The sequence below is a fragment of the Parahaemophilus parainfluenzae genome (assembly GCF_001053575.1).
In the GTDB taxonomy this organism is placed as follows: domain Bacteria; phylum Pseudomonadota; class Gammaproteobacteria; order Enterobacterales; family Pasteurellaceae; genus Haemophilus_D; species Haemophilus_D parainfluenzae_S.
Genome location: NZ_JVSL01000011.1, coordinates 113,796 through 168,001 on the forward strand (window position 1 = coordinate 113,796; position 54,206 = coordinate 168,001).

Here is a 54,206-nt window from a genome sequence, read left to right on the forward strand (position 1 = left end):
AAACTATCAAAAACATTTCTATTTATTACCGCACTTTGTTGTGCTACACCAACTTTAGCAATACAAAATTCAACATCATCTGGAGAACAAAAAATGGCAATGGAAAATACGCAAAATATTCGTGAAATTTATCTTGCTGGTGGCTGTTTTTGGGGTATGGAAGCATATATGGAGCGTATTCACGGCGTGAAAGATGCGATTTCTGGCTATGCCAATGGTAATACGGAGAAAACTAGTTATCAGATGATTGGGGTAACCGATCATGCAGAAACGGTAAAAGTCACTTACGATGCAAACCAAATTTCGTTAGATAAATTGCTTAAATATTATTTTAAAGTGATTGATCCAACCAGCGTAAATAAACAAGGTAACGATCGTGGTAGACAATATCGCACAGGGATTTATTATCAAGATGGGGCAGATAAAGCGGTGATCGAACAAGCACTCGCCCAGCTTCAAACCAAATATAAAAAACCAGTGCAAATTGAGGTGCAACCACTTAAAAATTACATCGTAGCAGAAGAATATCATCAAGATTATTTGAAGAAAAACCCAAATGGTTATTGCCATATTGATATTACCAAAGCTGATGAACCCGTGATTGACGAGAAAGATTATCCGAAACCGAGTGATGCAGAACTCAAAGCGAAATTGACACCGTTGCAATATTCCGTCACTCAAAATAAACATACTGAACGCTCTTTTAGTAATGAATATTGGGATAATTTCCAACCAGGTATTTATGTTGATGTCACCACAGGCGAGCCTGTTTTTTCTTCAAATGATAAATTTGAATCGGGTTGTGGCTGGCCGAGTTTTACGAAACCAATAGCGAAAGAGGTGGTGCATTATCAAACGGATAATAGTTTTAATATGCAACGTACCGAAGTGTTAAGTCGTGCGGGCAACGCCCATCTAGGACACGTTTTTGACGATGGTCCGAAAGATAAAGGTGGTTTGCGTTATTGCATTAACAGTGCATCAATTAAATTTATTCCGTTAGCCGAAATGGAAAAGGCAGGGTACGGATATTTGATTCAATCGATTAAAAACTAAGGAGAGGCACGATGTTAGATCAACAACTCCTTATTGGAACTGTATTTTTAGCGGGGCTTGCTTCTTTTCTGTCGCCTTGTATTTTCCCGATTATTCCAATTTATTTTGGTATTTTGAGTAAAGGTGGTAAAAAAGTCCTAAATACTTTTTTATTTATTTTAGGGCTTTCCCTTACATTTGTCAGTTTAGGCTTTAGTTTTGGCTTTTTAGGGAATATTTTATTTAGTAACACCACCCGCATTATCGCTGGCGTTATCGTGATTATTTTGGGCATTCATCAACTTGGCATTTTCAAAATTGGTTTGTTGGAACGCACGAAATTGGTTGAAATCAAAACATCAGGAAAATCGACCGCACTTGAGGCATTTGTGCTTGGTTTAACCTTTAGTCTTGGTTGGACACCTTGTATTGGCCCGATTCTGGCTTCTGTGTTAGCGTTATCAGGCGATGAAGGTTCTGCACTTTATGGTGCATCAATGATGTTCATTTATGTCTTGGGGCTTGCAACTCCGTTTGTATTGTTTTCGTTCTTCTCTGACAGCTTGCTCAAACGTGCTAAAGGGTTAAATAAACACTTAGATAAATTTAAAATCGTTGGCGGTGTTTTAATTATCGTGATGGGCATTTTATTGATTACGAATAATTTTTCGTAAAGCATAATCTCAACAAAAGAAATCTATAAAAGGAAAAAGCAATGAAAAAACTACTATCAATATTTTTAATGGCATTCAGCCTAAACACTTTTGCACAAACCAATTTGTCGGATGTGCAACTCAAAGATTTAAACAATCAGCCAGTTACTTTAAGCCAGTATAAAGGCAAACCTGTGTATGTAAAAATGTGGGCATCTTGGTGTCCGATCTGTTTGGCAGGATTAGCTGAAATTGATGATTTAAGTGCGGAAAAAGATCGCAATTTTGAAGTGATTACCATTGTTTCGCCGGATCACAAAGGCGAAAAAGGCACTGCTGATTTTATTGAGTGGTACAAAGGGCTAGAATATAAAAATATTAAAGTCTTGCTAGATGAAAATGGTGAAATTATTGATCGTGTTCATGTTCGAGGTTATCCGTTTAATCTATTTTTAGATGCTGATTTAAATGTGAAGAAGACGGTGCCAGGGCATTTAGGAGCTGAACAAATCCGAGTGTTTGTTGAAAAATAACGATGACAAGCGGCTTATTTTTAAGCCGCTTTTACTATTTTTGTGATTTTAGCCATCCCAACGCGCCTAATTCTGCTGCTTCCGCTGCACCAATAGCTTGAGAAATCTGGGAAAACTCACTACCCACGCCAATCAAACGATTGTGCCAAACTCCATCATTACGCATCAACAACTTTGCTGACGTTCTACAAGCTGCAATGGACGCTCAAGGTCTCTCACTTGAACTATCGCCCTGAACATTGCCAGTTAACCCCGTGTAACATAACCGCGACAAAAAAATTTAGGTAAGCAATCTCCGCACGAGCCAAGGCGAGCTCTCGTTGTAACTTTTTAAACGCTTTAGGTGAAAAGTCTGTGGTTTTTGGAATTTCAATGCCTTTCTTTTTCATCTTTGGCTTCACTACTTTCGGTGTTTGAAGGTTTGTATAAGGCGATTTTACGCCATCAAGCCCTCTTTCCCGAAATGCTTTTAGCCAATAAATGACGAGCGCATGGGAAATTTGATGAAGTTTAGCCACCTCACGGATACCATAATCCTGTTCGGTGACGAGTTTGATAATTTTCAAACGAAATTGATAAGAGTAGGACATAATCTGCATCTCAAATTAGATGTCCAGGTTTTGGGGGTAGATCACTTTTACCTTCTTAAATTTAAAAATTAAAACAAATTCTTGATTTACCATTGACTTTTTGACCTATAGCCCTTACTTTACGGATTGATATTTCATCAACTTTATTCTTTATAAAATAAGGAGCTTTTATGCAATCTCGCATTGTTGTTAATTCACAGGAAGAATCACTACTTAGCACACATAAAGTGCTACGTAATACCTATTTCTTATTGGGATTAACGATGGCATTTTCGGCAGTTGTTGCTTATATTTCTATGAGCTTAAACTTGCCTTATCCAAATCTTATCGTGTTACTTGTAGGTTTTTACGGTTTACTTTTTGTGACAAACCGTTTAGCAAATAGTGCGTGGGGGATCTTAGCTGCATTCGCGTTCACTGGGTTTATGGGTTATACCATCGGGCCAATTTTAAACATGTATGTGGCGAGAGGAATGGAAGATTTAATTATGCTTGCATTCGCAGGTACAGCCATCGTCTTCTTTGCTTGTTCAGCTTACGTGCTAACAACGAAGAAAGATATGTCTTTCCTTTCTACCGCGATTTTCTCATTATTTATCGTGTTATTGTTAGGAATTGTGGCAAGTTTCTTCTTCCAAATTCCAGCACTAGCGGTAGGGATCAGTGCATTGTTTGTGGTATTTTCAACAATGACAATCCTCTATGAAACCAGCAATATTATTCACGGTGGCGAAACAAACTACATTCGTGCAACAGTGAGTATTTATGTGTCAATTTACAACTTATTCATCAGCTTATTAAGATTACTTTCTATCTTCTCAAGCGATGATTAGTCAGCATTAAATTTAAAGACGCTCCTTATTAGGGGCGTTTTTTTGTTTTGAACTAATTTTCTTAAGATAAGTCTTAGCATACAGGTTCGCTTGTCGAATCTATTAATAACAAAACAGGAGTTTTTATGAAATCTTTAAAATCACTTTTAACATTAACATCACTTGCATTAGCCGTATCTGGTTCTGCATTGGCAACGAATACATCTGTATTACCAACAAAAGAATCAGTCGTAACTAATTCAAAATCAATGGTTGAAAGTACAAAAGCTGACGTGAAAAATGCGGCAAATGATAAGCTTAAATCAATGAGTGATAGTGCGAGCTCAACGAAATCAAGCGCATTAGATAAAGTTAATGCAGCTAAAGAAAAAGCAACTTCCGCGAAAGATGCAGTGAAAGATAAAGCAACTTCTGCAAAAGATGCGGTAAAAGAGAAAGCATCTGCTTTAAAAGAAAAAGCGACTGAGAATAATCAACCGTCCATGAAAGACAAAGCCACTGAAAAATTAAATTCAGTTAAAGATAATGCGAAAGAAAAAGCATCTGAAGCAAAAACAAAAGCCGCAGATAAAGTAAAAGAAGTGAAAGAAAAAGCAACTTCAACAAAAGAATCAGCAAAAGAGAAAGTGGCTTCTTCTGCTAAAGTAAATATCAATAAAGCAGATGCAGAAACCTTGCAAAAACTTTCAGGCATCGGTGAGAAAAAAGCACAAGCGATTATTGATTACCGTAACAAAGTGGGCAAAATCAAAAGTGCTGCCGAGCTTTCAAATATTGATGGTATCGGTGAAGCTACAATTGAAAAAATCACCCCATTCTTAAGTTTCTAAGAAAACTCAGATAAAACAGACCGCACTTTATGTGCGGTTTTTTTATTGAAGTAGATCACAAAATTGTAACAAAGTGTGATTTGAGGATTATTTCTTTTTTTATCCTATGTATAATGGGCAGACAACATCATGTAATACAAGGGGTAGATATGCAGCATTACAATGCCTTTGATGAATGGTTGGCTTCAACTGCTTTAGGTGGTTCTAATCAATCGTATATTGAGGAATTATACGAACGTTATTTAGAAGACCCATCTTCAGTCGATCAAAGCTGGCGTGCCACATTTGATGCATTGCCGAAAACAACCGCAGTAGAGCAACCACATTCACCAGTCCGTGATTATTTCCGTCGTTTAGCGCGAGAAAATACAACAGAAGCCGTGACGGTTATCGATCCAGAAGCCAGTGCCAAATTAGTCAAAGTCCTCCAATTTATCAATGCGTATCGCTTCCGCGGCCATTTAGAAGCGAAACTTGACCCAATCAATTATTATCGCTGGAAAGTCTCCACCGTGCCTGAATTGGATTACCGTTATCACGGTTTTACCGAACAGGATCTCAATGAAACCTTCAATATTAATCACTACGTCTATCATCGCGATAACATTAAATTAGGTGATTTAGCTGAAATGCTGAAAGAGACCTATTGTGGTTCGATTGGTCTTGAGTTTATGCATGTTCAAGATATGGAGCAAAAAAGTTGGCTACAAAGCAAATTAGAAAGCCAATTAAATAAACCGCTCTTTACCAAAGAAGAAAAAATTAATTTATTAAGTGAATTGACCGCTGCAGATGGCTTAGAACGCTATCTCGGTGCAAAATTCCCGGGGGCAAAACGTTTCTCTTTAGAGGGAAGTGATGCCTTTATTCCATTGATGAAAGAAATTATTCGTCATGCAAGCAAACAAGGTGTACAAGATGTCATGTTTGGTATGGCACACCGTGGCCGTTTAAATATGTTAGTGAATGTGCTCGGTAAGAAACCCGAAGATCTTTTCGATGAGTTTGCGGGTAAACATTCAAGCGAGCGTACAGGTGATGTGAAATACCACCAAGGTTTCTCTTCTGACTTTGCAGTCGATGATCGTCGCGTGCATTTAACCCTTGCATTTAACCCGTCGCACTTAGAAATTGTCAGCCCAGTAGTGATTGGTGCGGTACGTTCTCGTCAAACCAAAAAGAATGATACAGAACGTAATCAAGTATTAGCGGTTACTGTTCATGGGGATTCTGCAGTAGCGGGACAAGGTGTTGTACAAGAAACCTTGAATATGTCTAATGCACGTGGTTATACCGTTGGTGGAACAATCCGTATTGTGATTAATAACCAAATTGGTTTTACCACCTCTAACCCAAATGACACCCGTTCAACAGAATACTGTACTGATATCGCGAAAATGATTCAGGCACCGATTATTCATGTGAATGGTGATGATCCTGAAGCGGTTGCTTTTGCGGCGAGAATGGCGGTGGAATATCGTAATTTATTCAAACGCGATATCTTCATTGATCTGATTTCTTATCGTCGTCATGGTCATAATGAGGCTGATGAACCATTAGCTACTCAACCAATGATGTATAGCATCATTAAAAAACATCCAACGCCACGTAAAGTCTATGCAGATCGTTTAATTGCTGAAGGGGTGATTACCGAAGAAGAAGCCATTGAAATGATGAATCTCTATCGTGATGCTTTAGATAACGGCGATCGTGTAGTGAAAGAATGGCGAGAAATGGATATTGCCCAAATGGACTGGTTGCAATATCTCAACTATGACTGGACATCCCCTTACGAAAGTAAATTCCCACAAGAACGTTTCCAAACTTTAGCGGAGCGTGTCAGTGAATACCCAGAAACCTTGCGTGCACATCCTCGTGTAGAAAAAATTTATGCTGATCGCCGTGAAATGGCAAAAGGCGAGAAATTGTTCGATTGGGGTATGGCGGAAACTATGGCATACGCAACCTTATTAGATGAAGGTGCTAATGTTCGTTTATCGGGTGAAGATGCAGGACGTGGTACGTTCTTCCATCGCCATGCAGTTGTGCATAATCAAAATGACGGGACAGGCTATGTGCCATTAACGCATTTGCACGCCAACCAAGGTCGTTTTGAGGTGTGGGATTCAGTATTATCCGAAGAAGCCGTATTGGCTTTTGAATATGGTTATGCGACAACAGATCCAAAAACATTAACCATTTGGGAAGCACAGTTTGGTGACTTCGCAAACGGTGCACAAATCGTGATTGACCAATTTATCAGTTCTGGTGAACAAAAATGGGGCAGAATGTGTGGCTTGGTGATGTTATTACCACACGGTTATGAAGGCCAAGGTCCAGAGCACTCATCAGCTCGTTTAGAACGTTATTTACAACTTTGTGCAGAACAGAATATGCAAGTGTGTATCCCATCTACACCAGCACAGGTTTACCACATGCTACGTCGTCAATCGATCCGTAAAATGCGTCGTCCATTAATTGGTATTTCACCAAAATCTTTATTACGTCATCCACTTGCCGTGTCAAGTTTAGATGAATTAGTAAATGGCACATTCCAAACAGTCATTGGTGAAATTGATAACATCGATCCGAAACAAGTTAAACGAGTCGTCCTATGCTCAGGTAAAGTGTATTACGATCTCTTGGAACAACGTCGTGCGAATAACCAAACAGATGTGGCGATTATTCGTATTGAGCAGCTTTATCCGTATCCACATGAAGATGTGAAGAAAGCGTTAGAGCCTTATGCTCATGTAACGGATTATGTATGGTGTCAAGAAGAGCCATTAAACCAAGGCGCTTGGTATTGTAGTAAGCATAACTTTGACAGCTCGCTTCCAGAGCATGTGAAGTTAAAATATGCAGGTCGTCCTGCCTCTGCTTCACCAGCGGTAGGTTATATGTCTTTACACACCAAACAGCAAAAACAATTGGTAGAAGACGCGCTGACACTGTAAAAGTGCGGTCGAAATTTCAGTAATTTTTAAAGAAAGAATAATTTAAAGGAAAATAAAATGACAATTGAAATTCTTGTTCCAGATTTACCGGAATCCGTTGCGGATGCAACTGTTGCAACATGGCATAAAAAAGTTGGTGAGACGGTAAAACGTGACGAAGTATTAGTAGAAATTGAAACAGATAAAGTGGTACTTGAAGTACCAGCCTTAAGCGATGGCGTAGTGACTGAAATTCTTCAAGAAGAAGGTGCAACCGTAGTAAGTAAACAGCTTTTAGGTAAACTTTCTACTCAACAGGCTGGCGATATTTCATCTGAAACAGTGAAAGACAATGAGCCAACACCAGCTGATCGTCAAAGAGCAGCCATTGAAAATAGTCACAATAATTCAGCAGATCAAGGTCCAGCTATTCGTCGTTTATTAGCTGAACACGATTTAGATGCAGAGAAAATTCAAGGCTCAGGTGTGGGTGGTCGTATTACCCGTGAAGATATTGCGCGTGAAGTGGCAAAACGTGATGCTCAAAAAGCAAAACAAGATGTGGCGACAGAGCAGAATACCATTAGTACCGTGGCATATAGCTCTCGTTCAGAAAAACGCGTACCAATGACCCGTTTACGTAAACGTATTGCAGAACGCTTATTAGAAGCAAAAAATACCACTGCAATGCTCACCACATTCAATGAAGTGGATATGCAGCCGATTATGAAATTACGCAAAACATACGGCGAAAAATTTGAAAAACAACATGGTGTACGTTTAGGCTTTATGTCTTTCTATATTAAAGCTGTGGTTGAAGCGTTAAAACGTTACCCTGAAGTGAATGCTTCAATTGACGGTGATGACATTGTGTATCACAACTATTTTGATATTAGCATTGCCGTTTCAACCCCGCGTGGTTTAGTGACACCAGTATTACGCAATTGTGACAAACTCAGCATGGCGGATATTGAGAAACAAATTAAGGCATTAGCAGAAAAAGGCCGTGATGGTAAATTAACGGTTGAAGATTTAACAGGCGGTAACTTCACCATTACTAATGGTGGCGTGTTTGGTTCTTTAATGTCTACACCAATTATCAATCCACCGCAAAGTGCAATTTTAGGTATGCACGCCATCAAAGAACGCCCAGTTGCGGTAGATGGTCAAGTGGTGATTCGTCCAATGATGTATTTGGCCTTATCTTATGACCACCGTTTAATTGATGGTCGCGAATCGGTTGGCTTCTTAGTGGCGATTAGAGACTTATTAGAAGATCCAACACGTTTATTATTAGAAATCTAAGAACATAGGCTTTTCTCTTTTGAGGGGAAAAGCCTTTTTTATATTGAAGTGAATAAAAGGGCGGGAAAAATGCCCGCCTTTCTATCATTAAACTCCAATCTTTATTTAGCTATTTTGCGTACTAAGATTGCTAAGATAAAGGTAATGATGATAACGGGGAAAGTCAGACCTAAATCGCTTTCCCAACCTTTGGCCATAAGAAAACGATAGAGCACGAAGCCGACAAACCAAACGCCGAGTCCAACACTATCAACTGATTTTCTCACATCATGTTGTTTAAGCACAAAGAAATCAGCGATAAGCACGGCAATCATTGGCGCGAATACTGAACCAATAAAGAACAAGAAATGTTCGTATTCTGTCACAGGCAAGGTTGAGGCTAATATAATGCCCACAATCACGGTAAGCACGGAGATTGGCGTGACTTTTAATTGAGGGAAAATATTATTTAAACTCATACCGGTGGAATAGGCGGGAAGTGCAGTGTTAATCATGGTAGAGGCGATGACAATTAATACGCCGATAACGCTGACACCCGCAAGGGAAAGAATTTGTGAGATTTCAGATTTACCGGTCACTAATGCTGCACCTAAGCCGAGCGCATACATCCAGCAGCTGGTTGCGGTATAAGTCAGCGTTGAAAGTGCGGTCGTTTTAAATGGTGTTTCGCTGTTCTTCGTGTGGTCAGATACTACCGGTAACCAAGAAAGCGGCATGACGGCAGCAATTTCAACAGCAGTACCGAATTTAATATTTTGTGCTACATCCATGGCAATGAATGGTTTATTCGCGACTTGAATACTAAGCCACAACATCAGTAAAAACATGGTAACAAGTGAAATGCTTTTGAAGATACCTAATTTAGTGAAGCCGAGTAGTAGCCAAAGTATGATGAGTATGCCTAAGCCAAGTGTAAGAAATGGGAAGAGTGAAGCATCGGGTGTTTGATTCAAGATGGATATGACCTCAGCCCCCATATAAATCATGACAGCAGTCCATCCCATTAATTGCATGGCATTAAGTAACGAGAAAAGTGCAGAGCCTTTTTCACCAAATGAGATTTGTACCGTTTGCATGGCACTTTTTTGGGTTTTAGCACCGATGTAACCTGCGCAGAAGAACATTGAGCCACCAATAAAGTGCCCAACGATGATGGCGATTAAACCTTGTTTCCATCCAAGTGGTGCAAACCAAGTACCAGTGAGAATTTCTGCCATTGAAATAGCAGCAGTAAACCAAATGAGTGCAATCGCAAGATTGCTTGATTTTTTCGTTTGCATGTTGTTATCCTTAACATGAGTTGTGGTTATTCTGTCCCAGTATATAACTCAATATAGAAAGGGCAAGCCAAGAATTTAAAATAAAACAAAGTGCGGTCAAATTTTTGTTTGTTTCGCTAAACAACATCAAAAATAGGAAGGAAATATGAATTTACATGAGTACCAAGCTAAACAGCTTTTTAAGCAATATGCGCTACCTGTGAGTGAAGGTGTCGTGTGCCAAACGGCAAATGAAGCTGAGATGGCACTCTTTCAACTGAATGGCGATGTTTGGATAGCGAAATGTCAAGTTCACGCTGGTGGACGTGGAAAAGCCGGTGGTGTGAAGCTTGTGCATAATGCAGAGGAAGCGCGTGCTTTTGCGGATAAATGGCTTGGCCAACATTTAGTGACCTTCCAAACTGATAAAAAAGGCCAACCTGTTAATAGTATCTATATCGAAGAAACTTGTCAGATAGCTAAAGAACTTTATCTTGGTGCAGTGATTGATCGTGCTTCGCAGAAAGTGGTTTTTATGGCTTCTTCAGCGGGAGGGATGAGCATTGAGGATGTGGCAAGAGAAACGCCAGAATTAATTCATAAAGTGACAATTGATCCTCTCGTGGGTGGAATGCCATATCAAGGTCGTGAATTGGCTTTTAAGCTCGGTTTAAGTGGTGAACAAAATAAACAATTTGCCGAGATTTTTGTAAAACTTGCTCAGCTTTTTATCGAAAAAGATTTTTCTCTAGTTGAAGTCAATCCGCTCGTGGTGACAAAAGAAGGCAATTTAATTTGCGTAGATGCGAAAGTGGGCATTGATGATAACTCACTTTATCGACATCCTGATTTATTAGCTTTACGCGATTTAAGTCAAAGTGATGCACGTGAAGCCGAAGCAGAAAAATATCAGCTTAACTATGTCGCCTTGGAAGGGGATATCGGCTGTATGGTCAATGGCGCCGGGCTTGCTATGGGAACCATGGATATCGTGAAATTATATGGTGGCAACCCTGCAAACTTCCTTGATGTTGGCGGCGGTGCAACGAAAGAGCGTGTTGCTGAAGCCTTCAAAATTATTCTCACAGATAAAAATGTGAAATCTGTTTTAGTGAATATTTTTGGTGGAATCGTACGCTGTGATCTTATTGCTGAAGGTGTTGTGGCGGCGATTCAAGAAGTCGGTGTGAAAGTGCCTGTTGTGGTTCGATTAGAAGGAACCAATGCTCCACAAGGCAGAGCAATTTTAGCCGAAAGTGGTGTGAATTTAATTGCGGCACATAGTTTACAAGAAGCAGCACAAGCGGCAGTGAAAGCGGCAAAAGGAGAATAATCATGGCGATTTTAATTAATAAAGAGACAAAAGTAATTTGCCAAGGTTTCACTGGTGCGCAAGGGACATTTCACAGTGAACAGGCATTGGCTTATGGCACCAAGTTAGTGGGGGGCGTTTCACCAAATAAAGGCGGAACAACGCATTTAGGTTTGCCGGTATTTAATACAGTGCGTGAAGCAGTGCAAGCTACAGAGGCTACGGCAACCATGATTTATGTGCCCGCACCATTTTGTAAAGATGCTATTTTAGAAGCCATTGATGCAGGTATTCAGTTGGTAGTCTGTATTACAGAAGGCATTCCAACATTGGACATGTTGTTGGTAAAACAAAAATTAAATGAAACGGGTGTTGTGATGATCGGCCCAAATTGTCCAGGTGTGATTACACCGGATGAATGTAAGATTGGTATTATGCCGGGCAATATCCATAAAAAAGGCAGAGTAGGCATTGTTTCTCGTTCAGGCACCTTGACTTATGAAGCGGTAAAACAAACGACAGATGAAGGTTTCGGTCAATCCACTTGTGTCGGGATCGGTGGCGATCCTATTCCAGGATCTAACTTCATTGATATTCTAAAACGTTTCCAAGAAGATCCTGAAACTGAAGCTATCGTGATGATTGGTGAAATTGGTGGCTCTGCAGAAGAAGAGGCGGCAGCGTTTATTAAATCTCATGTGACAAAACCTGTGGTGGCTTATATCGCAGGTGTGACCGCACCAAAAGGCAAGCGCATGGGACATGCGGGAGCGATTATCAGCGGTGGAAAAGGAACAGCGGAAGATAAAATTGCTGCACTTAAAGCAGCGGGTGTGAAGACAGTGAGAAGTCTTGCTGAAATCGGTTCAGCTCTCCGTGAATTATTGAAATAAAATACCTAAAAAATGGACCGCACTTTATATTAGTTTCAAAGTGCGGTCGTTTTTTATAACAAATTCTTATAACCTGCATCTAAATCGGTGTATAATCTCATCAGTTTTTTAAGGACAAAATTATGAGCCAATTTTTCTATATCCACCCTGAAAATCCGCAAGCGCGTTTGATTAATCAAGCGGTAGAAATTTTGCGTCAAGGTGGCGTCATTGTGTACCCGACAGATTCAGGCTATGCCTTAGGTTGTATGATCGGTGATAAACATGCGATGGATCGCATTGTGGCGATTCGTAAATTGCCAGAAGGGCATAATTTTACGTTGGTATGTAGCGATTTATCCGAGCTTTCAACCTATGCAACAGTAAGTAACGTGGCTTATCGCTTAATTAAAAACAATACACCAGGGCGTTATACCTTTATTTTGACGGCGACGAAAGAACTTCCACGCCGATTAATGACGTCAAAACGCAAAACGATTGGTTTGCGTGTACCTGATAATCAAATCGCCTTAGATTTATTAAAGGCATTAGGTGAACCAATTTTATCTTGCTCATTGATGTTGCCAGATAATGAACATATGACTTATTCCGATCCCGAAGAGATTCGCGAATGCTTAGAACGTCAAGTGGATTTAATTATTCATGGTGGTTATTTAGGTCAAGAGCCAACAACGGTGGTGGATTTAACGGAAGAATCGCCGGTAATTTTACGTAAAGGAAGTGGTAGTACCGATCCTTTCATTTAACTTATTTTAGACGCTTGGGAAAGCGACAAAGGAAAACAGATGAAATCTATTCAAAAACCAGTCAGACAAGAACGTGAAAAACAATCGGGAAAACAACCGCACTTTGAGCGTAAAGATCGTAAAAGTGCGGTCAATTCTGACATCAAATCAACTCCAAAAGCCAAAGTAGCTAAATCTACTCATCAATCTACCGTAGAAGGTGAAAAATTACAGAAAGTGCTTGCGCGTGCAGGACAAGGCTCTCGTCGTGAAATTGAAGCGATGATTGCTGAGAACCGTGTGAGTGTTGATGGCAAAATGGCAACCCTTGGTGATCGTATCGATGTACATTCTGGTGGAAAAGTGCGTATTGATGGTCGTATCATCAATCTTCAACAAGCACAAAAAGAAGTATGCCGTGTATTAATGTATTACAAACCTGAAGGCGAACTTTGTACCCGTAGTGATCCTGGAGGTCGTCCAACCGTATTCGATCGTTTACCACGCTTAAATGGCGCAAGATGGATTGCCGTAGGCCGTTTAGATATTAATACTTCAGGCTTATTGCTTTTCACAACAGATGGAGAATTAGCGAATCGTTTAATGCACCCAAGCCGTGAAGTTGAGCGTGAATATTCTGTGCGCGTATTTGGCCAAGTGGATGATGCTATGTTAGCACGTTTACGTAAAGGCGTTCAGTTGGAAGATGGTCCAGCTAATTTCAAAGAAATCAAATTTGCCGGTGGCGTGGGAATTAACCAATGGTATGACGTGACTTTAATGGAAGGTCGTAACCGTGAAGTGCGTCGTTTATGGGAGTCACAAGGTATTCAAGTGAGCCGCCTAATTCGTATTCGTTACGGCAACATTAAGCTGATGAAAGGCTTACCGCGTGGTGGTTGGGAAGAAATGGATCTGGAAAACGTCAACTATTTACGTGAACTAGTGGGTTTACCGCCAGAAACCGAAACCAAATTAGATGTGACGAAACCTCGTCGTCGACCAAAATCAGGTCAAATTCGTAAAGCAGTAAAACGTTATACTGAGTTAAGTAAACGCTATAAAAAATAGGTGGTATTCGCGATGAAAATGCAGCAACTCCGCTACATTGTTGAGATTGTAAACCAAAATTTAAATGTGACTGAAGCCGCGAATGCGCTTTATACCTCTCAACCTGGTATTAGTAAACAAGTTCGCTTGTTAGAAGATGAATTAGGTTTAGAGATTTTTGAGCGTAATGGTAAACACATTAAATCCATTACGCCGGCGGGTAAAAAAATCGTCGCCATTGCTCGTGAGCTTCTAGTGAAAGCGCAAAGCATTAAATCGGTTGCCAATGAATATACTTGTCCGAATCATGGCGTGTTACGCATTGCGACAACTAATACGCAAGCACGTTATATGTTGCCGGCTGTGGTGGAGCGTTTCTCTAAACAATATCCGGATGTGAGCTTGCATATTCATCAAGGTTCACCGACGCAAATTCATGATGCGTTAATTTCGGGTGAAGTGGATTTAGCGATTACAACAGAAGCGCCGTATCTTTTTGATGATTTGATTCAGCTGCCGTGCTATTTGTGGAATCGTTCGGTGATTGTTAAACCTGACCATCCTTTAGCAAAAGTGAAAAATCTTACTGTTGAGGAGTTGGGGAAATATCCGCTAGTCACTTATACCTTCGGTTTTACCGGCGTGTCTGATTTGGATTATGCCTTTAACCGAGCGGGGATTCTGCCGAACATTGTGTTTACTGCAACGGATGCAGACGTGATTAAAACTTATGTGCGTTTAGGATTAGGTGTGGGCATTATGGCATCTATGGCGCATACGCCAGCAGATAAGGATTTAGTGGCAATTGATGCAGGGCATTTATTCCGTGCGAGTATGACGCAAATTGCGTTTAAACACAGTACTTTCTTACGCAACTATATGTATGACTTTATTGAATTCTTCTCTCCACACTTAACTCGCCCAATGGTTGAAAAGGCTGAGAAATTGCGTGATAACAGCGCGGTGAAGAAATTGTTTGATAATGTTGAATTAGAAGTGAAATAAGCATAGAAAAATATAAAAGTGCGGTCAGAATTTAATGTGAATTCTGACCGTTTCTTTTTTTACAATAAAAACAAATGTGGCACTAAGTTCATGACGATAACTGTTGCGATAGAAAGCAATAATCGTGATGAGCCAAAGATAAAACCTCGGTTTGTACCATTATCAAATTTTACTAATAAATTTGCCATCGCGGTTAAAGCATAGACTTCAATCACCGTGAAAATGACTAAGTAAATATAAGCAGAAACTAAAGAAATATATTTCAATGTAATAAACCAAGGCAGGATAATACCAATAGCCAAGATTGGTGCCACCCATAGAGTTTGTTTAATTGTTAAATTAATTTTTCGAGAAAAATAACTTTGTAGTGATACAGTCAACAACCCATTCACAAAAAGTGCAATGGGGGAGTGTTCCGGCATGCCTAATTTGTTGTCAAACAGGAAAGGGAAGATCACAAAGAATGATGTTGCAATGGAAAGGGGAATAAACAACATCAAATGCACTAATAAAAATTCTTTAGTGATGATTTCTTTAATTTGGGCAAAGCGAAATTTCACTAAGGTTTGCAAAGTTTGAATTTGATAAAACGGTTTAATCATTAAGGCAAAGAGAATCGCTTCCATTGCAAAGCAGACCCAAATCAACCATTCAATGTGATTGTATTTGATAAATGGAATCACCAACAAAGGCGCAAACATAGACGACATGGAAGTGACTTTTAAATATTTTCCCTGTAATCGGGTTTTCTCTTTGTATTCTTCACCCGCGAGCACAAGTAGGCAGGCTTTTGCATTGGTACCAAACAAACAGCTGCCTAAACCAAAACAGATAGTGGCAATTAAAAGCAGAATGTAATTGTCAGCAGAGAGAAAGAAAATATAGGCGATCACATCTAAAAAGCATCCAAGTAACATCATTTTTGCCAGACCAAAACGATCGCCCCAGATACCGGCTAAAATCGCTAATGCTTGGTTGCAGAAGAAAAGCAACGAGAGCGAAAAGGCAATTTCGCTGTTGCTTAATCCTTTTCCTTGTAAATAGATGAAAAATACCGTTTGCATGGAAAAGAATGCAAGGGTAGAAAAGAAACGACGAGTCAGTAAAAGTTTTTGCAAATTCATTGTTTTATTTAAAAAAGAAAAGCACGCGTTAAGAACGCGCGCTAGTAATTTGTTAAGTGCGGTCAAAATTCACGACGATTTTTAACCGCACTTTTAGTTTAAAAAGAATCGTGATATTTCACTAAATCTTCGCGACTAATGGCAAATACACCTAGACCGCCATTTTTTAGTTCAACCCATTCAAATGGCACATCTGGATATTGTTCAATGAGACTTACCATGCTGTTGCCCACTTCGCAAACGAGCATGCCATTTTGTGTTAAATAATCCGGTGCTTGTTTTAAAATTTGTTTTGTAATTTCTAAACCATCAACACCTGAACCTAAGGCTAATTCAGGCTCATAATGGAATTCTTCTGGCATGTCCGCCAAGTCTTCTTCATCCACATAAGGCGGATTGGAGACGATTAAATCATATTGTTGACCAAAGAGATTTTGGAATAAATCTGATTGAATCGGGAAAACACGATGTTCTAATTGGTGACGCGCAATATTGATTTCTGCCACATTTAACGCATCCACAGAAAGATCGACCGCATCCACTTCAGCCTCAGGAAAGGCTTCAGCTGTTGCGATTGCGATACAACCACTGCCGGTACAAAGATCCAAAATGCGTTTTGGTTCAGATTTTAAAAGCGGAGCAAATTTATCTTGGATTAATGCACTAATTGGCGAGCGAGGAATAATTGTGCGCTCATCTACATAGAATTCTAATCCGCAGAACCACGCACTATTCGTTAAATAAGCGACAGGCACACGTTGTTCAATTCGGCTTAAGACTAATTGTACTAAAGTTTCTTTTTCTGAATGAGTAAGTTTGCTACCAAATAAATCTTGCGGTAAATCGAGCGGTAATTGAAGCCCCGCAAGGACTAATTGAAGACTTTCATCCCACGCATTGTCATGGCCTTGCCCGTAGTAAATATCAGAACGGTTGAATGTGCTGTATGTCCAGCGTAAAAAATCTTGAATAGTTGTTAATTCACTTGCCACGTTATCTTCTAAAATTGTCGCAACAAGTTCTTGATTGTGTAAGGTTCCCATTTTCTGCCTCAATAAAAAATTTGGCTAGTTATACCATAGAATAGATGTGCTATCATTAAGCAAAATAACAAATTGAGAAAAATAATGACAGAACCAGATGATTTCGATCTTTTTCGGGCGGAAACAAAAGGGATTAAACCCATCAAGCAAGATACCTTTGTGGCACCTCGTCAAAAGAGCGGTCAAAAAAAATCCCATTTACGTGATATTCGAGAAAAAGAAGATACACTTTTCTATTTTTCCGATGAATATGAACCCTTGCTAAATGAACACGATGGTGTCATCAAATATTTACGCGAAGGGGAAGATAGCCATTTATTGAAGCAACTTCGTCGTGGCGATTTTTCACCCGAATTATTTTTGGATTTGCATGGTTTAACCCGTGAGCAAGCCAAAATGGAATTGGCAGCACTGTTATTAGCTTGTGAAGATGAGCATGTTTATTGCGCGAGCATCATGACCGGCTATGGAACCTTTACGTTGAAAAAACAAATTCCACGTTGGTTAGTTCAGCATCCTAAAGTCCGAGCATTACACCAAGCACCAAAAGAATGGGGCGGAGAAGCGACGATACTCATTTTAGTGGATGTATAAAGAAAAAGTGCGGTCGAAATTGACCGCACTTTTTTTACATTTTTTCGATTGTCTTAATGCCTAATAACGCTAAACCTTGTTTCAAGGTTTTCTCTGTAAGAGAAGCAAGTTTTAAACGGCTTAATTTTACGTTTTCATCTTCTGCATTTAAGATTGGGCAGTGTTCATAGAATGAAGAGAATACACCCGCCAACTCATATAAATAAGCACAGAGCACATGCGGTGTCCCTTCTTTGCCCACCGTTTGAACCGCTTCTTCAAATTGAAGCAATTTGATCGCTAATGCACGTTCTTTTTCATCTGAAAGTTGAATTTTCGCTTCTGCAAGAGCGGTTGGATCCACATCTGCTTTATTGAAGATTGAACGAATACGTGTATAAGCATATTGCATATAAGGCGCGGTATTACCTTCAAAACTGAGCATATTATCCCAATCGAACACATAGTCAGTTGTGCGGTTTTTGGAAAGATCCGCATATTTCACCGAGCCAATACCCACCGCTTCAATAACCGCAGTTTTTTCTTCATCAGATAAGTTGGTATTTTTCTCGTTGATTAATACAGTGGCTCGCTCAATCGCTTCGTCTAATAAATCTGCTAATTTTACGGTGCCGCCAGTACGAGTTTTGAATGGTTTACCGTCTTTACCCAACATCATACCGAAGTTTTTATGTTCAAGTGAGAAACTATCTGGCACATAACCTGCTTTACGTGTAATTAACCAAGCTTGTTGCATGTGTTGGCTTTGACGAGTATCAGAGAACACTAATGCACGATCTGCTTTTAAGGTTTCATAGCGATATTTCGCTGCAGCGATGTCAGTAGTAGTATAAAGGAAACCACCATCTTTCTTCTGAACGATTACCCCCATTGGTTCGCCTTCTTTGTTTTTGAATTCATCAAGATAAACAACCAATGCACCTTCATCTTCAACCGCTAAACCTTGTTTTTTCAGATCTTCAACGATAGCAGGTAACATCGGGTTATAAAGGCTTTCACCCATCACATCTTTTTCAGTCAATGTGACATTCAAACGATCGTAGTTACGTTGGTTTTGTTGCATAGTGATATCGACTAATTTTTTCCACATTGTGCGGCAATATTCATCTCCACCTTGCAATTTCACTACATAGTTACGGGCTTTTTCAGCGAAAGCTTCATCTTCATCATAATGTTTTTTCGCTTCGCGATAGAATGCTTCAAGATCTTGAAGTTCCATTTCGCTTGCATGTTCATTTTCCATTTTTTCAAGATAAGCAATGAGCATACCAAATTGTGTCCCCCAGTCACCTACGTGGTTTGCACGAATAACGTTGTGACCTAAAAATTCAAGGGTACGAACAACAGCATCACCGATAATGGTAGAACGTAAGTGACCTACGTGCATTTCTTTCGCAACGTTTGGTGAAGAATAATCAATCACGATGGTTTGTTTTTCATTTGCGCTGACACCAAGATTTTGATCTTTTAATGCGGCAGAAACGTTATTCGCTAACCAAGTTGGATTTAAGAAAATATTAATAAAACCTGGACCAGCAATTTCAGTTTTTTCTGCGACATCAGAAAGATCAGCATGATCTAATACTTTTTGTGCAAATTCACGTGGATTTAAACCTAGTTTTTTAGCAGCAGCCATGATGCCGTTTGCTTGGTAGTCGCCAAATTGTGGTTTACCTGATTGGCGAATAAGCGCATCGCATTGTTCATCTACGCCAGCAGCAATCATCGCTTGTTTAATTTTATCGGATAAAATAGATTGAATATTCACGGTTTTTCCTAATCTTGAAATTGAATAATGAAAATAATCGGCTATGATACCGTTGTTTATAGATTTCTCAAAGTAAGAGCAAGAGAAAATGTCAAATTTAATGGAAAAATCGACCGCACTTTATCAAGAGTTGCCTCTATTTCAAGAAAAAATTCAGCAATTAGCTGCCGTCATGAAAGTGAATTTAGCGGATTATCAAATTGATCATTTAGCTTTAAGAGCAAATACTGAAGAAAAAGCAAAAAATTGGCTGACAGAGTTATTAAAGTGCGGTAGAATTTTAAGCGATAATATCGTCAATGGGCGTCCTATCTATTTGATTGAATTAGATGAGCCAGTTGATTTCATTGGTCAGCCTGTCGATGTTATTGAATTACCGTTTCCTAAAAATAAACAATATCCCCAAGAAACTTGGGAACATATTGAAATTGTAATGCCGTTTTTATCTCATGAATCTGTTGAGGATTGGGTTAATCGAATTTGCAATACATTTTTATGGAAGGAACTAACTCAATTAACCATGAAGGTGAGCGAACCTAAGGTGGAAGGGGAGCAATTGCCCAATCCATCCATTGCAGTGAGTTTTGTTGATAAAACAGAAAATCACGTTTGCATAAAGGTTCATCCTTATACAATAAAGAAAATACTCGAGGTTTAGTGTAATGAAAAAAATTACCTTAGCATTAACTGTCTTATTAAGTTTAGGTTTATCAGCTTGTTCATCTCAATCACAAAAAGATGAAAGCGCTTATAAAGGTCAAGTTATCTTCACCGAATTACAAGGTGATGATGTAAAATTAACCGTTCGTAAAAATGACTGCTCATACAAACAAGAAGGTGAAACAGAAGTTATCGTTCACAAATACGATTCAACTTTAGTAACTGGTGCTTGTGTGAAAGTATCTGACAACGGTCAAGGCGTGAAAAACGTTTCTACTTGGTCTCCAAGAAACCCAATCTAATTCATTTTTAGAAGGTTAGTTTTATGAAAAAAGTAACAGTAGCATTAGCACTTATGATGTCTGTTGGTTTAACGGGTTGTGCAAACACCGATGTTTTTAGTGGTGATGTATACTCTGCAGATCAAGCAAAAGAAGCTCGTTCAATTAGTTATGGTACAATCGTATCTGTTCGTCCTGTTAAAATCCAAGCTGATAACAATGGTGTCATTGGTTCAGTTGGTGGTGGTGCTTTAGGTGGTATCGCAGGTAGTACGATCGGTGGTGGTACTGGTCAAGCCATTGCAAGTGTTATTGGTGCGATTGGTGGTGCCATTGCAGGTAGCAAAATTGAAGAGAAAATGAGCCAAGTTAATGGTGCAGAGCTTGTTATCAGAAAAGATAATAGAGAAGAGATCGTTGTGGTTCAAAAAGCGGATCCTAGCTTTAAAGCAGGTCGTCGCGTAAGAATCGTTGGCGGTTCATCATTAAATGTTTCTGTTATCAACTAACTTAAACGAAAAAATAGAAAAAAGCGAGCCATAATTAGGTTCGCTTTTTTTATGTTTTAAATCAAAAGAAAGTGCGGTTGTTTTTTGCTTGAATGTCAAAAATATGATAAAACTATCAACCGTTATTTCACATCAACAATAGGAAGCAAAATGTCAAATTTACAACAAATTATTGAAGCTGCATTTGAAAAACGTGCAGAAATCACGCCTAAAACAGTTGATGCACAAACTCGTGCAGCAATCGAAGAAGTAATCGAAGGACTAGATAGCGGTAAATACCGTGTTGCAGAAAAAATTGATGGTGAATGGGTGACTCACCAATGGTTGAAAAAAGCAGTATTATTATCTTTCCGTATCAATGATAACCAAATCATTGATGGCGCAGAAACCAAATACTATGACAAAGTAGCATTAAAGTTTGCTGACTATACAGAAGAGCGTTTTGCTCAAGAAGGTTTCCGTGTCGTACCTTCTGCAACAGTACGTAAAGGGGCATACATTTCTAAAAACTGTGTATTAATGCCATCTTATGTAAATATTGGTGCATATGTGGGTGAAGGTACCATGGTTGATACATGGGCAACCGTTGGTTCATGTGCGCAAATTGGTAAAAACGTTCACTTATCTGGTGGCGTAGGTATTGGTGGTGTATTAGAGCCATTACAAGCAAACCCAACCATTATCGGTGATAATTGTTTTATCGGTGCGCGTTCTGAAGTGGTTGAAGGCGTGATTGTTGAAGATGGTTGTGTGATCTCTATGGGCGTATTCATCGGTCAATCAACTAAAATCTATGATCGTGAAACTGGTGAAGTGTTCTACGGTCGCGTTCCTGCTGGTTCTGTAGTGGTTTCAGGTAGCCTTCCATCAAAATGTGGTAAATACAGCTTATACTGTGCAGTGATCGTGAAAAAAGTTGATGCAAAAACTTTAGGTAAAGTAGGTATCAACGAATTATTACGTTCTATTGAAGAGTAATTAAAATACCATAAAAAATGACCGCACTTTATCTAACAAAGCGCGGTCATTTTTTTTCTAAATTAGCGAATTATTTTTTTCTTGCTAACATTGTCGCAAATTTTAATTTGATCCGATTGCCGTTTTCATCGGTTTTATGTAATTCGCCCATATTTTCGTTGTATTCTAAGAATTCCCAATCTTTGTAGTATTCTTTTAATTCACCTTCAGAGAACGTAAATGAGAACGCTAATGGACAAGGTACCTCAGGTGTAGACATCGCTGCTACAATTAAGTTGTAACCACCAGGGTTGGTGTGTTCTTGCATATTCTTAATAATGGCAGGAATTCGCTCACGATTTAAGAACATAAATACCACGGTTGATACAATAAAGTCGTAGTTTTCTTGAATATTGGCGGTATTAATATCATAAACTGCAGTCTTGATATTCAAGTTTTCTTTATCTTTGGTTTCGTTTAAGAAGGCAATGCTGTTTTCGTTGTGATCCCAAGAAGTCACATCATAACCTTTTAAACTTAAATAAAGGGAGTTACGACCTTGTCCGCAGCCTAAATCTAACACTTTACAAGGTTTAATAATTTTAGCGGCATCAACCACATCACCATGCGTTGCAGTCATATTATATTTTTTGCTGAAGTAATCTTCTTTTGTGCAATAGAAACCAAGCGTACATTCTAAATCATCAGAAAGGGCTTCAACTCGGTGCCAGGCTTGTGGCTTAACAAATGGAATATCACTTTCTGGGGTGAAAATATGTTCAGCAATGACATCGCCATTTTCAGTTAGCTCATAAAACTTAAGTTTACCTTTTAATACCGTAAGCTTGCCCCAAGTTCCCACTTTTGTATTGTGTTTTTCTTGGAACATTTTAGGTAATTTATCTTTTGTCCAAACCGGCATTTGTTTATAGCAGATAAGTTCGTTTGTCATAATGAATTCCTTTTAATTTGCGTGATAAATATCTGATTGATATGGTAGGGTATTTGATTCTATTTGGCAATAAAAAAGGCGACCGAAGTCGCCTAAATATTAAATTATTTTACTTGCATACCTGCAGTGACACCGCTATCAGCTGAAAGTAAGAATAAATCACTTCCGCCAGTACCAGCAGAAAGAATCATTCCTTCTGACACACCGAATTTCATTTTGCGAGGAGCCAGGTTTGCTACCACAATAACAAAACGACCTTCTAATTCTTCAGGTTTGTTGTAAGCCGCTTTAATGCCAGAGAACACTTGGCGAGTATGGTCACCTAAATCTAATTCAAAACGTAAGAGTTTGTTTGATTCTGGTACTGCTTCGCATTTCAGTACTTTTGCCACACGCATATCGATTTTAGCAAAATCGTCAATGGTAATGGTGTCAGCAATTGGTTCAACATTTGAAAGTGCGGTCGCTTTTGCCGCTGTTTTTTCTGTCGCTTTGTTTGCTTCAGCGAAAAGTGCTTTAGTTTCTTCTACAACAGCATCAATTTGTTTTTTCTCTAAGCGCGAGAAAAGGGCTTTAAATGGAGTAAGTTGATGACCTAATAAAGGGTGTGCAATATTATTCCAAGTTAGTTCTGTTTGTAAGAACGCTTCTGCACGTTCCGCCAGTTTTGGAAGAACCGGTTTTAAGTAAGACATCAATACACGGAAAAGCTCGATACCCATTGAGCAAACTGCTTGTAATTCAGCCTCTTTGCCTTCTTCTTTTGCAATTACCCAAGGCGCTTTTTCATCAATATACTTATTGGCTTTATCAGTTAATGCCATGATTTCACGAATCGCTTTGTTGTATTCACGGCTTTCATAATAAGCAGCAATTTGTTCAGCTTGTGCAGTGAATTCATTGAAAAGCGCTTCATCTTCTAATTTATCTGCTAATTTGCCTTCAAAACGTTTTGTGATAAAGCCCGCATTACGAGAAGCTAAATTGACTAATTTATTAACGATATCTGTATTGACACGTTGAACGAAATCTTCCAAATTGAAATCGAGATCTTCGATACGATCGTTTAATTTTGCTGCGTAGTAGTAACGCAAACATTCTGGATCAATGTGATTTAAATAGGTGCTGGCTTGGATAAATGTACCGCGTGATTTTGACATTTTTGCGCCATCTACGGTGACATAACCGTGAGCAAACACATTGGTTGGTTTGCGGAATTCGCTCCCTTCTAACATCGCTGGCCAGAATAGACTGTGGAAATACACGATATCTTTACCAATAAAGTGATAAAGTTCTGCATCGCTGTTTTCGCCCCAGAATTCATTAAAATCAATTCCTTCACGATCGCAGAGATTTTTGAATGAAGCCATGTAGCCGATTGGGGCATCTAGCCAAACATAGAAGAATTTATCTTTTGCACCTGGAATTTCAAAACCAAAATAAGGGGCATCACGAGAGATATCCCATTGTTGCAAACCACTTTCAAACCATTCTTGCATTTTGTTTGCAATTTCCGGTTGAAGTGAGCCAGAGCGAGTCCATTCTTTTAACATCCCTTCAAAAGCAGGTAAGTCAAAGAAGAAGTGTTCAGATTCTTTAATGATTGGTGTTGCACCTGATACAGCAGAACGCGGATTAATTAAATCCATAGGGCTATAAGTCGAAGCACAAACTTCGCAGTTATCACCATATTGATCTTCAGCTTTACATTTTGGACAAGTCCCTTTAACGAAACGATCCGGTAAGAACATATTCTTTTCAGGATCGAATAACTGAGAAATCACTTTCGTTTTAATGAAGCCTTTAGCTTTTAATTTATTGTAAATATCAGCGGTGATTTGTTTATTTTCTGCACTGTGAGTAGAGTGATAGTTATCAAAGCTGATATTAAAGCCTGCAAAATCACGTACGTGATCAGCTTTTGCTTTTGCGATTAATTCTTCTGGTGTAATGCCTAATTTATCAGCATTAAGCATGATTGGTGTGCCGTGTGCGTCATCAGCACAGACAAAATGAATTTTGTTGCCACGCATACGTTGGAAACGCACCCAAATATCCGCTTGAATGTGTTCTAACATATGGCCTAAATGAATGGCACCATTTGCATAAGGTAATGCACAAGTGACTAAAATTTTACGAGGTTGAGTTGTCATTATTTTTCTCTTATTCTTTTTGCAAAAATTGTGAGTATGTTACCCGATTGGTGTGATTTTTTCTAGTTTAGTTATACTTTTAGCTTAACATTTGAGGTGTAAAAGGGGTAGAATATCCCTGACAAATTTACTCTACTACCTACTACTATTAAAGGAATATTATGGCAACTGCTTTTTCTGAAAATTTAACGGCAGAACAACAATCTCAGGTTCTGCAACTTTTCCAACAATTTCAACACCCAACCTTACAAAAAGACTTAATCGAATTAAAGACTTTGAAGAAAGTTGAAAAAGGCGGTGACGTATTACGTATTGAATTACAATTGCCTTTTGCATGGAACACTGGCGTGGAGCAAGTGAAACAGCAGCTTTCTGATGCTTTATTAAAAGCAACAGATAGCAAAGAAATCAAATGGGTGGTGAATTATCAAATCGCAACGTTAAAACGTGCAAATAATCAACCCGCTGTAAAAGGTGTAAAGAACATCATTGCGGTGACTTCAGGTAAAGGCGGGGTAGGGAAATCATCCGTTTCAGTGAATCTTGCGCTTGCTTTACAAGCTCAAGGTGCTCGTGTGGGGATCTTAGATGCAGATATTTACGGCCCATCTATTCCGCATATGTTAGGTGCGCCGCATCAACGCCCAACTTCACCAGATAACCAACATATCACCCCAATTAAAGCGTATGGTTTATCTGCCAACTCGATCGGTTTCTTAATGGATGAAGATAATGCAACCATTTGGCGTGGTCCTATGGCAAGTAGTGCATTAAGCCAGCTTTTAAATGAAACCTTATGGGATAGCTTGGATTACTTAGTGATCGATATGCCTCCGGGTACAGGTGATATCCAATTAACCCTTTCACAACAAATTCCGGTAACAGGAGCTGTAGTGGTTACCACGCCACAAGATATTGCGTTATTAGATGCGGTGAAAGGCGTGTCGATGTTTGAACGTGTATCTGTGCCTGTGTTAGGTATTGTGGAAAATATGTCTATGCATATTTGTAGCAATTGTGGCCATCACGAAGCAATTTTCGGTACTGGTGGTGCAGAAAAAATGGCACAAAAATACAATGTGAAAGTATTAGGTCAGTTACCGTTGAATATCCAAGTTCGTCAAGATTTGGATGCGGGTAAACCAACCGTAGTTGCAGCGCCAGACAGTGAAATTGCGAAATCTTTCTTAGATTTAGCGGAGAAAGTATCAACTGAGCTTTACTGGCAAGGATCTGTGATTCCAAGCGAGATTTTATTCCGCGAAGTGAAATAATCACAAAAACATCATAAAAATTAACCGCACTTTAGGTCATCCAAAGTGCGGTTATTTTTTTAGGTAAATTTGCTTATTTTAAATGATCCGCATCATTTATTTTCTCAACGCAAAAACCGTTCTCATCGTCATAATGCACAACACTAATTGAGGTGTTAATGAGAGATACTGATTTATCTTCATCGCGGTGATTTTGCCACGTAGCACCGTTTAATAAGGCAAGCAATAAACGTAGAGTATGGCCATGCGACACAATGAGAATATTGCCTTGATTGTGGATCTTAATAATGTCGTGCAATGCTTTCATGGCTCGCTCGCCCAATTGTTCGAACGTTTCTCCGCCATTTACTTGAGCTTTGTAATTGGCAGGATCTTTAATGAGTTGTTTGAACTCTGGGTGTTCTCTTAACGTATCAACAACTTTGCCTTCCCAAGAACCAAAATACTGTTCATTTAAACCTTGGTGATGGAAAAGGGGGATATCTCGTTCACCAATAATATGAGAGGCTGTCGCGATGGTACGTTTTAATACGCTAGAGTAGGCCGCGACAAAAGGAATATGATTAAGTGCCACACCTGTTTTTTTCGCGCCATTAACGCCTTCTTCAGTCAAAGGGGAATCGCCATGACCTTGCATTAAACCTTCTGTATTCCAAACGGTTTTACCATGTCGAATAAAATAAAAAGTCAGCTGTTTTTTCATTTTTCATGTCCATAAAAAAGATTAAGGAAGCCGAAACTTCCTTAATCATGATTTTAACGGGAGTAATAACCTGCCATTGAACTATATACGGCATTTTCTGCCTGAATGATGTTGTATTTTGCATTCAAGATAGAAAGTTGAGAGCTTTTCTCTGTGTTTGCCGCAGCGAGCCATTCACGTAATTCAGATACACCAGCATTGTAACGATCACGATAGTATTTGGTGATACGTTGGTTATAGCTGTGTGTTTTTTGCAAGTTAGCAAAGGCACTTTGTGCTTGTGTGTAGGCGAAGTAGTTGGTATCTACATCGTTCAAGGCTTTAGTAATGCTTTGCTCATAGTTTAAACGTGCGGTTTCATAATCTGCTTCAGAGATTTTCACGTTCCATTTTACGGTATTCCAGTTGAGGAATGGTAGGCTAATGCCGATTAAACCTGTACCAACTGGATTGTGCAATGCATTACCGACTTTAGTACCACTTGATGTTAAGCTTCCGCCTAAAGTGACTTCAGGGAACCAGCTTTTTTCAGTTGCTTTTGCATTTTTGAATGCACTACTTAAGCGATATTGATAGCCTTTTACATCAGGACGGTTTGCAATCACAGAAACAGGTACATTTAAATTTACGCCTACATTTTTTACATTAAGAATGTGTGGGAAGTTGATATTTAATGCTTCTTCCGGTTTTAAGTTCAGTAAGTTACGTAAAGTTTGTTCTGCTGTTTTACGTTGTGTTTGATAGTTGATCAAGTTGTTACGTGCGTTCAATACCGCTTGTTGTGCTTGATCTACACTTGCGCTGTCCGCAACACCTTGTGATAAACGGCGTTGCATGATGCTGCTAATGTCGTTGTAGTATTTGATGGTTTCTTCGGTTGTGCTGATAGCATCATTTAAATAAGCAATTTGATAATAGGTTGTTACAACAGAGTTGATGAGTGAAAGTTTGGTTGCTTCTAAATCTTCAGCAGTAGCTTTGTGTGACCATTCTGCCGCATCAGCGGTATCCGCTAAACGTTGCCATAGATCTAACGTATAACTCACATTTAATGCACCTTGATGGCTTACTGCTGAGCTGCCACCGGTTTTCATATTTTTACTTGCGGAAGATTGGGTTGAACCACTAAATGCCGGAATTAAATTTGCGCCTGCAAGGTTTGCATTATATAGAGCACGGTTTACGGCAACAGACGCTTTGGCTAAATCTTTGTTGTTGACTAATGCTTGTTCTACCACACGATTTAATTGTGAATCATTGTAAAGCGCCCACCAGTTTTCTTTTACATTAAATTGTTTGGTGATTTCCGCATAATTTTGGTAATCCTGCTGGCTCGCTTTATAAGAATCGCCGATGTTAGCACAACCTGCTAGAGCCGTTGCCATCGCGATTGCTAAGGTTAATTTTTTCATTTTTAACATGGATTTTTTCCTTTCTTTTTAATTAAAGTGCGGTCAAAAATTAGTAAGAATTTTAACCGCTCTTTTGTGTTTTACAAAATTTCTTTATTCTCGAGCAAGAGCTGTAATTGGATCTAATTGTGCTGCACGTTTTGCCGGCATATAGCCGAAGATCACACCAATAAGGGTAGAGAAGACCACCGCTGCAACAATTGAGCCGGTAGAGAATGCCATCGTAAAGTCAGTCATAAATACGTTAAATAGTAGACCGATTAAACCCGAAAGCAGAATACCCGTCACGCCGCCAATTAAACAAATTAGCACTGCTTCAATCAAAAATTGTTGCAGAATATTGAATTGTCTTGCCCCAATAGCCATTCGCACACCAATTTCTTTGGTTCGCTCTGTCACGGAAACCAACATAATATTCATCACACCAATCCCACCAACGATTAATGAAATAAAGGCGATAGAGGAAATGAGCAATTTCATCGTGCCCGTTGTGCTTTCAATAGTTTGTTTGATGGTATCGCTATTCATGATGAAGAAATCTTTTTTACCATGACGCATGGTAAGCAATTCAGTAATCCCTTTTTCAGCGACTGTAGTATTCACGGAATCATCTACTTTAACGGTAATCGAGCCAATTTTTTTGCTGCCCGAAATACGATTCATCACAGTAGTGTAAGGCGCATAGAGATTAAGTGAACTACTTGCCCCGCCCATTTGTTTATCAGATACTACGCCAATAATACGTAATGGACGTTTATTAAACATCACAATTTTGCCGATGGGATTTTCATCTGGGAAAATCGACTTTTTCGCACTTTCATCGATTAAGGCTACTTGGTTGTTATCAGCGACATCTTGAGCCGAAAATAAATTACCGGATTTTAGTTTTAAGCCATCTACATCAAAATATTGTTCTCCTACACCTTTTAAACTGGTCGAGGAGAAAGTTTGGTTGCCATAAATTAATGTGCCACTTGATGAGCTATTCGGCGTGACACTTTGTACATAACTTTGTTGATTTAAGGCAGTTGCATCATTAATTGTGAGATTCTGCATTTGTTCAGCACGACGATCACCAAAGCCTGTACCATTAAAAATCGTTATGGTGCTCGTCCCAATTCCTCGAATATTTTCTAAGATTTTTTGCTGTGAACCATTTCCCAATGCCACGACAGAAACCACAGACGTAATCCCGATGATAATCCCGAGCATGGTTAAAAGAGAACGCATTTTGTGGGCAATAATAGCACTCACAGACATACGAAAGGCTTCTACAAATTGATCTTTGCTAAACCCAAAGTGCGGTTTAGATTTGGTTGGATTTTCGACCGCACTTTTTACTGTTTCTTTTTGCGTATCGCCAATGATTTCACCGTCTTTAATTTCAATCACACGATTCGCACTGGCCGCAATTTCTCGGTCGTGGGTTACCATAATAATGGTGTGTCCCTCTGCGTGTAATTGACGCAGAATTTCCATTACATTTTGACCACTTTGCGAATCCAATGCGCCAGTGGGTTCATCGGCTAAAATAATTTCGCCACCATTCATCAATGCACGTGCAATACTCACACGTTGTTGCTGACCACCGGAAAGCTGGCTTGGTTTATTTTGCCATTTATCACCTAAACCTAATTTTTCTAAAAGTTGTTTTGCACGAGAAAGACGTTTTTCTTGCGACATTCCTGCATAAATAGCAGGCAAGGCGACGTTTTCAGCGGCAGTTAAACTCGACAATAAGTTATAGCGTTGGAAAATAAAGCCGAATTTTTGGCTACGTAAATCTGACAGCTGATCTTTGCTTAATTCAATAGTTTCTTTGCCATTGATTTTGTAAGAACCACTGGTTGCTGTATCCAAGCATCCGATGATATTCATCAAGGTCGATTTGCCGGAACCTGACTGCCCAATAATCGCTACAAAATCGCCTTTTTCAATATTTAAAGAGACATTCTTCAAAATATGAACGCGATTTTCACCTTCACCGAAGTAACGGTTGAGATCCTTAATTTCAATAATATTCATTAATTTCTACCGCACTTTTAGAACATTCTTGGACCACGAGGCATAGAGCCAACTTTTTCACCATTCGCGACTTGTGACACGATAACTTTTTCACCTTCGTTTAAGCCGGATTTGATTTCACTTTGGAAATCATTTTGTACACCGGTTTCAACTTCACGCTGTTCAGGCTGATTTTTGTCATTCAATACATTGACAAAGCTTTTGCCATCACGTTTTTGAATAGCCATATTGGAAACCAATAACACGTCTTTGGCATTGGCAATTTTGATGTTGTTTTCTGTCGTCATTCCGATGCGTAAAGTTCGATCAGGATTATCAATCAGTACATTGGCATAATAGTAAATCGCACTGGTTGTGGAGCTGCTACTTGAACTTGTCGAAGATGATGTTGAAGAGCTATCACTTGTCGTGGTATTGGCAGGATCAACAGAATCAATGACAGAGTGATACACGGTTTGGCTATCAGATAAAATAGTAAAGCTGACTTCTTGGCCTGCTTTAACTTTGGTAATGTCGCCTTCTGAAATTTCAGGTTTAATTTTCATTTTGCTTAAATCGGCAATGGTCACAATTGTTGGCGTCGTTTGGTTGGCATTAACAGTTTGACCTTCAGAAACGGGCACAGAAATGACGGTACCATCCATTGGTGCGGTAATTTTTGTATAACCCACATTGGTTTCTGCGGTATTCACTTCAATTTCAGCTTGTTTGATATTGGCTTCAATGGCTTCCATTTCCGCTTTCGCATTATCAAGGGTGCTTTTAGCTGTATTCAGACTATCTAAAGATGTCGCTTTTTGTGTATAAAGTTTTGATAAGCGGTTATAGCTTGAAAGGGCTACATCATAAGCGGTTCGCTTCGCTTTTAATTGCGCTTGATAGCTAACCAATGCCGCCTTTTTGGTATTTAAGGTATTAATTTGGGTTGTAGAATCAATATCTGCGATCATTTCGCCTTTTTTGATTTCTTGTCCTAATTTGACATAGAGTTTGGTAATTTTACCCGAAGCTTGGGCACCAACATCAACTTCATTTACGCTTTCAACCGAACCAGAGGCAACAACTGTTTTTTCCACATTGCCACGTGTAACGGATTCCGTCAGATAGGTGGTTTCTTGCTTGCTATTGCTTGAGAAAAAATAATAAGCTGCGCCAGCAGCAATGAGTAATCCAAGTAAAATAAAAAAGCGTTTTTTCATAAAGACTTTGTCATCCCAAATAAAAAATGAACGTTTGTTCAGTGAAGGTGTATTCTAAAGGCAAACTTTTCAGTTTGCACGAAAAATCTTCAAGTTAGACCTAAAAATCCTCAAAAATTCAGTATTAATTTAATGAAAGTGCGGTTAGTTTTGGGATCAAATTCACAACGCCAGACTTTTCGTATAGAATGGAGAAATTATTTTCAATTTATTGAGAAATTTATGAGCAATACAGAACACACTCTAGAAAATGCGGAAAATACCCGCACACACAATTTCATTACTCAAATTATTGATGAAGATTTAGCTTCGGGTAAACACAAAAGTGTTCATACTCGTTTCCCGCCTGAGCCAAATGGCTATTTGCATATTGGCCACGCAAAATCGATTTGCTTAAACTTTGGGTTAGCAAAAGAATATAACGGTTTATGTAACCTACGTTTTGACGATACCAATCCGGTGAAAGAAGACGTGGAATATGTGGATTCCATTAAAGCCGATGTGGAATGGTTAGGTTTTAAATGGGAAGGCGAACCGCGTTATGCGTCTGATTACTTCGATGCACTTTATGGCTATGCGATTGAGTTAATCGAGAAAGGTTTAGCCTATGTAGATGAACTTTCACCAGACCAAATGCGTGAGTATCGCGGTACATTAACTGAGCCAGGTAAAAACAGTCCATATCGTGATCGTAGTGTCGAAGAAAACTTAGCGTTATTTGAAAGAATGAAAAATGGTGAGTTTGCGGAAGGTACATTAAGTCTTCGTGCGAAAATCGACATGGCTTCACCATTTATGGTCATGCGTGATCCTGTGCTTTATCGTATTAAATTTGCGAGCCATCACCAAACCGGTGACAAATGGTGCATTTACCCAATGTACGACTTCACTCATTGTATCTCTGATGCAATTGAGCGTATTACACACTCTTTATGTACATTAGAATTCCAAGACAACCGTCGTTTATACGACTGGGTGTTAGAAAATATTAGTATTGAACGTCCATTGCCGCATCAATATGAATTCTCTCGTTTAAATTTAGAAGGCACATTAACGTCTAAACGTAAATTATTGAAATTAGTGAATGATGGCATTGTGGATGGTTGGAACGATCCGCGTATGCCAACCATTTCAGGTTTACGTCGTCGCGGTTATACACCGGCTTCATTACGTGAGTTCTGCCGTCGTATTGGTGTGACTAAACAAGATAACGTCGTAGAGTATTCTGCACTTGAAGCATGTATTCGTGAAGATTTAAATGAAAACGCACCACGCGCAATGGCGGTGATTGATCCTGTTCGCGTAGTGATTGAAAACTTTGAAGGCGAAGAAACGTTAACGGCGCCAAATCACCCGAATCGTCCTGAATTAGGTGAACGTCAATTACCGTTTACGAAAGAGCTTTATATTGATCGTGCAGACTTTCGTGAAGAAGCGAACAAGCAATATAAACGTTTAGTATTAGGTAAAGAAGTGCGTTTACGTAATGCTTACGTGATTAAAGCGGAGCGTGTCGAAAAAGATGCAAATGGTGAAATCACCACGATCTTCTGTACTTATGATCCTGAAACTTTAGGTAAAAATCCAGCGGATGGTCGTAAAGTGAAAGGGGTAATTCACTGGGTATCTGCAGTATATAATCACCCAGCAGAGTTCCGTTTATACGAATGTCTTTTCACCGTACCAAACCCTGGTGCAGCAGAAGAAATCGAAAGCGTATTAAATCCAACTTCTTTAGTGGTGAAACACGGTTTTGTAGAACAAAGCCTCGCAAATGCAGAACCAGAAAAAGGTTACCAATTTGAACGCGAAGGTTATTTCTGTGCGGATAACAAAGATAGCCGCCCAGAGCACTTAGTGTTTAACTTAACCGTAAGCTTAAAAGAAGGCTTCTAATTCTAAACAACAAAGTGCGGTCAAAAATCACGTAAATTTTGACCGCACTTTTTTATTGGTTTCACTATGCAATTTGAATCTCATTTTTGGCAAAAAAAATCGCTCCTTGAAATGACGGAATCCGAATGGGAAGCCTTATGTGATGGCTGCGGAAAATGCTGTTATCGAAAATACATTCAAGGGCGGGGTAAGCGTGAAAAACTGTATTACACGCGCATTGCCTGCAATCTATTAGATGTAGAAACAGGAAAGTGTCGTAATTATCCTGAACGTTTTAAAATCGAAAGTGATTGCACCAAATTAACCAAAAAGAACTTGCCTGATTTTGGTTGGTTGCCGAATACCTGTGCATATCGTTTATTGTATGAGGGTAAAGCTTTGCCCGAATGGCATCCATTAGTCAGTGGCGATCCTGATTCACTGAAAAAAGCAGGCATTTTAATTCAAGATGGCGTGCATGAAGAAGATGTCATTGATTGGTTTGAATTTGTCATTGAAACTGAATAATTTAAATTTCGTTGTTTTTTTATTCTCTTTAAACTTTGTTTTTTGATTTAGGTCACAATTTGCAAGATTGGCAATTGTATTTCAATTGTGCTTACTTATAATACTTATTAAGTATTATATAGATGTATCATTCGTTGTATGCAAATGTCCTTATCACTTAAACAATCTGCTGAAAAACTTGGCATTTCGTTTTCCCATTATGATATTGATGGGCATTTGATTGATGCATCGCCAACCAGTATTGATTATTTTATCGAGCAGTTGCAATTTCCGCCGAATATTGGACAAAATCAGCCGTTCCAAAATGTCATATGTGCCTTTGAAAATGAACCTATTCATGATGATTTAATCGCGTTTTCTTCTCCTCCTGATGCTTCTTTGCGTTATCAATTGCTCGACGAGCAAAACCAAATTCAGCTTGAAAAAACCATTCCATATTCAACCGCACTTTCATTCATTGCCTGCTTTGCCTTTTATCTATCATCGTTTAATGCTTTTTGCCGCTCAACAAACGAGAAAATACAATCGGTTGTAAATAATCAAGCTTGCAAAGCATAAAGGAGTATGTCATGACGAAATTAGTCGCTCAATCAGTAATTAATTCATTTTTTGATGGCAAACATGCCGATCCTTTTGCTGTATTAGGCATGCATGAAACTCACAATGGTATTGAGATTCGTGCTTTATTACCCGATGCAGATAAAGTCGAAGTGATTGATAAAGAAAGTCAATCCATCGTTGTCGCGCTAGAGAAACTGGATGACCGCGGATTTTTTGGTGCTATTGTGCCAGAGATTCACCATTTCTTTACCTACCAATTAAAAGTGTATTGGGGCGTAGAAGCCCAAATTATTGAAGATCCGTACCGTTTCCATCCGATGATTAATGACTTGGATCAATGGCTATTGGCGGAAGGTTCGTTATTGCGTCCTTATGAAGTATTAGGTGCACATTTTACTGAATGTGACAGTGTACCGGGCGTAAATTTCCGGGTATGGGCGCCAAATGCTAAGCGCGTTTCGTTGGTAGGTGATTTTAACTATTGGGATGGTCGTCGTCATCCAATGCGTTTCCATCCGGCAAGTGGTGTGTGGGAGTTATTCTTACCAAAAGCCAGTTTGGGGCAACGCTATAAATTTGAATTGATTGATTGCAACGGCAACCTTCGTTTAAAAGCTGACCCTTATGCATTTAGCTCTGAATTACGTCCAGATACAGCATCCGAAATCAGCATGTTGCCGGATGTAGTCGAAATGACGGAGCAACGTCGTAAAGCGAACCAACGTAATCAACCTATTTCGATTTACGAAGTGCATTTGGGATCATGGCGCCGTAATTTAGAAAATAATTTCTGGCTAGATTACGACCAAATTGCCGATGAGCTTATTCCTTATGTAAAACATATGGGCTTTACCCATATCGAGTTTTTACCGCTCTCCGAATTTCCATTCGATGGCTCTTGGGGTTACCAACCGATAGGGCTGTATTCACCAACCAGCCGTTTTGGTACACCAGAAGGCTTTAAACGCTTAGTCGAAAAAGCGCACAAAGCAGGCATTAATGTGATTTTAGACTGGGTACCGGGCCATTTCCCTAGTGATACACACGGTTTAGTGGCATTTGATGGTACAGCCTTATATGAACATGCTGACCCACGTGAAGGCTATCATCAAGACTGGAATACCTTAATTTATAACTATGGTCGTAATGAAGTGAGAAACTTCTTATCCAGTAATGCACTGTATTGGCTTGAACGATTTGGTGTAGATGGCATCCGTGTAGATGCGGTCGCATCAATGATTTACCGCGATTACAGCCGTGCTGAAGGCGAATGGATTCCGAATCAATATGGCGGTCGTGAAAATTTAGAAGCCATTGAATTCTTAAAACACACCAACTGGAAAATCCATTCTGAGATGTCTGGCGCGATTTCCATTGCCGAAGAATCCACTTCTTTTGGTGGCGTAACCCATCCGACAGAAAATGGTGGTCTTGGATTTAATTTTAAATGGAACATGGGCTGGATGAATGACACCCTAAGTTATATGAAACTCGATCCAGTTTATCGTCGTTATCATCATGACAAAATGACTTTCGGGATGATTTATCAATACAGCGAAAACTTTGTATTGCCACTTTCTCACGATGAAGTTGTACATGGCAAATGTTCGTTACTTGGCAAAATGCCGGGCGATGCATGGCAAAAATTCGCTAACTTGCGTGCTTACTACGGTTATATGTGGGGCTATCCAGGTAAGAAATTATTATTCATGGGCAATGAATTTGCTCAAGGTCGCGAATGGAATTATGAAGAAAGTTTGGATTGGTTCTTACTTGACGAAAACCATGGTGGCCTATGGCATAAAGGTGTATTGCAATTAGTCAAAGATTTGAATGGAATTTATCAAAAAAATGCACCGCTCTTTGAATTAGACGGTGAACCGGAAGGCTTTGATTGGTTAGTGGTGGATGATGCGGAAAATTCAGTCTTTGCTTTTGAACGTAAAAGCAGTGATGGTGAACGCATTATCGTGATCAGTAACTTTACTCCGGTGCCACGCGAAGGCTACCGTATCGGTGTAAATGTAGCGGGTGAATACGAAGAAATTTTGAATACTGACTCAATGTATTATCAAGGTTCAAACGTAGGTAATTTCGGCTTGGTAGAAAGCGAAGCGATCGCAAGTCACGGACGTGAAAATTCGATTAGCGTGACCATTCCGCCACTCGCAACGATCTATTTAAAATATAAAGCATAACAATAGCGAAGAACACGATGTTTAGTATTTATAACAATGGCAAACCTTCCCCAATGGGATATTCTCAAACGCGGGAAAACAGCCTAAAAATTTCGAATTTTGCACTTTTTTCTAGTGCGGCGGATGCTATTGAACTTTGCTTGTTCCGTGATGGTAAAGAAAGCCGTTTTGCCATGAGCAGAACCAATGATATTTGGCATGTGGCAATTGAAGGCGTTGAGTTAAATGATGAGTATGCGTTCAGAATCACAGGCAAAAATGACCGCACTTTAGCCAATCCGCAAAAGTTAATGCTTGATCCTTATGCGAAAGCAGTAAGCCATAAACCGGATTTAAGTTCATCAGAAGCCCGTTCCATTTTCTTGTTAAATGATGAACGAGATAATGCCGCCGTTGCACCTAAAGGTCGCATTGTGGATGAGCATTTTGATTGGTCAGGGGATTGCAAGCCATCTATTCCTTGGGCTCAAACCATTGTATATGAATTAAATGTTAAAGGATTTAGCCAATTAAATTCCCGTATTCCAGAAAATATCCGGGGCACTTATGCGGCGTTGGCTCACTCCGAAAACATTGCGTATTTTAAATCATTGGGTATTACCAGCCTTGAATTGCTCCCAGTGAATTTCTTTATTGATGAACCACATTTACAAGAAAAAGGATTACGCAATTATTGGGGCTATAACCCATTATCTATGTTTGCTTTAGAACCAAGTTATGCGACGGATCAAAAACAACCATTGAACGAATTTAAGAGCATGGTGAAAGCCCTGCATCAAGCGGGTATCGAAGTGATTTTAGATGTGGTGTTTAACCATACGGCAGAATCCGAAAAATCATTTCCGACATTTTGCCAGCGTGGTATTGATGATAAAACCTATTACTGGCAAAACGAGCATGGTGATTACCTCAACTGGACGGGTTGCGGCAATATGCTCAATCTTGCTAATGACGTCACTCGCAAATGGGTATTAGATTGTTTACGTTACTGGGTAACAGAATGTCATGTGGATGGTTTCCGTTTTGATTTAGCCACAGTACTTGGTCGTGAAACGCCTGATTTCAATCCAAATGCAAAATTATTTGCGGAAATGGAACAGGATGACGTTCTACAACAAATTAAATTAATTGCTGAACCTTGGGATATTGGTCATTACGGCTATCAAGTCGGGTATTTCCCCGCTTATTTCTCTCAATGGAATGATCGTTTCCGTGATGATATGTGTCGTTTTTGGTTATGGCAAAGTGGTGAAGTGGGGGCCTTTGCAGAGCGTTTTGCTGGCTCTAGCGATATCTTTAATCGCGAAGGTCGATTACCGCATGCCAGCTTGAATTTCATTACAGCCCATGATGGTTTTACGTTGCGAGATTTAGTGAGCTATAACCATAAACACAATGATGCTAACGGTGAAGAGAACCGTGACGGACGCAATGAAAACTATAGCTACAATCATGGAATTGAAGGTTCTCAACTGGATTTAGCTGATGAATGGCAAAGTGCGGTCGAAAATAACCGTGTTTTATCAGAAAAAGGATTGTTAGGTTCTTTATTACTGGCAAATGGTGTACCCATGCTGCTTGCTGGGGATGAGTTCGGTAACACCCAATATGGCAATAATAACGCCTATTGCCAAGATAACGAAATGACGTGGTTAAAGTGGAATGATTTTAACCAAACCTTATTTGACTTTACTAAGGAAACCATTGCATTACGAAAAAAAATTCAAAGTTTGCAACAGGAGGCTTGGTGGTCGGATGAAAATGTCGAGTGGTTGAATACTGGGGGAAACCCGATGACCCTAGACGATTGGCATAATCGGGAAAGCAAAGCCCTACAAGTTATGTTAGACGGCAAATATCTTTTCTTAATTAATGCAAAAACTGAACCGCAATCTTTTTATTTGCCAAAGGGTAAATGGAAAAAGATTGCCGAAACTGAAAATAGCGTGATTCAACAATGTGATGTGAGCGGTATAGCATTTGAAGTGTTGGAACATATGGATGATAAAAACGATGGAGTTTGTTATGAAAAGTGATCTTAATAAATATGAATTAGTTAAAGATACTTTAGTGCTTATTTTGGCTGGTGGTCGTGGTTCTCGCTTACATGAATTAACCGATAAACGTGCTAAACCTGCGTTATATTTTGGTGGTAATCGTCGCATTATTGATTTTGCGCTTTCCAACTGTATTAACTCAGGCCTGAATCGCATCGGTGTTGTAACCCAGTATGCCGCTCACTCTTTATTACGCCATTTACAAACAGGTTGGTCATTCTTACCGCAAGAGCGTGGTGAATTCGTTGATATGTTACCTGCCCGTCAACAAATTGATGATTCTACGTGGTACCGTGGTACAGCGGATGCGGTGTATCAAAATATGGCGATTATCCGTAATCACTATCGTCCAAAATACATTTTGATTCTTGCCGGCGACCATATTTATAAACAAGATTACAGTGTCATGTTGATGGATCACGTGAGAAGTGGAGCAAAATGTACAGTAGGCTGTATTGAGGTACCTCGTTCTGAAGCGAGTGAATTTGGTGTCATGGCGGTAAACGAAAATCTTAAAGTGAAAGCCTTCGTTGAGAAACCAAAAGATCCACCAGCCATGGTGGGTAAACCAGATACGTCGCTAGCCTCTATGGGGATCTACGTGTTTGATGCTGAGTATCTCTATAAAATGCTTGATAGAGAAGTGAATACCCCTTGCACATCTCATGACTTTGGTAAAGATGTTTTGCCAAAATGCTTGGAAGAAGGCGTGCTTTATGCGCATCCATTCAGCCGTTCTTGTATGGGCCGAAACACTGAAGGTGAAATTTACTGGCGTGATGTGGGTACACTCGATAGTTTCTGGCAAGCGAATATCGATTTAGTTTCAGAGCATCCACAATTAGATATTTATGATCAAAGCTGGCCAATTCGTGGTAATCCAGTGCAGGCTTATCCATCTAAATTCTTCTATAAAAAAGCGAATGTCAAACCGGTAGATAACTCGCTTATCGGTGGTGGCTGTGTGATTACAGATGCATCTATTAGTAATTCAGTGTTGTTTGATAGAGTCAAAATTGATGAAGACTCTTCTGTGGATCACTGTGTCGTGTTACCGCAAGTACAAATTGGTAAAAATTGTACATTAAAAGATTGTATTATTGATCGCCATTGTATTATTCCAGATGGTATGGAAATCGGTGTGGATAAAGCCCTTGACAGTAAACGCTTCCGTGTGAGTTCTACCGGTAAAGTCGTACTTGTAACCTCAACAATGTTGAAAAAATTGCAAGGTGAAGAAGTCACTAACGAAGAACATTTGGATTAAAGTGCGGTCAATTTTGACAGTATTTTAAGTGAAGTAAAAAGATTGTGCTGTTATCAATGACAGCACAATTTTAAGTATAAAAGGAAAATTATGAGAGTTTTACATGTTTGCTCGGAGCTGTATCCCTTACTCAAAACTGGCGGACTCGCTGATGTTTTAGGGGCATTACCTTTTGCACAAAAAGAAATTGGTATCGATACACGTATTTTATTGCCGGCTTATCCAAAAATTTCTGCAGGCATTGAGAATACGCATGTCGTCACAGAATTTGATAATTTTGCAGGTCATGTTGTATTGCGTTATGGCGAATACAATGGCGTGGGGATTTATCTGATTGATGCACCACATCTCTATTGGCGAGAAGGAAATCCTTATCATGATACCGATTACAACGATTATGCCGATAACTATAAGCGTTTTGCGTTATTAGGTTGGGTGGGGGCAGAGCTTGCGACAGGCTTAGATAGTTGGTGGCGAGCTGAAGTGGTTCATGCCCATGATTGGCATGCGGGCTTAGCCGCCGCTTATCTCTTCAATAAAGGTCGTCCTGCAAAATCAGTATTTACGATTCATAACCTGGCATATCAAGGACAATTTGCCCACCGTCATTTACATGAAATTGGATTGCCAGAAGGGATGTTCCATGTTGATGGTTTAGAGTTATTTGGCCAAATTTCATATTTGAAAGCAGGTCTCTATTATTCTGATATGGTGACAGCAGTGAGTCCAACTTATGCGAAAGAAATCACTACACCAGACTTTGCTTATGGCTTGCAAGGCTTATTAACAGGCCTACGTGAAGCAGGTAAGTTGGTGGGGATTTTAAATGGCGTGGATCAAGAAATTTGGCATCCAAGTTGTGATGCGTATATTCAGCATCATTACAAATTGAAATCCATCGCAGGCAAGAAGAAAAATAAAGCGGATTTACAAGCTTATTTCAATTTGCCACAACAACCTGATGCACTCTTATTTGTGATGGTGACTCGCTTAACCGAACAAAAAGGCGTAGATTTACTGATTGCCACAGCGGATGAAATTGTTAAACAAGGTGGACAACTAACCATTCTCGGTTCAGGTGCAAAACATTTGGAAGAGGGTATTTGCCAATTAGCACAACGTTACCCAGAAAATATTGCAGTAAAAATTGGTTATGACGAAGCGCTCTCACATTTAATGGTTGCGGGTGGTGATGTAATTTTAGTACCAAGCCGTTTTGAACCTTGTGGATTAACCCAATTGTATGGCTTGCAATATGGCACATTGCCGCTTGTTCGTGCAACTGGAGGATTAGCTGATACTGTCACGAACAGTACAAGTGAAACCATTAAAGAGCGTACTGCAACAGGTTTTGTATTCCAAAAAGCCGAAGCAGATGATTTACGAAGTGCTATCCAGCATGCCTTTGCCTTGTGGCAAAAACAACGTGTTTGGGCGATGGTTCGTAATAATGCCATGGCACAGGACTTTAGTTGGAAAAATGCAGCTACTCAATATGAGCAGCTCTATTTAAGCATTTTAAACTCATAATTCAATGGATTGACTCTCCCTTCAAAAATAATCACCTTTGAAGGGGGTTTTTGTTGTTTTTTTCCTAAAAAAGCTTAAAATTTGCGCGATTTTTTTATTGAGGTTTTATTTTCTATGATCATGGACAATTTTGATTCGCCATTTCTCTACAATCGACCAAGTCTTGATGTTGAAGGCGTGAAAAAAGCAATTGTTTATAAATTAATTTTCTTAATTGGTCGTTCACCAAAAGAGGCGAGTCAACGCGATTGGCTAAATGCGACCCTTCATGCGGTACGTGATTTAGTGACTGAAGGCTGGATTACCACCGCTCGTCAATCTCGTGCAGAAGAAACCCGTCGTGTTTATTACCTTTCTATGGAATTCTTAATCGGCCGTACACTTTCTAATGCTATGATCGCAGAAGGTGTTTATGACGTGGCAGAAAAAGCCCTGGCTGAATTAAATGTTGATTTGGAAGAGATTATTGAAAAAGAAGTGGATCCTGGTTTAGGTAATGGGGGGTTAGGTCGCCTTGCTGCTTGCTTTATGGATTCATTGGCAACATTAGCCATTCCTGCGATGGGTTATGGTATTCGTTATGAATACGGTATGTTCCGCCAAAAAATTGAAAATGGTCAACAGGTTGAACGTCCAGATGATTGGTTGGAAAAAGGTGCACCTTGGGAATTTATGCGTCCATCAAAACGTTTCAGTATTGATTTTGGTGGTCATATTTATTTTGAAGATAAAAAATGTATCTGGAATCCGGCTGAAAAAGTGACCGCACTTGCATACGACCAAATGATTCCTGGCTATAAAAATAATTCAGCATCCACATTACGTTTATGGTCTGCTCATGGTGGTGAGGTGTTCGATTTAGCGGAGTTTAACCGTGGTGATCATTTAGCGGCGGTGGCAACGCGTTCAGCTAACCAAAACCTTTCTCGTGTACTTTATCCAGATGATTCTACCTGGAATGGTCGTGAGTTACGTTTACGTCAAGAGTACTTCTTGGTATCTGCATCTTTGCAAGATATTCTACGTCGCCATTTAAGAACCCATGGTACATTGGATAATCTTGCTGATAAAGTAGCGATTCACTTGAATGATACCCACCCGGCATTAGCCATTCCTGAGTTGATGCGTATTTTAATCGATTTACATGGTTACTCATGGCAACACGCTTGGGATGTGACTCGTCGAATTTTCTCTTATACTTGCCATACGTTAATGTCAGAAGCATTAGAAACCTGGCCGGTAGAAATGATGGCGAAAATCTTACCTCGCCACTTACAAATGATTTTTGAAATCAATGATCATTTCCTTGAGTATGTGAAAACTTATGTTACCACCGATATGGAATTTATCCGTCGTGTATCACTTATCGAGGAAGGACATCAACGTAAAGTTCGCATGGGCTGGTTGTCTGTTGTTGGTTCGCATAAAGTAAACGGTGTAGCAGCAATTCACTCAGATCTTATGGTTTCTTCAACCTTTGCTGATTTTGCTCGTATCTATCCAGAACGTTTCACCAATGTGACAAACGGTATTACACCACGTCGTTGGCTTGCAGTAGCAAACCCGAAATTAGCGGCTTTATTTGATCAGTATATTGGTTCTGAATGGCGTTGCGATTTAAGCCAAATTGAAAAACTTAAAGCCTTTGCAGATAAAGGTGAATTTAAGCGTGCAGTTGCGGATATTAAATACGATAACAAAGTGAAATTAGCACAATATGTGAAGAAAACACTTGATATCGATTTAGATCCACATGCTTTATTTGACGTACAAGTAAAACGTATTCACGAATACAAACGTCAAATGCTTAATGTGTTACACATTATTGCACGTTATAACGAAATGCTTGCTCATCCAGAAAAAGATTGGCAGCCACGTGTGTTCATTCTAGCGGGTAAAGCTGCTTCAGCTTACTATGCAGCAAAACAAACCATTCGTTTGATTAACGATGTCGCGAATGTTATCAATAATGATGAACGCTTAAAAGGTCGTTTAAAAGTTGTCTTTATTCCGAACTACAGCGTAAGTCTTGCACAATTAATCATTCCAGCGGCAGATATTTCTGAGCAAATCTCTCTTGCAGGAACAGAAGCATCAGGTACCAGTAACATGAAGTTTGCCTTAAATGGTGCCTTAACATTGGGTACGCTGGATGGTGCGAACGTTGAGATTTTAGATAATGTTGGTGAAGACCACATCTTTATCTTTGGTAATACGGTTGAACAAGTGGAAGCATTACGTCGCGAAGGTTATCGTCCGTTTGATTATTATCAAAATGACGAGCAATTACGCGAAGTCATTGATCAAATTATTCGTGGTGATTTCTCGCCGGAAGAACCGAACCGTTATCACTCTCTCATTCAAGGTTTACAATACCACGATTATTATCAATCTTTTGCTGATTTCCGCAGTTATGTGGAAGCGCAAAAAGCAGTAGATAAAAAATATCAAGATCGTGATGTATGGATAGCAAGTACCATTCAAAATATGGTGAACATGGGCTTCTTCTCCTCAGATCGTACAATTCTTGAATATGCGAAAAATATCTGGAAAATTGAACCGTTAAAACTTGAGAAGTAAGTTCTTTTCCACTCATAGAAAACCCTGTCGGATTATTTCCACAGGGTTTCTTTTTATGCTAAAATCCACCGTCAAATTTATTGTTCATTCAGATTAGGAAAAAGTATGAGAGTTTTAGAAGGTGCGGTAGCGGCGCCAAATGCTAAAATCGCAGTAGTGATTGCTCGTTTTAACAGTTTTATTAATGAAAGTTTATTAGAAGGTGCGGTAGATGCATTAAAACGCATCGGCCAAGTGAAAGATGAGAATATTACTATCGTTCGTGCACCAGGTGCGTATGAACTTCCATTAGTAGCACGTCGTTTAGCTGAAAGCAAAAAGTTTGATGCAATCGTCGCATTAGGTACTGTAATCCGTGGAGGAACAGCTCATTTTGAATATGTAGCGGGTGAAGCAAGCAGCGGTTTAGGTCAAGTCGCAATGCAAGCTGAAATTCCAGTGGCATTTGGTGTTTTAACGACTGAAAACATTGAACAAGCTATCGAACGTGCGGGCACCAAAGCAGGCAACAAAGGTGCAGAAGCAGCATTAACTGCACTTGAAATGGTGAATCTTTTACAACAAATTGATGCGGCATAATTCCAATGACAGATAAAAAAGAACCTGTAAAAAAAGTATCGCCACGTCGTAGAGCGAGAGAATGTGCAGTCCAAGCATTATATTCTTGGGCGCTCTCTGGTAACGCACCAGAACAAGTGGAACTCACGTTCGTTGTGGATCAAGATTTAAAAGGTGTGGATAAACCTTATTTTAGCCGCCTTTTCCGTCAAACCGTTGCGAATGTAGAAGCCGTTGATTTTTCAATGAGCCATTATTTAGATCGCGCATTAGATGAATTAGATCCGATTGAAAAAGCGATTTTACGTTTAGCGGTTTATGAACTTCAATTCGAGCCAGATGTGCCGTATAAAGTGGCGATTAACGAGGCAATTGAAGTGGCGAAAGTGTTTGGTGCAGATGAAAGCCATAAATACATTAACGGTGTATTGGATAAAGTCGCTCCTGCATTAGGTCGCAAATAATTATTCAAATGTAGGGTAGACAAATGTCTGCCCTTTGTTTTTTGGTGCGCAGATAAAATGAGTACGGGTGAATTTGATCTTATAGGGCGATATTTCTCAATACAAAAAGGCAATCAACACTTTGTTGATTTCAGTATTGGGGATGATTGTGCGATCACTCATATTCCAGAAGGCTATCAGCTTGCTATTACCACCGATACAATGGTCGAGGGCACGCATTTTTTATCTTCCATTTCTCCCCAAGATTTAGCTTATAAAGCTATCGCGACAAATCTAAGTGATTTAGCTGCTATGGGCGCTAAACCCGCTTGGATTTCTCTTGCACTCACATTACCTGACGTTGATGAAAACTGGTTGAGCCAATTTAGCCAAAGTCTGTTTGATACATTAAATCAATATGATGTAACATTAATTGGTGGTGATACAACAAAAGGCCCACTTTCTGTAACCATTACGGCACAAGGTTTTGTACCAAAAGGAAAGGCTTTATTCCGACATAACGCAAAGGTTGGAGATTTAATTTATGTATCGGGCTCGTTAGGTGATAGCGCGGCGGGTTTAAATTTGATCTTACAAGGTAAAAGTGCGGTCGATTTTGATACTGAATTTTTAGTAAAACGCCATTTTCAACCAACGCCACGGGTTGAATTAGGTCAAGCCTTAGTGGATGTCGCGCATTCATGCATTGATATTTCAGATGGTCTTGTTGCTGATTTAGGACATATTTTAACGAGAAGCCAATGTTCAGCAGAGATTGAATTATCTACCTTGCCTTTATCCACACCACTCAAAAAAACATATCGCTTAGAAAAGGCAGAAGCGTTTGCATTAAGTGGCGGGGAAGATTATGAGCTTTGCTTTACGGTTCCTGCAAATAAAAAGGCCGAAATTGAAAAGTTGTCTCAATTATTAAATGTACCTTGTACTTGTATCGGGAAAATCGTTCCGCAAAATAACAATCCGATTACTTTTTTTAAAGATGGACGTATTATCAATTATCAAGCGCCCTCTGGTTTCGATCATTTTAAGGATAAATAATGAATAGTTCACCTCTTGATAGAGTTAGCTTAAAAAAACCAGTTCATTTACTTGCATTAGGTTTCGGTTCAGGACTCATTCGTCCCGCACCTGGTACATGGGGAAGTTTAGCCGGAACGGTTTTAGGTTCGGCATTATTAGCTTGTCTTGGACTAAAAATCTTCTTAATTTTGACCGCACTTTGCTTTGCACTTGGCTGTTATTTATGTCAAAAAACGGCTGATGATATGGGCGTTCATGATCATGGCTCCATTGTTTGGGATGAATTTGTTGGGGTATTTATCGTGTTAGCCGCGATTCCAACTTTATCCTTGCCTTGGATTGTCGTTGCCTTTGTATTGTTTCGTTTCTTCGATATTTTAAAACCTTATCCCATCCGTTATTTTGACCAAAAACTGGAAAGCGGTTTTGGGATTATGGTGGATGATGTTTTAGCCGCAGTCTATGCTGTTATTGTGATTGCTATATTACGTATCGTAGGCTTGCCATGCTAAATTTGATGATTATTCATCTTGTTGGTTTACTTTCGCCTGGCCCTGATTTTTTCTATGTTAGCCGAATTTCTGCCATGAGCTCTCGTCGAGAAGCTATTGGTGGCGTAATTGGGATTACCATTGGTGTATTAATGTGGGCTACGGCTGCCGTTTTAGGACTTGCCATTATTTTTTCCACTATGCCAATTATTCAAGGCATTGTGATGATACTTGGTGGTTCGTATTTAGTTTATCTCGGCATTAAAATGGCAAAAGTAAAAACCAATGCGGTTTTTGATGAAAAGCAGAATGCAAATGTGCCAAATCAATCAATCTTAACGAGCATTATGAAAGGCTTATTGGTCAATTTATCTAATGCTAAAGTTGTGATTTATTTCAGCAGTGTGATGTCATTGGTTTTAGTGAATATTACCGAAACATCACAAATTTTGACCGCACTTGCTGTGATTACCGTAGAAACTTTTTTATATTTCTACATTATTTCGGTGTTTTTCTCACGTTCTGTTGCAAAACAGTTTTATAGCCAATATAGTCGCTATATTGATAATGCAGCAGGGCTGATTTTTATTTTCTTCGGAATCTATTTAATTTATAGTGGCGTTCAACACGCTTTAATTTGATTAAAAAGGACAAAATATGACATTAAAAATTGCGATCGCCGGCGCAGGCGGAAGAATGGGGCGTCAATTAATTCAAGCCGTACATAATGCAGAAGGGGCGGAATTAGGTGCTGCTTTTGAACGTAAAGGTTCCTCTTTAGTTGGCGCAGATGCTGGTGAGCTAGCAGGTATTGGTGCATTAGGTATCAAAGTATCAGATGATTTAAATGCAGAAAAAGACAACTTTGATTTGCTGATTGATTTCACTCGCCCGGAAGGCACACTTGAGCATATCGCATTTTGTGTTGCTAATAACAAAAAGATGGTAATTGGTACTACAGGTTTTGATGATGCAGGTAAAGCCGCAATTCAAGCTGCATCAGAAAAAATTGCCATTGTATTTGCCTCAAACTTTAGCGTAGGGGTGAATCTGGTATTTAAACTATTAGAAAAAGCTGCCAAAGTGATGGGCGATTATTGCGATATCGAAATCATTGAAGCGCACCACCGCCACAAAGTAGATGCACCATCTGGCACCGCACTTTCTATGGGCGAACATATTGCGAAAACCCTTGGTCGTGATTTGAAAACGCATGGCGTATTTTGTCGTGAAGGCATTACAGGCGAACGCAAACGTGATGAAATTGGTTTCTCTACCATTCGTGCCTCTGATGTCGTGGGTGAGCATAGTGTATGGTTTGCAGATATCGGTGAGCGCGTTGAAATTGCCCACAAAGCATCAAGTCGTATGACCTTTGCAAATGGTGCAGTACGTGCAGGTGAATGGTTAGAAAAACAATCTCACGGATTGTTTGATATGACAGACGTGTTGGATTTGAATAATTTATAGAGTAGACTTAATTTTAAAATTAGCCCATCAAATAACGATCTATTCATTTTGTGTAGATCGTTATGTTTTTATTTGTGCATGGAAGTATCCCTTCCCCCTAAGCTTGGTACATCAGATAAATTAAAATAGAGATGAATAATGACAATAAATAAAATTATTAGAATAGCTATTGCTTCTATTTTGTCCACTATCATGATTTATTTGACTCTTTTACTTAGTGGGAAAATTGAATTTAGTACAGAAAAATTTTTTCATTATTTTGTGGTGTGGGGGGCTTTTTTATTTTTTTCGGCTCTTCTAATTTCTTATTACTCACCTCTCATTTATGGAGATGATAAAAAAGATGATGTTAAAAAAGCTAGAGCCCAAAAGAAGAAACGAAAGAAAGGAAAATAATGAAATATATAATAGTTGCATTCAGAAACTCATTTTTCATGTTAATTGGATTGCAATTAATAGTCTTTATAGACAGATTCTTTTCTACTGGTGAAATAGATCAATTTGAATTGTTTACCAATAAAGATTACTTGATTCTTTCTTTAAGAATATGGGGGGCTTTATTTATTACCTACTTTTGTGGATATTTCATTGTAGGTGAGAAAACAAAATAGGAAACAAGAGCGTGAGAGCTTTTGAAAACATACTATTACAATTAGTAAAAATTTTTAGCTATGTAAAATTTACATCTTATAGTTCTATTTCCAAATCACTTTCCACCCGACAACAACACAGTAGAATCTCATCGGGTTGAATAAAGGCAAGGGGCGTCTCGACGTAAGATACCTTGCCTTTTTTGATCTTCACGCGACAAGAACCACAATAGCCCGAACGACATTGATATTCATGGTGAATTTGATGTTGTTCTAAAAAATTAAGCAGGGAAGTTTGGTTATCGAAATCTAAGGTGATTTGGCGCTGAATAAGATGGATTTTCATGAAACAAAATAAAACAAAATTTTGCTCATTATAGAAGAAAGAGAAGTAAAACTCACGGCTCTTTTGTTGTAATATAGCGAGCTAATATTCATCATAAGGGAAGAACATGCAAACCTTTCTAAAATTAACGTTAATTTCAACCGAACTTTTATTAACGGCTTGTAGCACCATTTCAAAAGAGCCGGTTAAGCATATTGATATGTATGTAAAGCCTTATTACGATGCCAGAGATGGTCGACTCGAACAGATTAATGTGAACAAAGATATTGATGCGTTATTACTGAAAAATACACAAAAAGATTTTGAAAGTGCGGTCAATATTATTGAGAAAAAAGTGGATTTTGTTTCTCCGATGACAATGTTTGCACTTTCTGCTCGTGCTTATGATTTTGGCCTGCGAGATGAAGCAGTAAAATGGTTTTATCGTGGACAAAACCGTTTAATCACCGCGTTATATGTGTTGGATTTAGATAAATTGACGGTATCGAATAACACGGCATTTGGGCAATTAGTGGGACAGCATGTTAATCCATATGCGTTCTGTGATTTGAACAAGCAACACAAAGCGGCGCAAGATGCGATTGACTGGGCGAAAAATCACCCATATCAGACTGTATTTTTACCTCAATTACCAAGCAAACATCCAGATAGAAAACAGGCATTAAAAGAAGCAGAGGCAAAACTTGATGCGCGCCTAGTTGAGCAAGACCGCTATTTTGCTAATCCTGAAAATAAAGCGAAATGGGAAAAAGAACGCCAAGATAACTTGGTAAATGAGCGATTTTGTTGGTGATTTTAAAAAAATTTAAAAATCTTAAGGTTGCTTAAGATTTCATTAAGATTTGTTGTGTTTAATAAGCATCAACAAGGCAGCAATGAGGATAATCCTTCGCTTTGAAACATGACTATTTATGCTTAATTTTATTTAGGAGAACATGATGAAAAAATTAGCTTTAGCAACCCTTTTAGCTTTATCTACTTCAGCAGCATTTGCTGGTTTTAATGGTAACACTGCACAAGGTGGCTTCCAAGGTAGTAACCAAGGTCAACAACTGACTGTTAAACAAGCATTATCTGCGAAAGATAATTCTATGATTACCTTAGTCGGTAACATCACTCAACAAATTGATGGTGATGAATATATTTTTACCGATGGTACAGACCAAATCAAATTGGAAATTAAAAACCGCGTTTGGAATGGCTTAAATGTGGGACCTCAGGATAAAATCCGCGTTTACGGTAAACTAGACAATGAAATGTTTGAAAAACCAGAGCTTGAAGTCATTAGCGTTGAAAAAGCGCAATAATTCATATAATTTGAAGTGGTGGGCAAAAGCCCGCCATTTTTTGTTTTGAGAAAGGTAAAAGTGCGGTCAATATTATGCGAGTTTTATTAGTAGAAGACGATCCTCTCATCGGCAATGGTCTGCAAATTGGTTTAACGAAATCAGGTTTTATTGTAGATTGGTTTACTGATGGGCAAAGTGGATTAAATGCCTTAATTGGTGCACCTTATGATGCGGTGGTATTGGATTTAACCCTGCCTAAACTGGATGGTTTGGATGTATTAAAACAATGGCGCTCAAATAATCAAGATGTGCCTGTATTGATCTTAACTGCACGTGATACATTGGATGAACGGATTAAAGGCATTCAACAAGGTGCCGATGATTATCTTTGCAAACCTTTTGCTTTGGCTGAAGTGGTGGTGAGATTACAAGCATTAATTCGTCGTCGTTATGGGCAAGTCAAACCACAAATTGAGCATGGCAATGTCAAACTCGATCCTGCACAGCGTAAGGCTTGGTTGAATGAGGATGAAATTACATTAACCGGACGTGAATATAAATTACTCGAGCTTTTTATGCTGAATAAAGAACGAGTGCTTTCACGTGCGACCATTGAAGAAAAACTGTCAAATTGGGATGAAGAATTAAGTAGCGGTGCATTGGATGTACACATTTATAATTTACGTCAAAAATTAGGTAAGCAATTTATTCGTACGGTACATGGCGTAGGCTATGCTTTAGGACAAGTTAATGAAAAATAAACGACTGAGTTTTCGTCTCTTAATCGGTTTGAGTGTGACCGCACTTTGCGTGTGGTGTATTGCTACGGCTGTTGCCTGGACGGTCGTCAAAAAAGAAGTAAAAGATGTGTTTAATGCTCAGCAGGTGCTTTTTGCCGAGCGTTTGGCAACCTCTGATTTGAAAAATGTCTTATTGGATAAAAATGCTAACTTTCCGCGTGGTGGATTTAAACCACAGAAACGTCATTATGATAATGATGCATTGGCCTTTGCCATATTTTCTAACAAAGGTGAAAGATTATTAACCGATGGTGATAATGGCGACAAATTTATTTTCCAAAATAAAACCGGATTTAGTAAAGCGCATATTTTAGATGATGACGATGAATGGCTGATTTATTGGCAACCTGTTGGCAATGGTGAATTGGTGATCGCCGTAGGTCAAGAGTTAGAATATCGTGAAGAGTTAGTCAATAAAATGGTTTTCAGCCAAACAGGAATTTGGTTTGCCGGATTACCAGTACTCTTATTGGTCGCGTTTATTGTAATTTATCGTGCATTAAAACCAATTAATCGATTGAGTCGAAACGTACAAGCTCGCCGACCAGGTGATGTATCGTTATTAGAAACTGATGATGTGCCAACAGAGATTCTACCGTTAGTCCAAAACTTAAATCAATTTTTCACACGTACTAGTGAGCAGTTGGAACGGGAGCGCCGCTTTGTTTCTGATGCAGCACATGAATTACGTAGTCCATTAGCGGCATTACGTATTCAAACAGAAGTCGCACAGTTAGCTGGCGATGATGCACAAACGCGTGAAATGGCCTTAGCGCATTTAACCCAAGGTATCGATCGGGCAACTCAATTAATAGAACAGCTTCTTACGCTTTCCCGCTTAGAGAATCTCAAAGAATTAGATAACCTTGCTGATATTCATTGGTCGGAAATTATCACTTCGCTTATTGGTGATTTATATTTTAGTGCACAACAACGCCAAATCGAATTACAGTTTGAGCATCAGGGAGATCCTGCCGTTAAGCAAGGGCAGCCATTATTACTTACACAAATGCTACGAAACTTATTGGATAATGCCATAAAATATTGTCCGCAAGGCACTCAGGTTCGTGTGATTTTACAGCCGCGTAAAATTCTTATTGAAGATAATGGCGGTGGTGTTGCGCCAGAAGAATTAGCAAAATTAGGGCAGCGTTTTTATCGTCCTGCAGGACAAAATGAAAAAGGGAGTGGGCTTGGATTGTCTATTGTGGCAAGAATAGCAGAATTGCATCACTATCGTTTCCGATTAGAAAATATTGAAGATAACGGGCAAATTCAAGGTTTGCGAGCTATCATTGCGTTATAAAAAAGGGCGTTTAATACGCCCTTATTGTTAAAACATTCCACCAATTAATTCTAATCGACCTTTCTCAACTTTAATTTCTTTGGCGAATTTCTTAATCAGCATTTGTTTCATGTCACTTTCATCCAAGGTATAAACTGGCATCCGACTTAATAGTGCTGCCACACCATCGCTTAATAGCGGCATAACATCTTGGAGTTGATCCATCACACTATTAGGTTCACCAGACCAGCGTAAAATCCGCAGATTTTTTAAATAAAGTGCCCCCTCTTCTGCGTTATATTCAGGAATCGCATCAAAGGTTAAATGCAACTTAGCTGGGTAGGTTTTACCAGATAAACGAATAAGCGTATCAGCCAAACCACTCATTTCAACACGATTACTTTCAGTTTGCCCGATTTGAGTCACTAAATCTTTCAGCGCATAATCCACAGAAAACAATCCTGGAATACCGAGTTTGTCATTAATCGTGCCTTTTTCACTTAAATACTGGTTAATTTGTTGTTCGCTGATGCTAAAAGGGGAAGCTTGTACAGATAGTGTGAAGAAACCTAATGTCAGTATGGTGAGTACTTTTTTCAAAAAATGCATATTTTCTCCTTGATTGAAAAAGAATAAAAATTTTGTAGAATGTATCGCTTATCTTTTCACTATACAATAAAAATTTAAGTAGAGATTATGACTTCGTCATTTAAAGAGCATGTGCAGAAGCTTCTTGAAAAACACCGTGGGGAACGTGTTTTCCAATTTGAATATTTAGGGAAACATTATTGGTTAAAACAACCCGAGCAATTAAAAGGGATATGGTTATTATTAAAACCGCATCCAAAGCAACATTTTAAAGAAGAATGTGAGATTCTTCAGCACCTGAATAATATTGGTGCACCAGTACCTAAATTATGTGATTTCGGAGATGATTATTTAGTATTGGAAGATGCGGGGCCAACATTAAACATCTGGCTGAATGATGAAAAATTGTCTTGGGCAGAAAAATCACATATTTTGCATTCAGCGATGGAGATATTGATTAGTCTTCATCAACAAGGCATTATTCATGGTCGACCAGCCATACGAGATATCGCATGGAAAGAAGGCAAGATTAGTTTTATGGACTTTGAATCACATTCAAAAAGCCATAATGAGCACTGGTTGATTACACGTGATATGCTGGCATTTTTAGACAGTTTATGTCGTGTGAAAAGCTTGATGAATTATTTGATTATTATAAATCTCATTGCCCGACAACTTATTGGACTGATATGTTGTCTTATGTGAGAAGATTTCGTTGGCTTTATTATCTTTTACTTCCGTTCAAACCGATTGCACGAACGGACTTATTGGCCGTTTATCGGTTATTTGAACATTTAACAAAGGAAAATCTATGAAAAAATTATTTTTAGTGGCTGTATTAAGTGCTTTAGTGAGTGCTTGTTCTGTTGGTGTAGGTGCTGGCGGCGGCAGTAATGGTGTGGGCGTTGGAGTAGGTCTTGGCACTGGCTTTGGATTCTAACTCTCACTTTAGATAAAGCAAAGGGCGGTCAAAAAATCTTAAGTTTTCAAGAAAATTAGCAGAAATCGCTTGATCTTTTGATTTAGATCACTATAATACATCGCATATTTCGGACGCGGGGTGGAGCAGCTTGGTAGCTCGTCGGGCTCATAACCC

Annotated in this window: 52 protein-coding genes and 1 pseudogene (1 of these 53 only partly in view); 39 read left to right on the plus strand and 14 right to left on the minus strand. The window is 39.2% G+C overall.

Annotation, left to right across the window (positions count from 1 at the left end; genetic code table 11):
* The 3 genes in view from msrAB to AC979_RS01210 are tightly spaced (at most 41 nt apart) and all read left to right on the plus strand, a layout consistent with a single transcriptional unit that may run on beyond the window.
* A protein-coding gene (gene msrAB / locus AC979_RS01200) for a bifunctional peptide-methionine (S)-S-oxide reductase MsrA/peptide-methionine (R)-S-oxide reductase MsrB (RefSeq protein WP_049372532.1) crosses the window boundary here: on the plus strand, window positions 1-1,056 show its 3' portion. The gene continues 3 nt to the left of window position 1, outside the view; the window shows 1,056 of its 1,059 coding nt (coding positions 4-1,059); its start codon lies off the left edge, out of view; the stop codon is at window positions 1,054-1,056.
* 11 nt (window positions 1,057-1,067) lie between these two features.
* The gene (locus AC979_RS01205) at window positions 1,068-1,709 is read left to right on the plus strand and encodes a cytochrome c biogenesis protein CcdA (RefSeq protein ID WP_049362973.1); all 642 of its coding nucleotides are present in this window, start codon (window positions 1,068-1,070) and stop codon (window positions 1,707-1,709) included.
* Window positions 1,710-1,750: 41 nt separating this feature from the next.
* On the plus strand, window positions 1,751-2,221 hold the full coding sequence (locus AC979_RS01210; RefSeq protein ID WP_049372533.1) for a redoxin family protein: 471 nt from the start codon (window positions 1,751-1,753) through the stop codon (window positions 2,219-2,221).
* A gap of 34 nt (window positions 2,222-2,255) precedes the next feature.
* Here AC979_RS01210 and AC979_RS10595 read toward each other — a convergent pair whose 3' ends face one another.
* Window positions 2,256-2,387: a hypothetical protein gene (locus tag AC979_RS10595; protein WP_264462701.1), complete on the minus strand. Its 132-nt coding sequence runs from the start codon at window positions 2,385-2,387 to the stop codon at window positions 2,256-2,258.
* 58 nt (window positions 2,388-2,445) lie between these two features.
* A complete protein-coding gene (locus AC979_RS01215; protein ID WP_049372534.1) occupies window positions 2,446-2,811 on the minus strand; it encodes a transposase in 366 nt (121 codons plus the stop codon).
* A 170-nt stretch (window positions 2,812-2,981) separates the two neighbouring features.
* On the opposite strand from AC979_RS01215, the gene AC979_RS01220 reads away from it, so the two are divergent.
* The 4 genes from AC979_RS01220 (at window position 2,982) to odhB (ending at window position 8,715) form a co-directional block, all read left to right on the plus strand.
* Window positions 2,982-3,644 carry a Bax inhibitor-1/YccA family protein gene (locus tag AC979_RS01220; protein WP_005699490.1) on the plus strand — a complete coding sequence of 221 codons (663 nt, stop codon included), beginning with the start codon at window positions 2,982-2,984 and terminating at the stop codon, window positions 3,642-3,644.
* 125 nt (window positions 3,645-3,769) lie between these two features.
* On the plus strand, window positions 3,770-4,474 hold the full coding sequence (locus tag AC979_RS01225) for a ComEA family DNA-binding protein (protein ID WP_049372535.1): 705 nt from the start codon (window positions 3,770-3,772) through the stop codon (window positions 4,472-4,474).
* 149 nt (window positions 4,475-4,623) lie between these two features.
* Window positions 4,624-7,431: a 2-oxoglutarate dehydrogenase E1 component gene (gene sucA / locus AC979_RS01230; RefSeq protein ID WP_049372536.1), complete on the plus strand. Its 2,808-nt coding sequence runs from the start codon at window positions 4,624-4,626 to the stop codon at window positions 7,429-7,431.
* 57 nt (window positions 7,432-7,488) lie between these two features.
* The gene (odhB, locus tag AC979_RS01235) at window positions 7,489-8,715 is read left to right on the plus strand and encodes a 2-oxoglutarate dehydrogenase complex dihydrolipoyllysine-residue succinyltransferase (RefSeq protein ID WP_049372537.1); all 1,227 of its coding nucleotides are present in this window, start codon (window positions 7,489-7,491) and stop codon (window positions 8,713-8,715) included.
* A gap of 101 nt (window positions 8,716-8,816) precedes the next feature.
* Here odhB and cytX read toward each other — a convergent pair whose 3' ends face one another.
* The gene (gene cytX, locus AC979_RS01240; RefSeq protein WP_049372538.1) at window positions 8,817-9,995 is read right to left on the minus strand and encodes a putative hydroxymethylpyrimidine transporter CytX; all 1,179 of its coding nucleotides are present in this window, start codon (window positions 9,993-9,995) and stop codon (window positions 8,817-8,819) included.
* A gap of 145 nt (window positions 9,996-10,140) precedes the next feature.
* Between cytX and sucC the strand changes: the two genes are divergently transcribed.
* The 5 genes from sucC to cysB all read left to right on the plus strand — a co-directional run bounded on the left by sucC (window position 10,141) and on the right by cysB (window position 14,959).
* Window positions 10,141-11,307: an ADP-forming succinate--CoA ligase subunit beta gene (gene sucC / locus AC979_RS01245; protein WP_049372539.1), complete on the plus strand. Its 1,167-nt coding sequence runs from the start codon at window positions 10,141-10,143 to the stop codon at window positions 11,305-11,307.
* 2 nt (window positions 11,308-11,309) lie between these two features.
* A complete protein-coding gene (gene sucD / locus AC979_RS01250; RefSeq protein WP_049372540.1) occupies window positions 11,310-12,179 on the plus strand; it encodes a succinate--CoA ligase subunit alpha in 870 nt (289 codons plus the stop codon).
* 122 nt (window positions 12,180-12,301) lie between these two features.
* Entirely contained in the window at window positions 12,302-12,925 is a 624-nt protein-coding gene (locus AC979_RS01255) for an L-threonylcarbamoyladenylate synthase (protein WP_049372541.1), read from the plus strand.
* Between the two features lie 39 nt (window positions 12,926-12,964).
* Entirely contained in the window at window positions 12,965-13,975 is a 1,011-nt protein-coding gene (gene rluB / locus AC979_RS01260) for a 23S rRNA pseudouridine(2605) synthase RluB (protein ID WP_080971281.1), read from the plus strand.
* A gap of 12 nt (window positions 13,976-13,987) precedes the next feature.
* The gene (gene cysB / locus AC979_RS01265; RefSeq protein ID WP_049366941.1) at window positions 13,988-14,959 is read left to right on the plus strand and encodes an HTH-type transcriptional regulator CysB; all 972 of its coding nucleotides are present in this window, start codon (window positions 13,988-13,990) and stop codon (window positions 14,957-14,959) included.
* Between the two features lie 59 nt (window positions 14,960-15,018).
* Here cysB and AC979_RS01270 read toward each other — a convergent pair whose 3' ends face one another.
* Together AC979_RS01270 and prmB are read right to left on the minus strand one after the other, a co-directional pair.
* Window positions 15,019-16,083: an MFS transporter gene (locus tag AC979_RS01270; RefSeq protein ID WP_049372542.1), complete on the minus strand. Its 1,065-nt coding sequence runs from the start codon at window positions 16,081-16,083 to the stop codon at window positions 15,019-15,021.
* Window positions 16,084-16,181: 98 nt separating this feature from the next.
* Window positions 16,182-17,126, minus strand: a complete 945-nt coding sequence (gene prmB, locus AC979_RS01275) for a 50S ribosomal protein L3 N(5)-glutamine methyltransferase (protein WP_049372543.1) — start codon at window positions 17,124-17,126, stop codon at window positions 16,182-16,184.
* An 84-nt stretch (window positions 17,127-17,210) separates the two neighbouring features.
* Between prmB and smrB the strand changes: the two genes are divergently transcribed.
* Window positions 17,211-17,720, plus strand: a complete 510-nt coding sequence (smrB, locus tag AC979_RS01280; protein ID WP_049372544.1) for an endonuclease SmrB — start codon at window positions 17,211-17,213, stop codon at window positions 17,718-17,720.
* Window positions 17,721-17,754: 34 nt separating this feature from the next.
* Here the strand turns inward: smrB and argS are convergent, their stop codons facing one another.
* A complete protein-coding gene (gene argS / locus AC979_RS01285) occupies window positions 17,755-19,488 on the minus strand; it encodes an arginine--tRNA ligase (protein ID WP_049372545.1) in 1,734 nt (577 codons plus the stop codon).
* 88 nt (window positions 19,489-19,576) lie between these two features.
* Here argS and AC979_RS01290 point away from each other — a divergent pair, with 88 nt between their 5' ends.
* From AC979_RS01290 to dapD, 4 genes are all read left to right on the plus strand, one after another.
* On the plus strand, window positions 19,577-20,146 hold the full coding sequence (locus AC979_RS01290; protein ID WP_049366949.1) for a VOC family protein: 570 nt from the start codon (window positions 19,577-19,579) through the stop codon (window positions 20,144-20,146).
* 4 nt (window positions 20,147-20,150) lie between these two features.
* Window positions 20,151-20,450 carry a hypothetical protein gene (locus AC979_RS01295; RefSeq protein WP_049365853.1) on the plus strand — a complete coding sequence of 100 codons (300 nt, stop codon included), beginning with the start codon at window positions 20,151-20,153 and terminating at the stop codon, window positions 20,448-20,450.
* A gap of 23 nt (window positions 20,451-20,473) precedes the next feature.
* Window positions 20,474-20,938: a glycine zipper 2TM domain-containing protein gene (locus AC979_RS01300; protein WP_049369068.1), complete on the plus strand. Its 465-nt coding sequence runs from the start codon at window positions 20,474-20,476 to the stop codon at window positions 20,936-20,938.
* Between the two features lie 150 nt (window positions 20,939-21,088).
* Window positions 21,089-21,916: a 2,3,4,5-tetrahydropyridine-2,6-dicarboxylate N-succinyltransferase gene (gene dapD, locus AC979_RS01305; RefSeq protein WP_014065291.1), complete on the plus strand. Its 828-nt coding sequence runs from the start codon at window positions 21,089-21,091 to the stop codon at window positions 21,914-21,916.
* Window positions 21,917-21,986: 70 nt separating this feature from the next.
* Here the strand turns inward: dapD and tehB are convergent, their stop codons facing one another.
* Complete coding sequence (gene tehB, locus AC979_RS01310) at window positions 21,987-22,847, minus strand: SAM-dependent methyltransferase TehB (RefSeq protein WP_049372546.1); 861 nt, start codon at window positions 22,845-22,847, stop codon at window positions 21,987-21,989.
* Window positions 22,848-22,951: 104 nt separating this feature from the next.
* Window positions 22,952-25,000, minus strand: a complete 2,049-nt coding sequence (gene metG / locus AC979_RS01315) for a methionine--tRNA ligase (protein ID WP_049372547.1) — start codon at window positions 24,998-25,000, stop codon at window positions 22,952-22,954.
* 161 nt (window positions 25,001-25,161) lie between these two features.
* Between metG and apbC the strand changes: the two genes are divergently transcribed.
* A complete protein-coding gene (gene apbC / locus AC979_RS01320) occupies window positions 25,162-26,274 on the plus strand; it encodes an iron-sulfur cluster carrier protein ApbC (protein WP_049372548.1) in 1,113 nt (370 codons plus the stop codon).
* A gap of 73 nt (window positions 26,275-26,347) precedes the next feature.
* Here the strand turns inward: apbC and AC979_RS01325 are convergent, their stop codons facing one another.
* The 4 genes from AC979_RS01325 to AC979_RS01340 all read right to left on the minus strand — a co-directional run bounded on the left by AC979_RS01325 (window position 26,348) and on the right by AC979_RS01340 (window position 31,613).
* Window positions 26,348-26,977 (minus strand): histidine phosphatase family protein, encoded by a 630-nt coding sequence (locus tag AC979_RS01325; protein WP_049372549.1) that lies wholly within the window; start codon window positions 26,975-26,977, stop codon window positions 26,348-26,350.
* Between the two features lie 53 nt (window positions 26,978-27,030).
* A complete protein-coding gene (gene tdeA / locus AC979_RS01330; RefSeq protein ID WP_049372550.1) occupies window positions 27,031-28,398 on the minus strand; it encodes a toxin/drug exporter TdeA in 1,368 nt (455 codons plus the stop codon).
* 84 nt (window positions 28,399-28,482) lie between these two features.
* On the minus strand, window positions 28,483-30,414 hold the full coding sequence (locus AC979_RS01335; protein WP_049372551.1) for a MacB family efflux pump subunit: 1,932 nt from the start codon (window positions 30,412-30,414) through the stop codon (window positions 28,483-28,485).
* 17 nt (window positions 30,415-30,431) lie between these two features.
* Entirely contained in the window at window positions 30,432-31,613 is a 1,182-nt protein-coding gene (locus tag AC979_RS01340; RefSeq protein WP_049372552.1) for an efflux RND transporter periplasmic adaptor subunit, read from the minus strand.
* Between the two features lie 222 nt (window positions 31,614-31,835).
* On the opposite strand from AC979_RS01340, the gene glnS reads away from it, so the two are divergent.
* The 15 genes from glnS (at window position 31,836) to AC979_RS01415 (ending at window position 48,608) form a co-directional block, all read left to right on the plus strand.
* On the plus strand, window positions 31,836-33,509 hold the full coding sequence (gene glnS / locus AC979_RS01345) for a glutamine--tRNA ligase (protein WP_049372553.1): 1,674 nt from the start codon (window positions 31,836-31,838) through the stop codon (window positions 33,507-33,509).
* Window positions 33,510-33,575: 66 nt separating this feature from the next.
* Window positions 33,576-34,016 (plus strand): YcgN family cysteine cluster protein, encoded by a 441-nt coding sequence (locus AC979_RS01350; protein WP_049372554.1) that lies wholly within the window; start codon window positions 33,576-33,578, stop codon window positions 34,014-34,016.
* Between the two features lie 138 nt (window positions 34,017-34,154).
* On the plus strand, window positions 34,155-34,574 hold the full coding sequence (locus tag AC979_RS01355; RefSeq protein WP_144049846.1) for a 4-alpha-glucanotransferase: 420 nt from the start codon (window positions 34,155-34,157) through the stop codon (window positions 34,572-34,574).
* 11 nt (window positions 34,575-34,585) lie between these two features.
* Entirely contained in the window at window positions 34,586-36,775 is a 2,190-nt protein-coding gene (glgB, locus tag AC979_RS01360) for a 1,4-alpha-glucan branching protein GlgB (protein WP_049372555.1), read from the plus strand.
* Window positions 36,776-36,792: 17 nt separating this feature from the next.
* Window positions 36,793-38,811 (plus strand): glycogen debranching protein GlgX, encoded by a 2,019-nt coding sequence (gene glgX / locus AC979_RS01365; protein ID WP_049372556.1) that lies wholly within the window; start codon window positions 36,793-36,795, stop codon window positions 38,809-38,811.
* The gene (glgC, locus tag AC979_RS01370; protein ID WP_005699011.1) at window positions 38,801-40,099 is read left to right on the plus strand and encodes a glucose-1-phosphate adenylyltransferase; all 1,299 of its coding nucleotides are present in this window, start codon (window positions 38,801-38,803) and stop codon (window positions 40,097-40,099) included. The genes glgX and glgC overlap by 11 nt, the downstream gene beginning before the upstream one ends.
* A gap of 90 nt (window positions 40,100-40,189) precedes the next feature.
* Window positions 40,190-41,629, plus strand: a complete 1,440-nt coding sequence (glgA, locus tag AC979_RS01375; protein WP_049372557.1) for a glycogen synthase GlgA — start codon at window positions 40,190-40,192, stop codon at window positions 41,627-41,629.
* 114 nt (window positions 41,630-41,743) lie between these two features.
* Window positions 41,744-44,209: a glycogen/starch/alpha-glucan phosphorylase gene (locus AC979_RS01380; protein WP_049372558.1), complete on the plus strand. Its 2,466-nt coding sequence runs from the start codon at window positions 41,744-41,746 to the stop codon at window positions 44,207-44,209.
* A 105-nt stretch (window positions 44,210-44,314) separates the two neighbouring features.
* Complete coding sequence (ribE, locus tag AC979_RS01385; RefSeq protein WP_049372559.1) at window positions 44,315-44,788, plus strand: 6,7-dimethyl-8-ribityllumazine synthase; 474 nt, start codon at window positions 44,315-44,317, stop codon at window positions 44,786-44,788.
* A gap of 5 nt (window positions 44,789-44,793) precedes the next feature.
* Entirely contained in the window at window positions 44,794-45,231 is a 438-nt protein-coding gene (gene nusB, locus AC979_RS01390) for a transcription antitermination factor NusB (RefSeq protein WP_049372560.1), read from the plus strand.
* Window positions 45,232-45,288: 57 nt separating this feature from the next.
* On the plus strand, window positions 45,289-46,269 hold the full coding sequence (gene thiL, locus AC979_RS01395) for a thiamine-phosphate kinase (RefSeq protein WP_049372561.1): 981 nt from the start codon (window positions 45,289-45,291) through the stop codon (window positions 46,267-46,269).
* Complete coding sequence (locus AC979_RS01400; protein ID WP_148129966.1) at window positions 46,266-46,763, plus strand: phosphatidylglycerophosphatase A family protein; 498 nt, start codon at window positions 46,266-46,268, stop codon at window positions 46,761-46,763. Before thiL ends, AC979_RS01400 begins: the two co-directional genes overlap by 4 nt.
* Complete coding sequence (locus AC979_RS01405; RefSeq protein ID WP_049372563.1) at window positions 46,757-47,383, plus strand: LysE family transporter; 627 nt, start codon at window positions 46,757-46,759, stop codon at window positions 47,381-47,383. Before AC979_RS01400 ends, AC979_RS01405 begins: the two co-directional genes overlap by 7 nt.
* 16 nt (window positions 47,384-47,399) lie before the next feature.
* A complete protein-coding gene (gene dapB / locus AC979_RS01410; protein ID WP_049372564.1) occupies window positions 47,400-48,212 on the plus strand; it encodes a 4-hydroxy-tetrahydrodipicolinate reductase in 813 nt (270 codons plus the stop codon).
* A gap of 138 nt (window positions 48,213-48,350) precedes the next feature.
* On the plus strand, window positions 48,351-48,608 hold the full coding sequence (locus AC979_RS01415; RefSeq protein WP_049372565.1) for a hypothetical protein: 258 nt from the start codon (window positions 48,351-48,353) through the stop codon (window positions 48,606-48,608).
* A gap of 291 nt (window positions 48,609-48,899) precedes the next feature.
* Here AC979_RS01415 and yfaE read toward each other — a convergent pair whose 3' ends face one another.
* Window positions 48,900-49,148, minus strand: a complete 249-nt coding sequence (gene yfaE, locus AC979_RS10110; protein ID WP_065420554.1) for a class I ribonucleotide reductase maintenance protein YfaE — start codon at window positions 49,146-49,148, stop codon at window positions 48,900-48,902.
* Window positions 49,149-49,254: 106 nt separating this feature from the next.
* Here yfaE and AC979_RS01425 point away from each other — a divergent pair, with 106 nt between their 5' ends.
* The 4 genes from AC979_RS01425 to qseC all read left to right on the plus strand — a co-directional run bounded on the left by AC979_RS01425 (window position 49,255) and on the right by qseC (window position 52,543).
* The gene (locus tag AC979_RS01425) at window positions 49,255-49,941 is read left to right on the plus strand and encodes a hypothetical protein (RefSeq protein ID WP_049372567.1); all 687 of its coding nucleotides are present in this window, start codon (window positions 49,255-49,257) and stop codon (window positions 49,939-49,941) included.
* Between the two features lie 145 nt (window positions 49,942-50,086).
* On the plus strand, window positions 50,087-50,455 hold the full coding sequence (locus AC979_RS01430) for a YgiW/YdeI family stress tolerance OB fold protein (protein WP_049366987.1): 369 nt from the start codon (window positions 50,087-50,089) through the stop codon (window positions 50,453-50,455).
* Window positions 50,456-50,529: 74 nt separating this feature from the next.
* The gene (locus AC979_RS01435; RefSeq protein WP_014065314.1) at window positions 50,530-51,198 is read left to right on the plus strand and encodes a response regulator; all 669 of its coding nucleotides are present in this window, start codon (window positions 50,530-50,532) and stop codon (window positions 51,196-51,198) included.
* Window positions 51,188-52,543 carry a quorum sensing histidine kinase QseC gene (gene qseC, locus AC979_RS01440; protein WP_049372568.1) on the plus strand — a complete coding sequence of 452 codons (1,356 nt, stop codon included), beginning with the start codon at window positions 51,188-51,190 and terminating at the stop codon, window positions 52,541-52,543. The genes AC979_RS01435 and qseC overlap by 11 nt, the downstream gene beginning before the upstream one ends.
* 27 nt (window positions 52,544-52,570) lie before the next feature.
* On the opposite strand, the gene AC979_RS01445 is transcribed toward qseC, so the two are convergent.
* Window positions 52,571-53,131 (minus strand): DUF1439 domain-containing protein, encoded by a 561-nt coding sequence (locus AC979_RS01445; protein WP_049372569.1) that lies wholly within the window; start codon window positions 53,129-53,131, stop codon window positions 52,571-52,573.
* An 87-nt stretch (window positions 53,132-53,218) separates the two neighbouring features.
* On the opposite strand from AC979_RS01445, the pseudogene AC979_RS01450 reads away from it, so the two are divergent.
* Window positions 53,219-53,925: pseudogene (locus AC979_RS01450) on the plus strand (RIO1 family regulatory kinase/ATPase).
* Window positions 53,922-54,050: a hypothetical protein gene (locus tag AC979_RS10600; protein WP_005696016.1), complete on the plus strand. Its 129-nt coding sequence runs from the start codon at window positions 53,922-53,924 to the stop codon at window positions 54,048-54,050. The pseudogene AC979_RS01450 and the gene AC979_RS10600 overlap by 4 nt, the downstream one beginning before the upstream one ends.
* Window positions 54,051-54,206 lie beyond the last annotated feature (156 nt).

Excerpts from the sequence above, each read along its gene's own strand:
- AC979_RS01415 (WP_049372565.1), top strand. The coding sequence starts at position 48,351 with ATGACAATAAATAAAATTATTAGAATAGCTATTGCTTCTATTTTGTCC.
- AC979_RS01350 (WP_049372554.1), top strand. The coding sequence starts at position 33,576 with ATGCAATTTGAATCTCATTTTTGGCAAAAAAAATCGCTCCTTGAAATG.
- glgC (WP_005699011.1), top strand. The coding sequence starts at position 38,801 with ATGAAAAGTGATCTTAATAAATATGAATTAGTTAAAGATACTTTAGTG.
- sucA (WP_049372536.1), top strand. The coding sequence starts at position 4,624 with ATGCAGCATTACAATGCCTTTGATGAATGGTTGGCTTCAACTGCTTTA.
- AC979_RS01220 (WP_005699490.1), top strand. The coding sequence starts at position 2,982 with ATGCAATCTCGCATTGTTGTTAATTCACAGGAAGAATCACTACTTAGC.
- metG (WP_049372547.1), bottom strand. The coding sequence starts at position 25,000 with ATGACAACTCAACCTCGTAAAATTTTAGTCACTTGTGCATTACCTTAT.
- glgA (WP_049372557.1), top strand. The coding sequence starts at position 40,190 with ATGAGAGTTTTACATGTTTGCTCGGAGCTGTATCCCTTACTCAAAACT.
- AC979_RS01335 (WP_049372551.1), bottom strand. The coding sequence starts at position 30,414 with ATGAATATTATTGAAATTAAGGATCTCAACCGTTACTTCGGTGAAGGT.
- rluB (WP_080971281.1), top strand. The coding sequence starts at position 12,965 with ATGAAATCTATTCAAAAACCAGTCAGACAAGAACGTGAAAAACAATCG.
- smrB (WP_049372544.1), top strand. The coding sequence starts at position 17,211 with ATGACAGAACCAGATGATTTCGATCTTTTTCGGGCGGAAACAAAAGGG.
- sucC (WP_049372539.1), top strand. The coding sequence starts at position 10,141 with ATGAATTTACATGAGTACCAAGCTAAACAGCTTTTTAAGCAATATGCG.
- AC979_RS01445 (WP_049372569.1), bottom strand. The coding sequence starts at position 53,131 with ATGCATTTTTTGAAAAAAGTACTCACCATACTGACATTAGGTTTCTTC.
- odhB (WP_049372537.1), top strand. The coding sequence starts at position 7,489 with ATGACAATTGAAATTCTTGTTCCAGATTTACCGGAATCCGTTGCGGAT.
- AC979_RS01425 (WP_049372567.1), top strand. The coding sequence starts at position 49,255 with ATGCAAACCTTTCTAAAATTAACGTTAATTTCAACCGAACTTTTATTA.
- dapD (WP_014065291.1), top strand. The coding sequence starts at position 21,089 with ATGTCAAATTTACAACAAATTATTGAAGCTGCATTTGAAAAACGTGCA.
- AC979_RS01380 (WP_049372558.1), top strand. The coding sequence starts at position 41,744 with ATGATCATGGACAATTTTGATTCGCCATTTCTCTACAATCGACCAAGT.
- AC979_RS01430 (WP_049366987.1), top strand. The coding sequence starts at position 50,087 with ATGAAAAAATTAGCTTTAGCAACCCTTTTAGCTTTATCTACTTCAGCA.
- nusB (WP_049372560.1), top strand. The coding sequence starts at position 44,794 with ATGACAGATAAAAAAGAACCTGTAAAAAAAGTATCGCCACGTCGTAGA.
- AC979_RS01255 (WP_049372541.1), top strand. The coding sequence starts at position 12,302 with ATGAGCCAATTTTTCTATATCCACCCTGAAAATCCGCAAGCGCGTTTG.
- ribE (WP_049372559.1), top strand. The coding sequence starts at position 44,315 with ATGAGAGTTTTAGAAGGTGCGGTAGCGGCGCCAAATGCTAAAATCGCA.
- yfaE (WP_065420554.1), bottom strand. The coding sequence starts at position 49,148 with ATGAAAATCCATCTTATTCAGCGCCAAATCACCTTAGATTTCGATAAC.
- AC979_RS01405 (WP_049372563.1), top strand. The coding sequence starts at position 46,757 with ATGCTAAATTTGATGATTATTCATCTTGTTGGTTTACTTTCGCCTGGC.
- tehB (WP_049372546.1), bottom strand. The coding sequence starts at position 22,847 with ATGACAAACGAACTTATCTGCTATAAACAAATGCCGGTTTGGACAAAA.
- AC979_RS01270 (WP_049372542.1), bottom strand. The coding sequence starts at position 16,083 with ATGAATTTGCAAAAACTTTTACTGACTCGTCGTTTCTTTTCTACCCTT.
- tdeA (WP_049372550.1), bottom strand. The coding sequence starts at position 28,398 with ATGTTAAAAATGAAAAAATTAACCTTAGCAATCGCGATGGCAACGGCT.
- cytX (WP_049372538.1), bottom strand. The coding sequence starts at position 9,995 with ATGCAAACGAAAAAATCAAGCAATCTTGCGATTGCACTCATTTGGTTT.
- dapB (WP_049372564.1), top strand. The coding sequence starts at position 47,400 with ATGACATTAAAAATTGCGATCGCCGGCGCAGGCGGAAGAATGGGGCGT.
- AC979_RS01205 (WP_049362973.1), top strand. The coding sequence starts at position 1,068 with ATGTTAGATCAACAACTCCTTATTGGAACTGTATTTTTAGCGGGGCTT.
- AC979_RS01295 (WP_049365853.1), top strand. The coding sequence starts at position 20,151 with ATGAAAAAAATTACCTTAGCATTAACTGTCTTATTAAGTTTAGGTTTA.
- apbC (WP_049372548.1), top strand. The coding sequence starts at position 25,162 with ATGGCAACTGCTTTTTCTGAAAATTTAACGGCAGAACAACAATCTCAG.
- AC979_RS01325 (WP_049372549.1), bottom strand. The coding sequence starts at position 26,977 with ATGAAAAAACAGCTGACTTTTTATTTTATTCGACATGGTAAAACCGTT.
- AC979_RS01290 (WP_049366949.1), top strand. The coding sequence starts at position 19,577 with ATGTCAAATTTAATGGAAAAATCGACCGCACTTTATCAAGAGTTGCCT.
- AC979_RS01225 (WP_049372535.1), top strand. The coding sequence starts at position 3,770 with ATGAAATCTTTAAAATCACTTTTAACATTAACATCACTTGCATTAGCC.
- AC979_RS01300 (WP_049369068.1), top strand. The coding sequence starts at position 20,474 with ATGAAAAAAGTAACAGTAGCATTAGCACTTATGATGTCTGTTGGTTTA.
- cysB (WP_049366941.1), top strand. The coding sequence starts at position 13,988 with ATGAAAATGCAGCAACTCCGCTACATTGTTGAGATTGTAAACCAAAAT.
- AC979_RS01435 (WP_014065314.1), top strand. The coding sequence starts at position 50,530 with ATGCGAGTTTTATTAGTAGAAGACGATCCTCTCATCGGCAATGGTCTG.
- sucD (WP_049372540.1), top strand. The coding sequence starts at position 11,310 with ATGGCGATTTTAATTAATAAAGAGACAAAAGTAATTTGCCAAGGTTTC.
- thiL (WP_049372561.1), top strand. The coding sequence starts at position 45,289 with ATGAGTACGGGTGAATTTGATCTTATAGGGCGATATTTCTCAATACAA.
- AC979_RS01340 (WP_049372552.1), bottom strand. The coding sequence starts at position 31,613 with ATGAAAAAACGCTTTTTTATTTTACTTGGATTACTCATTGCTGCTGGC.
- AC979_RS10600 (WP_005696016.1), top strand. The coding sequence starts at position 53,922 with ATGAAAAAATTATTTTTAGTGGCTGTATTAAGTGCTTTAGTGAGTGCT.
- prmB (WP_049372543.1), bottom strand. The coding sequence starts at position 17,126 with ATGGGAACCTTACACAATCAAGAACTTGTTGCGACAATTTTAGAAGAT.
- AC979_RS01210 (WP_049372533.1), top strand. The coding sequence starts at position 1,751 with ATGAAAAAACTACTATCAATATTTTTAATGGCATTCAGCCTAAACACT.
- qseC (WP_049372568.1), top strand. The coding sequence starts at position 51,188 with ATGAAAAATAAACGACTGAGTTTTCGTCTCTTAATCGGTTTGAGTGTG.
- glgB (WP_049372555.1), top strand. The coding sequence starts at position 34,586 with ATGACGAAATTAGTCGCTCAATCAGTAATTAATTCATTTTTTGATGGC.
- glgX (WP_049372556.1), top strand. The coding sequence starts at position 36,793 with ATGTTTAGTATTTATAACAATGGCAAACCTTCCCCAATGGGATATTCT.
- AC979_RS10595 (WP_264462701.1), bottom strand. The coding sequence starts at position 2,387 with ATGCGTAATGATGGAGTTTGGCACAATCGTTTGATTGGCGTGGGTAGT.
- glnS (WP_049372553.1), top strand. The coding sequence starts at position 31,836 with ATGAGCAATACAGAACACACTCTAGAAAATGCGGAAAATACCCGCACA.
- AC979_RS01355 (WP_144049846.1), top strand. The coding sequence starts at position 34,155 with ATGCAAATGTCCTTATCACTTAAACAATCTGCTGAAAAACTTGGCATT.
- AC979_RS01215 (WP_049372534.1), bottom strand. The coding sequence starts at position 2,811 with ATGTCCTACTCTTATCAATTTCGTTTGAAAATTATCAAACTCGTCACC.